This is a genomic window from Nocardia sp. NPDC052112 (assembly GCF_040680135.1).
Lineage (GTDB): Bacteria > Actinomycetota > Actinomycetes > Mycobacteriales > Mycobacteriaceae > Nocardia.
This window is the reverse complement of record NZ_JBFAWD010000004.1, coordinates 461,688-517,944: the sequence shown is the minus strand read 5'-3', so window position 1 is coordinate 517,944 and position 56,257 is coordinate 461,688. Positions and strand designations below refer to the sequence as shown.

Sequence of the window (56,257 nt, the reverse complement as noted above, 5' to 3'; positions counted from 1 at the left end):
CAGCGTTTCGACGATCCCGACGCCCTGGATATCCACCGCAAGGCCCGCGGTCACTTGTCCTTCGGCCACGGCGTCCACCAATGCCTCGGCCAGCAGCTGGCCCGCATCGAGATGCGCGCCGGTTTCGCCGGACTGCTGCGCCGCTTCCCGACTCTCGAGCTCGCCATCCCCGCGGGCGAGGTGAAACTCAGGACCGACATGAATATCTATGGTGTCCACGAACTGCAGGTCACCTGGACGGAAACGGCCCGGTAGCAGGCCGAATGTTGCGAAAGGAGGTGACGGAAGTGCGTATCACCGTGGATCGGGAGCGCTGTATCGGCGCGGGCATGTGCGCCCTCATCGCGGCGGAGGTCTTCGATCAGGACGAGGACGACGGCAGGGTGCGGTTGCTCGACCCGAGACCACCGCGCGGCCACGACGCGGTGCGGGAGGCGGTGGAGGCTTGCCCGTCCGGGGCACTGGGGCTTCGCATGTGATCGGACCTGTTGTGCCGGATCATGTTCCGTGATTTCGGTCCGTGCGCCGGCGTGCGGTGCGGTCGGGTAGCGAGTCCACCACGAACAGGCGCGAAGATGTCACGGAGTGTGGTGCGACGGGATAGCATCGGGCAATTCCCGCGCTGTCGAGGGCCGCGACCGCCGGGACGACGCACCTGGGGTGGGTGCACGACCACGCGATGTCCACAGATCGGTCTCAATCGATGTACGAAGATCCCGACCTCGCCCAAGCGCAGGTCTTCTTGGAGTTGCTGGCGAATCAGGCCGAAGTGCTGAGCCGGGAGCTCGGATTCGCCAACCGCCTCGCTCCGACGTCCCGTGAGGAAATGGTGGGCGAGTTGCGCGCCATACAGCGCTACATCGACCGCATCCACCGCCGGTTCCCGCAAACTTGCGGACGCCTGACGACCTGACAAAGCACCGCTATTCCTCGGACCGGTCGTCAGGATTTTCGATCCTCGGTCGGTGGATGGTGCTGTGCCCATTCGGCCCAGTCGCCGAGTGCGTCGGTCAGGCGGATGCCTGCTTCGGCGGCAATGCGGATCGATTGGGTTTGCGGGCCGGTGCCGTAATCGCCGCGGTCCTTGGCCGCGGCGATTCCGCGGTGCGGCGATCAATCAGGCAAAGTGCACAAGCGCGACCTCCGTGCGCTGTACAGAGCTCGAGCCCTGGATAACGGCGGACCGACGGGACCGGCTCCCGACCGAGCCGCCGGTCGGGAGCCGGTCCGTGCGATCTACACCAATTCGGGGACGCGGAGATGAGCGATGGCCAACTCGAACTCGCAGATGTCGACCACCTCCATACCGGCTTGACGGGTGATCCGTTCGCGCATGGCGGTTGCTTCTTCGCGGTTGCGCTCCATGGCTTCGGCGGTGTCGAAGGTGACACAGGAGACCCCACGGCCGGATGCGCGGTCGACCAGGAGGCTCGCGCTGCAGAATCCCTCGAGGGTTTCCATGTTCGGTAGGGCTTGGGATTTGTAGGTCTCGATGGTGGCGTCCTGGCGGTTCGGGTCGGTCTTCATCCAGACCGCGCGGGCGCAGGCACCCTCTTGCGAGCGGTGGTCACGATGTAGGACGGCGATATCCCATTGCTCGACCTGGGTGCGGCCGCCGCCGAATACTTGGGCCGCACGATCTCGAATGGGGCGAACCCGATCCATGCTGTCGCGCATCGCCTTCTCGGTTTCCCATGAGGTTGTGATGATGCACCGGCCGGACTGGCGATCTGCCAGCAACGATAGTCCGACACAGCCGGGTATGTCTTCCACAGCCGGCATTACCTCATCGCGTACGTGCGCAATCCCGGCGTCGATTGCGGAGGGTTGCGCCTGAATAGTGGTAGAACGTGCGTACACGAGCCACTCCCTCGGTGTTCAGGGCAGCGCCCCGGTGGCGCCACCGGTATGTTCACACTGCTCCGCCGCGGCGCACATGGCAATAGGCGCTCAGCACACTCTGCGCAACGCATGTTCCGGCCCGGAGGCTACCGTTGTGGCTGCTGGACCGAGCCGCCGGCGATCATCGGGACAGTCCGTAGGCCCTGGCAATGACCTTCTCCATGACCGTGCGCGGCAACAGGCGACGCAGCGCGAACATGGCGGGTGCATTGCTGCCGACCGCATACAGCGGCCGCGGCCGCCTGGCCTCGACGGCTGTGACGATGGTCGCGGCAACCCGTTGTGGCGTAATGCCTTTCGCCTGCTGCTGATCGAGCGCGGTCATGAATTGGGTGAAATCCGCTGTGTGTGGCGAGTTCTCGTCGATGTACTTGGTGCGTCGCTCACGCAGTCCGGTATCGATCTGGCCCGGTTCGACGGTGCTGATCCACACGCCGAACGGCGACTCCTCGAATCGAGCCGCCGTGGCGAATCCCCGCACCGCCGCTTTGGTTGCGACATAAGAGGACCGGTACGGCATCGGAAAGCTGGCGAGCATGGAGCCGACCATGACCACCCGCCCATAACCACGGCTTCGCATGCCGGGTAACACCGCCTGGGCGAGCGTGACCGGTCCGAGCACATTGAGCTGGAACAGCCGCTCGACCGCCGCGGTCGGCAGCTCGGCCAGCGGTCCGGCCTGGCTTTCGCCCGCATTGTTGATCAGTATGTCGATACCGTCGAGCCCGTCGACGAATTCGCGGATCGACTCGGCATCGGTCAGATCGAGCGCGCGATAGTCGACACCGCCGACTCGATCGGCGGCCGAGATCGACTCCGGGTTCCGGCTGGTCCCGATCACTTGGATACCGCGCGCGACCAAGGCCGCCGCCGTTGCCTTTCCGATGCCCGACGACGCGCCGGTCACGACTGCCAGTCGGGTCATGACCGCGCCTCGCCAGCGCTCGGCACGGCCCTCGTCGAGGGCGCGGTGCTGTTGATTCGCTCGCTCATGTGTTCTCCTTCGCTATTCGCGCCCAGCATCGAATACCTCGGCGGCCAACGCATTATCCAGTCGTGGTCGCGAAAGCCCACGGTGTCGCGGGTTATTTGGTGTCCGCCGCCAGTTCGACCAGGCGGGCGCGGACGAGTTCCGGACGTTCGTCGACGACGAAATGCCCACAGCCGGTTACCGGTTCGAAGGTGTAGTCGTCGGCACGGGCGGTTTCGGCGGCGGCGAGTGAGCGATGGACGGCGGGGTCTTCCACACCGAATAGGGCGCGGATCGGGATGGTGGCGCGGCGGCGCTCCGGATGGCGTGCGGTATCCGGGATTTCGCGCAGCCAGAAGGTGCGGTAGGTGTCGGTGGCGGCGCGGGCACAGACCGGATCGCGGAAGCGGTCGGCGAAGATGCGGATCACCTCGGGGGAGACCTTGCTGCGGTCGGTGATCGCCCCGCTGATGACCAATTCGAGGAATCGGGTGCGCTGTTGCAGCGGTACGCCCACGGTGGCGACCAGCGGCTGGTAGGTGAGGAAGCGCCAGATCTGGCGCATGACCGTCGTGGGCGGTACCCACGGATGGGCCATATTCAGCACCAGGTAGCCATCGAAGCGGTCGGGTTCGCGCAGCACCATGCGATAGCCGATATATCCGCCCCAGTCGTGGCCGACGAGCAGCACCCGGTCCAGGCCGAGCGCATCGAGGAGCGCGAATACATCGGAGGCGACCTCCTCCTTCGACCACCGGTGCGGCGCCGGACCCGACCAGCCGTATCCGGGCAGGTCGGGGGCGATGATCCGGAGCCCTTCCGGTGGGTCGGCGAGTAGATCCCGGTAGGCGTAATGGTGCTGCGGCCACCCGTGCAGCAGCACGACCGGGCGAGCGTCCTCCGCTCCGGATTCGGTGACGTGGAACCGGACATCGCGGGCTGTCACGAACGACCGGCGCACACCGGGTATGGCTGGCGGTTCGGTGGCAGCGGTACCGTCGGTAACAGGCATACGCCCACGATAGTTCGCAGACCGTCTGCCGAACCTCATTCTCGGGTCGGATTCGCACGACCGTCTGTGGTCGGAGTCGCTGGACCGCGCTCCGGGCCGAGGATCACACTGGAGGTGTGTTCCAGCGGATCGTGGTGGGATACGACGACTCACCCGGCGCCAAGGAAGCGCTGCGGATGGCGCTCGAATTGGCCGCCGCGAACAAGTCCGTGCTCACGGTGGTCGCCGTGGAGGAGCATCGCCCGCATTACGGGCCGGTGATCGGGGAGATCGAGGAGGAACGCTCGGTCGAGGAGGTGGCCAGCCGGCGCTGGCTCGCTGCCGCCGCCGAGGCGGCCGCCGCACGCGGCATAGCCATCCAGGTCGAAATCCGTGCCGGGCACCCCGCGCAGCAACTCGCCGTCGCCGCCACCCACCATGAGGCGGATCTGCTGATCCTCGGCCGCAGCGGCCATTCGGCGATCTGGGGTCGATTCATCGGCGCCACCGCAGAGAAGGCCGCCCGGCACGCCGACTGCTCGGTCCTCATCGCCCAGGACGACCACGCGCACAAGTGAATCGGCGCGAGGTACATTGCCGCCATGGTGTTGCCTCCGGAACTGCTCGATATCGCCGAGCGCGTAAATAACTGGGGGCGTTGGGGCGACGATGACGAGATCGGCACACTCAACCTGATCACCGACGACGTCGTCCGGAATGCGGCGGCGACCGTGCGCACCGGTCGACGCGTGCCGCTGGCGGTTCCCCTGCGGCAGAATGGAATACAGACCGGACTGGTACCCGGCCGAGTCGATCCGTTGCATTCGATGATCGCGTTGAACCGGGAAATGTTCGGGCCGGGATCGGTGGCAACCAGTGACGACGCGGTGACCATGGGTCTGCAGGCCGGTACGCATTGGGATGCGCTGACGCATGTTTCGCACTCGGGCCGGATCTACAACGGGCGTCCGGCCGACACCATCACGGTGCACGGTGGGGCTGCCTTCAGCGGCATCGATAAGGCCCGGCATATTGTCTCGCGCGGCGTCCTGCTCGATATCGCCGCGGCCCGCGGCGTAGATCGCCTACCCGGCGACCATGCCGTCACACCCGAGGATCTACAGACCGCCGAGGAGCTGGCGCGCACGCGGGTGCGGGCCGGTGATGTGGTGCTGGTGCGGACCGGTCAGATGCAGCTGTACCTGGCGGGCGATCGACACGGCTATGCCGTTCCCTCGCCCGGCCTCTCGACCCGCTGCCCGGAGTGGTTCCATGCCCGCGATGTCGCGGCCGTCGCCAACGACACCCTGACCTTCGAGATCTTCCCGCCCGAGATCGAGGGCGGGTGGCTGGCGGTGCATGCGCTGCATCTGGTCGAAATGGGCATGTTGCAGGGGCAGAACTGGAATCTGGAGGAGCTGTCGCGGATCTGTGCGGCGGACGGACGCTACGAATTCCTGCTCAGTGCCATGCCTGAACCGTTCGTCGGTGCGACCGGAACCCCGGTCGCACCGGTCGCGATCTTCTGACCGGACAAGCCGAAACCCTCGACACGCCGAACGCGCTCGGCGGTAAACCAGGTGAATCCGGCGCTACCGACAAGGTAGGAATGCCTCATGCCGACTGAATTCGCCTCGGGTTTGTTCGCCGGACCGGACCTAGCCGCGCGGGTCGAGCACGCCGAACGCACGCTTATCGAGGAAGGCGCTCGCGCGGCCGCGCGCCGGGAACCACAGCAGCGGGTCCTGGTGCGGCCCATCGGCAGTGGCCTCGCGGTGTGGGCGGGCCCGGGTTCACCGCTCGACAAGGTGGTCGGCGTCGGCATGAACGGCGATGCCTTCGATGACGCCGAGCTGGACGCCGTCGAACAGGCCTTCGCCGAGCGCGAAGCGCCGATCCAGTTCGAGATCTCCACACTGGCCGATCCCGCCGTCGTCGAACGTCTGACGCGGCGCGGCTATGTGCTTTTCGGATTCGAGAATGTGCTGGGCCTGCGGCTCGAGCCGGGGCGGCCGGCGCGGTCGGCCGAGGGCATCGAGATCCGCGATGTCGGGCACGACGATTTCGAGACCTGGGTGAATGTCGTCGTCGACGGCTTCGCCGCTCCCGACACCCAGGGCGTCGCCTCGCATGAGGAATTCCCGCGCGAGGCCATCGAAACGGCCGAGCGGGACCTCACCGCGACGAGCGGTTTCGTCGGCTCGCTCGCCCTGATCGACGATCAGCCGGTCGGCGGCGCGAGCCTGCGTCTCAGTGACGGCGTCGCCCAATTATGTGGTGCGGCAACCCTTCCCGCATTCCGCCGCCGCGGCGTGCAGGGCGCATTGCTGTCGATGCGCCTCGCCGCCGCGGCGGCCGCGGGTTGTGACCTCGCGGTGGTTACCACACTGCCGGGTTCGAAGTCGCAGCAGAACGTCCAGAAGCTCGGCTTCCAGCTGCTCTACCCGCGCGCCATTCTCGTTCGCTAGTACCGGCCGAAGGCGAGCGCGACGTTGTGCCCGCCGAAACCGAACGAGTTTTTGATCGCGTACTCGATCTCCTGGTTGCGCGCCTCGCCGTGCACCACATCCAGATCGATCTCCGGATCCTGGTTGTCCAGGTTCAGTGTCGGCGGCACGATGCCGTCGCGGATGCTGAGCACGGTCAGAATCGATTCCAGTGCGCCCACCGCGCCGATCGAATGTCCCAGTGCGGATTTCGGCGCATAGACCGAGGCGTGGTTGCCGACGGCCTTGTTGATCGCGTTCGCCTCGGCGGTATCGCCGATCGGGGTGGCGGTCGCGTGCGCGTTGATGTGGGTGATGTCCTTCGGGGTCAGACCTGCGAACTGCATGGCCTTGGTCATCGCGCGGGCGGCGCCGTCGCCAGTGGGGTCGGGTGCGACCAGATGATAACCGTCGGAGGTGATGCCGGCGCCGAGCAGGCGCGCGTGGATCGTCGCGCCACGGGCCTTGGCGTGCTCCTCGGTCTCGATGACCATCAGGGCACCGGCCTCGCCGAAGACGAAACCGTCGCGATCGGAGTCGAACGGACGCGAGGCGCCCTTCGGGTTGTCATTGCGGGTGCTCATCGCGCGCATCATGGTGAATGCCGCGATCGGCACCGCGTCGATGGCCCCCTCCACGCCACCGGTGACGACCATATCGGCGTCACCCATGACGATCATTCGCCATGCGTTGGCGATGGCCTCGGAGCCCGATGAGCACGCCGAGACCGGTGTGACCACTCCTGCCTTGGCCTGCAATTCGAGACCGACCACAGCCGACGGACCATTCGGCATGACCATCTGCACAGCCAGCGGCGAAACCTTGCGATAGCCACCGCTGTTCAGCTTGTCGATCGAGTCGATGAGCGCATCACCGCCACCGATTCCGGTGCCGATCGCCACCCCCAGACGCTCCGGGTCGACCTCCGGGCTGCCCGCATTGCGCCACACCTCGCGTCCGAGGACCATCGCGAGCTGTTCGACATAGGCCATCCGGCGCTGTTCGACCCGCGTCAGCAGGGTCTCGGGCCGAACCTTCAGGTGACCACCGATGCGAACCGGGAGGTCGTACTCCTCGACGAACGAATCCTCGAGAATGTCGATTCCGCTTTCGCCATTGAGCAGTCCCTTCCAGGTCGCGTCGACATCACCCGCGATCGAGGTGGTCGCCGCGAGACTCGTCACGACGACGTTCGGGAATCGCCCACTTGCGGCAAAGAGGTTTCGCACGAGAATCGCTCCTGATTTCTCTTCCGGTAACGCGGTTTTCGGTGTCCCGGTGAATGCCTTATCTGAACTGGACAGGCGTTCGACCGGACTACGGCGGCCGGACATCGTTATTGTGCGGCAGCGTCGCAGGCGTTCTACTGTGCCGCCGAATGCACCGAAATGCATTGCTGAACAGGTATTTCCGCTGGACATCGTTTCCGGAAGAGCATACCGGCGCGGATTGATCATGGTATGCCCGTCGTTACGAACCTTCGGCCCGGCGGTTGTGGGAAACCTCCAAAGTCGCCGGAACCGCGCGCGTGGGCGGGCGGTTCGGGCGTAGTGTGCTGGTCCGCTGACCGGTTCTCTCCGGTCCATTCGGTCGCCATTGCCGATGCGGATATGCAATCTTGTTATTGCACAACGGCATTGAATAGGGTCGCCCCAGCGGCACGGTGAAGGGGTGTGGCGAGATCATGGTGTCGTCGAACACAGCCGGTTCCGGCGGCAATACCGCCTCCCCGCACGTCGGTGGGCGCGGGGGTCGCTCGGCCGATCCGGTGTGGCCGGGCATGCTCCCGCCGGGACGCGCACCCCATGTCCTCCCGCCGACGCGCCCACATCGCCGCGAGCGGCGTCCGCGGCGTCGACCCTGGCTGGTCGGCAGTGCCGCGTTCTTCGGGACACTGGCGGCGGTGGCATTGGTACTCGTGTACACGGCCGAGGCGAGCAACACCCGGCAGTCGACGGCCACGATCACCGATCCGGTACTCGGCGGCGGACCGAACTGCGAGCCGACGCGCACCGATCAGCTGGTACGCGGCAACGGAACCGGGTCGACCAAATCCGGGCCGGAGGTGATCCTGGCCTTCCAATACGCCTATTACGTGACCCGCTCGGGTTCGGACGCTCGCGCGCTGACCGCACCGGATGCGGCGGTGTCCTCGGTCGCGCTGATCGATGCGGGCATCACATCGATTCCGCTCGGCACCCAGCACTGCGTCATGATCACCCCGATGCTCGACGGTCGCTTCGACGCCGTCATCACGGAGTTCCGAACAGATGCCACAGTGCGCACCTATCGACAGTTCGTCACCGTCGCGCCCCACGAGGGCATCACCGTCATTACCAAGATCACCGCGCCTTCCTGATAGTCGTAGCCGAGCGGGTGCGGCGAACCCATCAGCTCCGACCGCCGGGAAGCCCCGCGGCGGTCGCCGCGGCAGTCAGCACCGCTTCGAGCATTTCCGGCGTGAGCCGACCGGTGAAGGTGTTCTGCTGACTGACGTGGTAGCAGCCGAACAGGTGCAGCGGTGCGCGATCACCAGCCGTCGGCGCCAGCACGACATGGGCGCCGTGCCCGAATTCGGGACGCGGTCGCGGCACGGTCCAGCCTGATGCGGCGAGCACCGGAAGCAGCGCCCGCCAGCCGAACGCACCGAGCGCGACCACCGCGCGCAATGTCGGTGTGAGCAGCTCCAATTCGGTTTTCAGCCAATGACTGCAGGTGTCGCGCTCGCCGGGCGTCGGCTTATTGTCGGGCGGCGCGCAATGCACCGGCGCGGTCACGCGCGCGCCGATCAGCCGCAGTCCGTCGTCGCGGTGCACCGCGGTCGGTTGATTGGCCAGCCCGACGTGGTACATGGCGGCATAGAGGAAGTCCCCACTGCGGTCGCCGGTGAACATTCGCCCGGTCCGATTGCCGCCGTGGGCAGCGGGCGCGAGCCCGACGACCAGCAGCCGTGCGTCATCGGGGCCGTATCCGGGAACCGCCCTGCCCCAGTAGGTTTCGTCACGGTACGCGGCGCGCTTCTCCCTGGCCGCCCGCTCCCGCCAGGCCACCAGCCGCGGGCAGTCGAAGCAATCCGCGACCGCGGCATCGAGTTCGGCGATGGTTTCGCACACGATCACATGGTGCCGCAGGTCACTTCGGCACCAGCAAGCCACTCAGGTGGTCATACGCGACATGCGCGTGCAACCGCACACCGGTGAGCAGCGGTCCGTCGTCGGCACAGAAGTGCGGATTGTGGTTCATCGCCATACCTCGGCCACCCGGAATCGGCACCGGCATACCGGTTTTCGGATCCACTCCGGAATCCTGCACGCCCAGGGTCACATACCGGCCACCGAACTTGTCGACGAGTTCGGAGACGTCGTCATAGCCCAGGGTCGGGATCGTCGGGATGACTTTATCGGCACCGGCGACACGCTGGAATGTCGGCAGTGCCGCGGTGATCCACTCCTCGGTGTTGTGCACGGCGGGCACGTCCTGCCGGTATTCGGCTGTCGCCGAACAGTTGTAGGCCTGCGCCGGCGCGCCCTCGGCCAACATCTGCTTCGCGCCACCCTCTTCCCCGACCGGGGGTCCTTCCTCGGCGGGCTGGAAGACGAAGAGCGCCGTCCCCGGCAGCTGGTCGCGCACGCCGGTCGGCACCGAGGCCGCGCCGATCAGCATCGCGGTATGGCAGTCGTGGCCACAGGCATGCGAGACCGGGAACGGTCCGCCGGGATAGTCGTTGTCCACGACCTTCGATGCGAAATCGACACCGGACAGGTCGCGCACCGGCAGTGCGTCGATATCGGCGCGCAATGCGATCATCCGGTCGCCGCCCATACCGCCGCGCAGGACGGCGGCGATGCCGTGTCCGGCGATGCCGGTGCGCACCTCGTCCAGATTCAGTGAGCGCAGATGATCGGTGATGAAGGCGGCGGTATTCGACTCGCGGTTGGACAGCTCGGGATGGCGGTGCAGCTGGTGTCGCCACTGGACGACCTGATCGGCCACTTGTGTGGCGCCGCTGTCCAATTCGGCATAGATCGCGGCTGCGGTCATCTGAACTCCGTTCGTTGTGTCGGGATGCCACACGATCGGCGATGGACGATGATGTCCACTATGCATCGATAGCCACCCGTTTGCGTACAGGTCGCACGACCAGTTCGAGGCGGCGGTGCGCCGTGCATAACGACCCGGACATGTGAGCCTGACCACGTGGGTGAGTTGATAGCATGGCCTTTCTGGCCGACCGGATGCGGGCAACGCCCCACGGATTCACCTCGAAAGAGTCTCTTGATGCAGTTTGAAATCGTCGAGCGAGACGAGACGTGGGTTGCCGGGCTCCCGGTGCGCAGCCCGAAACGTGCGCTCGGGGAACTGCGTGACCACGACCTGGAGGCCGCATGGGCTGCAGTGCTGCATCAGGAACTCGGCGGTCAGCTGGCCAGCGCCTACACCGACTACTCCGGTGAACTCGGCACCTACAACACCCAGATCGTCGGCTATGAGTGCGCGACCTTCGACGAGGTCACCCGCGGTCACCTGGTGGCGCGACTGCCGCGCGGCACCTACGCCAGATTCTCCTCGGTCGGTAACTTTCCGCAGGTGATGACCGACCTGTGGACGCAGATCGCCTACGCCGAGGAACACAACCAGATCAAACGCACCTATACCGGCGATTTCGAGTGTTATCCGCACGCCTACAAGATCGATCTCTACCTGGCGGTCGAGGCGCGATGACATACGCGATCGTGGTCCGCCGCGAGGCCATCTACGGCGGTCTGGTAGTGCCGCGGGTACGTCCGAGTTTCAAGGTCAGCAATAGCGACCTGATCGAATTCCTCAAGGATCGGCTGCGTGACCGCGCGGGCGATGATCAGCCGATGTACACGGTATACGTGCCGGATCCGGCCGGAAACTACAACGCGGTCGTATGTTTCGAGTACCCGGATCCGAGTGCCGTTCCGGTCGGTGACGTACTGGTCAAGGTGCCCAAGGGTGTCTACGCTCGGTTCGAGCCGAACGGGGATTACCACGATCCGGTCGAGGATGTGTGGGCCCAGGTCGATGATGCGACGGCCTCCGCCGAGATCACCCGCGCGTACCGGGAGGAGATCGAGATCTGGCGTGGGCCGGAGTCGGTCGAACTGTTCATCTCCATCCTGGTCTAGGTTGCCACGCATTAACTGCGTCAGTACCGACTGGTCTCCACATTCTGTTCGATGGCATGTTCGAGGGTTCTGACCTGCGATAATCCCACGTCGGATAGCTAGTTTTCGGAAGATTAACCACATATCTGGTTAAAAGTTGTCGTATGACGGATACTGCCCTAGGCAATCTCACCCGATCGGCGAGTCGTGTGACGACTCGGTCAGGCTGGCTCGATGACCGTGCGGATGTGCGGTAGCAAACGGAGTAGGAACACCATGACTGTCGAAACAATCGCAGTCGGCCAGGGCGGCACACGCGATGCCGAGGTGTTGCGCTTTCGCGACATGCATTCCGGATATGTCTTTCATGTCGCTACTCCGCGGGCGCATCCCGATCTGTGGCGCCGTTATCTGCGTGGTGCGCTGCAGGTTTACCGGCACTACGGCGTAGATCACGTATTGGAATACGACAGTGTTGTCGACGGCCGCTCGACTTCGTTGTTCTTCGCCGCCGTGGATCCGTCCGGTGCGGTCGTCGCGGGATTGCGGGCGCAGGGGCCCTATCGCGTGGCCGACGAAGTGCACGCACTGCGCGCCTGGGCCGGTCGGCCTGGTGCCGCCGAGTTGCGCGCGATGGTTGCCGATCGGATGCCGGATGGTGTGGTCGAGGTGAAGGCGGTCTGGGTGGCGCGAGCGGCCGAGCATCGCCCGGCACTCGCCGCCGCGGTCGCCCGCTGCGTCGTGCACGCTGCCCGGCTGCTCGATGCCCGGTTCGGTTTTGTCACGACTGCCACGCGAAATATCGGTCTGTACCGTTCCAGTGGTGGGTACGTCGCCGATCGGATACCGTCGGTGCCCTATCCGGATGACCGCTATCGGACCATTCCGATGTGGTGGGACGTTCGGACGTATCGGTCATTAGCCACAAAATTGCAGAGTTCGTTGACTGCGCTGGAGCATGCGGCGCTCGATGCCTGGCTTTCGCCGCATGGTCGAGCGCCCTCGGGTGGGCCTGGGATCGGAGGATTGGCGCAGGCATGAACGGTGACCTCACCGCGGACCACCGCCCGCTGATTCTCGACGAAAATGCCACATACGACGCACAGATCCTCGTGCAGCTACGGAAAGCGCCGTGGGTTCGCATTCTCGACCTGCGTGATGTACTGCGCGCCGAACTCGTCAAGGTGCGTCGGCCGCCGTCGGATCTCGGCGGGCCAGAAACGGACCGATGGGTCTATTACCCGTGGCGGCGCACGCTCGTCGGCTTGCCCGGGGAAAAGACGTTTCGGGCAATTCGCTTGGACCGCAACCAGAACAAGCTCACCCGCGCCGAACAGGAACGTTGCGCCGGTCTCGCGGTCGGGGTGGTCGGACAGAGCGTCGGGCACGCGGTCGCTTACACGTTGGCCCTGGAGGGCACCTGCGGCCAGCTGCGCCTGGCCGATTTCGACGATATCGAGCTGTCGAATCTGAATCGGGTGCCCGGTGGAATCTTCGATATCGGTGTGAACAAGTCCATCGTGACCGCGCGCCGGATCGCCGAACTCGATCCGTATCTGCCGGTCGAGGTCGTCACCGCCGGCATCGACGAGAACACCGTCGACACATTCCTGGATGGGTTGTCGCTGGTCGTCGAGGAATGCGACTTGCTGGATATCAAGTTCGCCGTCCGGGAAGGCGCACGTCGACACCGCATTCCGCTGGTGATGGATACCAGCGATCGCGGCCTGCTCGATGTCGAGCGCTATGACCTGGAGCCGGACCGCCCGCCGTTCCACGGGCTGCTCGGCGCGACCGTCGGCGCGGATCTGTGCGGGTTGTCCACCAAGGACAAGGCGCCGCACGTCATGCGGATTCTGGATCCGAAAGAACTCTCCGCCCGGATGGCGGCGAGTCTGGTCGAGATCGACGAAACCGTGACGACCTGGCCGCAACTCGGCGGTGACGTCCAACTGGGCGCGGCCATCGTCGCGGCGGCGGTGCGCCGGATCGGACTCGGACAGAAGCTCTCCTCGGGCCGGACCCGGTTCGATCTGGAGCGTGGTCTCGACGAGCTGGCCGAACCGGAGCCCGGATGCGAGAAGGTGTCCGACGAATTTCCGGTGCCTGAAGACGGTGTGCCGGATCCCGACGGATCTGCCGTCGAGCGGGTGCTCCAAGCCGCGCAGCGCGCGCCGTCGGGCGGCAATACCCAACCGTGGCACCTGCGGGTCGATGGCGATGAGCTACGCATCGATCTCGTCCGAACCCGCTCGTCGGCACTGGATATCGGCTATCGCGCCAGCGCGGTATCGATCGGCGCGGCGCTCTACAACGCTCGCGCCGCGGCCGCCGCGCACGGCATACTCGGCGCGCACGAGTTCATCGAGGACAGTTCCACCGCACTCGCCGCGGTGCTACATCTCGGCAACGGCACCGATCCCGTACTGGCCGGCGACTATTCGGACACGCTGACCCGCGCGACGAACCGACATCTCGGCACCGGCGTACCGCTGGCGGGTCATATCCTGCCCGCGCTGGCCGCGGCCGCCACCGAGGCGTCGGTCCATGCCATTACCGAACCCGATGAGCTCCGCGCCGCGGCCGCACTGCTCGGCGAATCCGATCGCATGCGCTATCTCACCCCGCGCCTGCATCAGGAAATGTTCGGCGAGCTGCGCTGGCCCGGTGAGGATTCGCGCACCGGAATCGATATCCGGAGTATGGAATTGGCCGCCGACGAACAGGCCAAACTCCGGATCGGCGAGCGCTCGGATGTCATGGATCGACTGCGCGAATGGTCCGGCGGGGCCGCGCTCGGCGAGTACAGCCGCGACCGCGTGCTGTCGAGTTCGGCGCTGCTGGCGATAACCTTTCCGCGTCGATCCGGAGCAGAGTCGGTATCACTTGCCGACTACGCGCGCGGTGGCGCGGCCGTGCAGCGGGTCTGGATGGAGGCGCAACGGCTCGGTCTTGCCGTGCAACCGGTCTCGCCGTTATTTCTTTACGCGCGGCACCCCGACGAGCTGAAAGGGATCTCCCCGGATTTCGCGGATACACTTACGTCACTTCAGGGCCGTTTCCTGGACCTGCTGGGAGTGCCTGAGCATGAGATCATGGCATTGGTGCTTCGCCTGAGCTATGCGGCAGCAGCCACGGTCCGCAGCAGGCGGCTTCCAGTGCCGGGCGCGGGCAACCGCAGCTAGCGCGATCGGAGATAGGGTGCCTCGGCGAACGCTCGACTCATTGGTGACCCAGGTCGCCTCCGAGTTGATGGGCGTCGACGCCACGACGATGGTGGCGGCGAGCGAACGCGTACTCGCTCGTTTGGTCGAGCATTTCGATGTCGATTTCAGCTACCTACGCCATACCGATAGAGAGCAGCGGGCGACCGTGCTCATCGCGGAGTGGCCGCACCGTGGTGACATACCGGATCCGGACCCGCTGAAGATCGTGCATTTCGAGCACGCCGACTCGGTGTTCCGAGAATTGGAACACGCCACCGAGCCGATCATCGTGCGGCCGTCCCAGCAATCCGCCGACTATCAGGAGACGATCCGGCGCTCGTCGGGTATTCCACAGGTCGCCATGGCCGCGGTGCCGCTGTTATCGCGCGGCGAGTCGACCGGCGTGCTGGGGTTCATCAAACAGGGCGATCGCGACTGGAGCACTCGGGAACTGAACGTGCTCAAGGCGATCGCCGCACTCTTCGCCCAGTTGCAGGCGCGCGTGGTGGCCGAGGAGCGATTGCGCTATATCGCGCTGCACGACGATCTGACCGGGTTGGCGAACCGGCGGGCACTGCTCGAACATATGGAGGAGCGGCTCAGACAGGGTAGTCCCGGCCCGGTGGCCGCCTTCTTCCTCGATCTCGACCGGCTCAAAGCGCTCAACGATTTTCTCGGACACACCGCGGGGGACAACTTCATTCGCACGCTCTCCTCGCGACTGCGCGAGAATCTCGATCCCAATGACATGATCGCCCGACTCGGCGGCGACGAATTCGTCATCGTGCCCGCCAAACCGATGGATGCGGTGGCGGCCGAATTGGAGGCGACGCGGATTCAACAGCTCATCGGACGGCGGGTGACCGTCGGCGGGGAATCGGTCAGCCGCGGCGCCAGTGTCGGTGTCGCGGTGGGTATTCCGGGGGAGACCACGGTCGCGGATGTGCTGCGTCGGGCCGATCACGCGCTGTTGTCGGCGAAATCGGGTGGCGGCAATGGTGTCGCGGTCTTCACCGACGCCATGCGCGCGCAGTTCGAACTGCAGGACGATGTGGAGCTGAATCTGCGCGGCGCGGTCTCCGACGGCTCGCTGCTGCTGCACTATCAGCCCGAGGTCGATCTGCGCACCGGCCGGGTCGTGGCGCTGGAGGCGCTGGTGCGCTGGTTGCATCCGACCAGGGGGCTGCTGCCGCCCGGTGCGTTCGTCACGGTCGCCGAGGCCACGAATCTCGCGGGTGAGCTGGGGCGCTGGGTGATTCGGTCGGCCTGTGCGCAGTTCGCCGAATGGCGCAGGCGGGGACTGGCGGCGAATGTGGTGATGCGGATAAATGTTTCGCCGGTTCAGCTGGTCAGCCTGGATTTCGTCGAGCGGATCGAGGATATTCTGCGGCTGTTCGGGATCGATGGCAGTTCGGTCTGCCTGGAGATCACCGAACATGTGGTGGTCCAGGATCTGGCGCGGACCCAGGTCACGCTGCGCGGACTCAAACGGATGGGCGTGCAGATCGCCATCGACGATTTCGGCACCGGATACAGTTCGCTCTCGCATCTGAAGGCGCTCCCGGTCGACGCGGTGAAGATCGACCGTGGCTTCGTACAGCGGCTCGGCGCGAGCACCGACGATCTGGCAATCGTGAAATCCATCATCGGGTTGGCCGGTTCGTTCGGGCTCGGCGTGGTGGGGGAGGGCGTCGAAACGCCGGTGGCCGCGCGGACCCTGGTCGGGCTGGGTTGCTATCGGGCGCAAGGATTTCTGATCGCCCGGCCGATGCCCGCCGATGAGGTGGAGGCGCATCTGGCCGTCGGGCGCATTCCGTTGGATCTCGATCTGCCGCGGGCGGGCCGGGGCACCACGCGGGCGTGACCGGTTCCTGGCCGCCGATCGAAACGCGCGGCGACGATCGTGCTGGGCGGGCGGAAGGGGGCTCGGGTCACGGGTTGATCCGGGTGTGGTGTGAACCCGGTACCCGTTAGCAGGGTCTTTCACGGCTGTTCATGCGATGTTGGTCGCCTCGGTTCCGGGGGTAACCCGATTCGCTGCACGATCGGCGTTGTGCGCATCGTGCAACTGGCGAACTTCTACGGTCCGCGGTCGGGTGGGCTGCGCACCGCATTGCATCACCTGGGCGAGGGGTACGTGGCCGCCGGGCATGAGGTGATGCTGATCGTGCCCGGACCGCGCCGGGCCGAGGAGATCCTGTCGACCGGTGCGGTGCGGATCACCCTGCCCGCCCTGGCGATACCGTGGACCGGCGGTTATCGGGCGGCGGATCCACGCCGGGTGGCCGATGTGCTGGCCGGATTGCGTCCGGACGTGCTCGAGGTTTCGGATCGGCTGACGCTGCGCGGGTTCGGACGCTGGGCGCGCACCCGCGACGTGGCGAGCGTCATGATCTCGCATGAGCGCCTGGACCGACTGCTCGGCCAGATCATGCCGGGCCCGGTGGCCCGCCGGTGCGCCGACATCGCGAATCGGCGCACCGCAAACGACTACGACATAGTGGTCTGCACAACGGAATTCGCCCGCGCGGAGTTCCTGCGTATCGATGCACCCAATGTTGAACTGGTGCCGCTCGGTGTGGATCTGGAGCTGTTCAGCCCGCGTCGCCGCGACTACCGTCTGCGCGCCGACCTCGGTGTGCCCGGTCATCCGCTGCTGGTGCACTGCGGCAGATTGTCGGTGGAGAAGCGGGTGGATCGCAGTATCGAGGCCATCGGCGCGCTGCGCCGGGTCGGAATCGAGGCTCGGCTGGTCGTGGCGGGTGAGGGGCCACGGCGCGAAGCCCTGGAGCGTAGGGCCCGATCCTTGCCGCCACTGACCGGAGGGCGGCCCGCGGTGCATTTCACTGGATTCATCTCCGACCGCGCGATGGTGGCGAAACTGCTCGCCACCGCGGATGTTTCGCTGGCACCCGGTCCGCATGAAACCTTCGGTCTCGCTGCGCTCGAGGCTTTGGCCGCGGGGACGCCGGTGGTCGCCAGCCGATCCTCGGCGCTCGCCGATATCGTCACCGCCGAATGCGGTGCGGTCGCCGCCGATCGCCCGGCCGCCTTCGCCAGGGCCGTCACCGATGTGCTCGCCATGCCGACCGCCGGACGTCGGCAGGCGGCGCGCAGCCGGGCGGAGCAGTTCACCTGGCCCAGGGCGGTTGCGGGGATGCTGGCAGTGCTCGGGCGATAACTCGCCAGCAACTCCTCGGCTCACTTCAACCGTATGAACTTCGGAACATCACCGTTACCGCGTACCCTGCGTGCAACCGATGCGGGCTATAGGAGATGGGATCCGGTGTGCTTGGTTTTGGGCGCGGGAAGACAGTGCGCGATGCGAAGGTGCTCGTCACCGGGGCGGCGAGCGGAATAGGCCGGGCGACCGCCTTGGCGTCCGCATCCGCCGGAGCCGAACTGGTGCTGACCGATATCAATGCCGAGGGCCTGGAGGACACGGTTCGCACCGTCAAGGAGGCCGGAGGCACCGTGCTCGCCGTGCGTGCTCTGGATATCACCGACTACGACGCGGTCACCGCCTTCGCCACCGACGTGCACGCCGAATTCGGCAGCCTCGATATCGTCATGAATATCGCGGGCACCTCCACTTGGGGCACCGTCGAGAATCTCGAGCATCGCCACTGGCGCAAGATGGTGGACGTCAACCTGATGGGGCCCATCCATGTGATCGAGAACTTCCTGCCGCAGATGGTCCGGGCGAAACGCGGTGGGGCGCTGGTGAATGTCTCCTCGGCGGCCGGAATCCTCGCGTTGCCATGGCATGCCGCTTACAGCGCGGGCAAATTCGGCATCCGCGGTGTCTCCGAGGTTTTGCGATTCGACTTACGGCGTCACGATATTTCGGTGCATCTGGTGGTGCCCGGCGCGGTGAACACCCCGCTGGTGCAGAGCGTCGACCTGGTCGGGGTGGACCGGGAAGATCCGAGGATCAAGCGACTCACCACGGCGTTCACCAAACATGCCGTCTCGCCGGAACATGTTGCGGCGGCGATCCTTCGTGGTATCGAGCGCAATCAATTCCTCGTCTACACCTCCTTCGATATCCGCTTCGGCTATTGGTGGGCACGCAAATTCGCCTACCCCTACGAATTCGTGATTCGCCGCACCAGCGATCGGTTCAGCAGGCTGCTGGCTTCGATGGGCAATTGAGCGTCACATCGAGCACGCGCGCGCCCGGCCCCTGATCGCCGAGGCGGTCGTGTTCATTGACCAGTCGGCAGCTGCCGAGTGACAGGCAGCCACAGCCGATGCAGCCGGTCAGATTATCGCGCAGGCGAGTCAGCTGGGTGATGCGGTCGTCGAGGTCGGTGCGCCATGCGGTGGACAGCGTCTCCCAGTCGCGGCGGGTCGGGGTGCGGCCCTCGGGAAGTTTGTCCAGTGCGGCGCGGATTTCGCTCAGCGGAATGCCGACCCGCTGGGAGATGCGGATGAAGGCGACGCGGCGCAGTGTTTCGCGGGCGTATCTGCGTTGATTTCCACTCGTGCGACGACTCGAAATGAGACCCTCGCGTTCGTAGAAGTGCAACGCGGAGACCGCTACTCCGCTACGCTCGGACAGCTGCCCGGGGGTCAGCTCCTTCGCTCGCCAATCGGTTGTCGACATCACGCTCCTCCATTCACCTGAACCATACTTCAGGTTAGGGTGTGCTGGGGTCGGAATCGCAAGACACCCAATTGCGTGCTCTTACGCCCTCGGCGAACTACGGTCGGATCATGGCAGCAGACGCGGTGCGGGCGGGGCGCGATGGCGGTGCGGACGATGGATTGGCCGGCGTCGGTGATTCCGGCGGTCGACTGGCGGTCACCTCCGAGGTCGGGACCCTGCGCACGGTGCTGCTGCATCGGCCCGGCGACGAATTGCGGAGGCTGACCCCGCGCAATAACGATCAGCTACTCTTCGACGGCATTCCGTGGGTCGAGCGGGCCCAGCAGGAGCACGACACCTTCGCCGGTGTGCTGCGCGAACGCGGCGTCGAGGTGCTGCTGCTCGCCGATCTGCTCGCCGAAACCCTTTCGGTCAGCGGTGCGGCCCGCATCCAGGGCATAACCGGGGCCGTGGACGCACGCAAACTCGGACATATGCTGGCCGACGAGCTCGCGGCGTTTCTGCGCGGCGTCCGGGCCAGGGATCTGGCCAATATCCTCATGGCCGGGATGACCTTCGACGAGCTGCCCTTCGGCGGCGACAACACTTCGCTGGTGCGGCGCATGCACCACGGTGCGGATTTCGTCATCGATCCGCTGCCGAATCTGCTGTTCACCAGGGATTCGTCCTTCTGGGTCGGCCCGAGGGTGGCGATCACCTCGCTCGCACTGCCCGCCCGAATGCGCGAGACCTCGCTGACCGATCTCATCTACGCATTCCATCCGCGCTTCCTCGGCGTGCGGCGGGCCTATGAATCGCATACCGCGCCGATCGAGGGCGGCGATGTGCTGTTGCTGGCGCCGGGCGTAGTCGCGGTGGGCGTCGGTGAGCGCACCTCGCCCGCGGGGGCGGAAGCGTTGGCGCGCAGTCTGTTCGACGACGATCTCGCCCACACCGTGCTGGTCGTGCCGATCGCCCAGAATCGCGCGACCATGCACCTGGACACGGTATGCACCATGGTCGATACCGATGCCGTCGTGATGTATCCGGCGGTCCGGGATTCGCTGTGCGCGTTCACGATTCATCGCGAGGATGCTGAGTCGAATCGCTCTTGGGGCGGCGGGCGCAACGACCAGGCCCAGGTGAGCGTGCGCGGCCCCGATCCATTCCTGCCCGCGGCCGCCGCTGCAATGGGCATCGGCAAGCTGCGGGTCATCGATACCGGACTCGATGTGGTCACCGCCGAGCGCGAGCAGTGGGACGACGGCAATAACACCCTGGCACTCGCGCCTGGCGTGGTCGTCGCCTACGAGCGCAACGATATGACCAATGCGCGCCTGGAGGATGCGGGCATCGAGGTGCTGCGCATACCGGGCTCCGAGTTGGGTTCCGGCCGTGGCGGACCGCGGTGCATGTCCTGCCCGCTGTCCCGAGATGACATGTGAGCGTGCGATGTTCACCATTACCGTGACCCACGATTCACCGATTCCGCCCTATGAGCAACTCCGGCTCGGTGTTATCGCGCAGGTGCGCTCGGGGGAATTGGCGGCGGGTACGAAGATCCCGACGGTGCGCGCACTGGCCGCGCAACTCGGGCTCGCCCCGAATACGGTCGCTCGGGCCTATCGGGAACTCGAGGCCGACGGGGTGGTCGAAACCCGGGGCAGACAAGGATCTTTCATCGCGTCCTCGGGTGACCCGACCAAGGATCTGGCGGGTCGGGCCGCGACCGAATATGTCGCCACCATTCGACGGCTCGGTCTCGATGACGAGGCGGCCCTGCAGTACGTCAGGTCGGCTCTGGAGAGTTAGTCCTTGATCAGCGCCAACTGGGCAGCCACAGATGGTCGTGCCAGTTGCCAGGTGTAATCGGCAGCGCGGTCAGAATCGGCCAGAGCCAGATGAAATTGGCGATCACCAGGCCGAGGTAGATGCAGACCGCGAGCAGTCCGAGGCTGCGCCGTTCACTGGGCACCGCGGGCAGATAGGTGCCCGCCGGACTTCGCGGTATTCGTACCGATCGGGCCGGGCCGAGGATGTCGCCGCACACCAGTGCGATTCCCATCACGAGGAACGGCGCCAGCGGTACGGCGTAGAAGTAGTACATCTGCCGATCGAGGGTGAAGAACCAGGGAATGAGTCCGGCACCGTATCCGGTGAGCACGGCCGCGTAGCGCCAGTCCCGACGGACCACACTGCGCCACAGCATCCAGCCGAGTACCGGGAAGGCGATCCACCAGATCGCCGGGGTGCCGATCAGCATCACGGCCTTCACGCACTGGGTCTGGCCGCAGCCGGTGACACCGCTGTCGGCGTAGTAGTAGAGCATCGGCCGCAGCCCCATCGGCCAGGTCCACGGCTTGGATTCCCAGGGGTGATGGTTACCGGCCGAATTGGTCAGACCCTCGTGGAAGCGCAGCGTTTCGCCGCTGTAGTACCACAATGAGCGCAGCGCATTCGGCAGGAACGACCACGGCCCATCCCGCCCGACCTGGTTGCCGACCGCATAGCGGAAGACTCCGTCCTCACTGGCGAACCAGGCCCAATAGCTGGCCAGGTAAATCCCGAGCGGAATCAGCACCAGCGCATACAGCGCGGGCCCGACATCGCGCACTGCCGTGCCGACCCAGGGCCGGCGCACACCGTAGGCACGCCGCGACGAGACATCGAAATAGACGCTCAGGATCCCGAACGCGAGGATGAAGTACATGCCGGACCACTTTGTGCCGCAGGACAGTCCGAGCAGGACCCCGGCGCCGAAGCGCCACCAGCGCACTCCTAGTCGCGGACCCCATTCGCTCGCGCCGATCCGCCCCTCGTAGTCCACCTGGGCGATTCGGGCTCTGACCTCGTCGCGGTCCACGATCAGACAGCCGAACGCCGCGGTGACCAGCACCGCCATGAAGATATCGAGCATGCCGATGCGTGAGGAGACGAAGGTGAGTCCGTCGGCGATCAACAAAATGCCCGCGATCGCGCCGACCATGGTGGAGCGCGCCATCCGGCGCACGATCCGGATGACCAGCAGCACCAGGATCGTGCCTGCCAGCGCCGCGCTGAATCGCCAACCCCAGCCGTTGTAGCCGAACATCCACTCGCCCATCGCGATCAGCTGTTTGCCGATCGGGGGATGCACCACCAGCCCGTAGGCGGGATTGTCCTCGACGCCGCCGCCGGTGAGAATCTGCCAGGCCTGTGGCGCGTAGTGCTTCTCGTCGAAGACGGGGGTGTAGGCGTCGGTGGGATAGTCCAGCATGATGAACCGCGTCAACGCCGCGATCGCGGTGAGTACCGCGGTGACCACCCACCCCTGCATCGTGTCGAGCGGCCCGAAGTCGGGCGATGGCCGCAGGGGCGCGGGGCTCGACCAAGAGGGCACGGCCCCGGCAACGGTCGCGCGCTGGTCGGTCACCTGGGTCACGTCCCGATCGTATGCTGTGCGCGCCACCGAGACCCGCACCGGTGACCGCGCCGCCGTAGGAATCACATCCTGAGCTGCGTTCACCGACTTTCGGCGAGTTTCGCCTGTGGTCCGTTGTGGCGCCGGAGTACCGGCGAGGTCGGATGTCGAGATCCGCACCACGCGGCGTGCGAAGTGTCGTAACAGGTATGGCGGTGACAATCCGACGCATGGTCCATACACCATGTGCCGATACGCTGCGTTGGGAAATAGGACGATGTGGTCGAGGGAACAGGAGCGCGGTGGCAGACCAGGTGGGTCGGTTGGTGCTCGCGGCGACGCCGATGGGTGAGATCGGTGATGCGTCACAGCGGCTACGCGAGGCACTCGGATCCGCCGATATCGTCGCGGCCGAGGACACCCGGCGCACCCGCGCCCTCGCCAAGGCCCTGGACGTCGAGATCACCGGGCGGGTCCTTCGGTTCGACGATCACGTCGAGTCCGCGAAGATTCCGGCACTGCTCGATGAGATCGACGGCGGCGCCACGGTGCTGCTGGTGACCGATGCCGGTATGCCCTCGGTGAGCGATCCGGGCTATCGCATGGTGGTGGCCTGTGTCGAGCGTGAGCTGCCGGTCACCTGCCTGCCGGGACCGTCGGCGGTGACCACCGCCCTGGCGCTGTCCGCGCTCCCGGTGGAACGCTTCTGCTTCGACGGATTCGCGCCGCGCAAATCCGGCCAGCGTCGAGAATGGTTGCGCACCTTGCTTACCGAGCCGCGCGCCTGCGTATTCTTCGAGGCGCCGCACCGGCTGGCCGACTGTCTCGCCGATGCGGTCGAGGTGCTCGGTCCGGACCGGCGGGCCGCGGTCTGCCGAGAATTGACCAAGACCTACGAGGAGGTCGTGCGCGGCAATCTCGGCGAACTCGCCGCCTGGGCGGTCGATGGGGCGCGCGGTGAGATCACCGTCGTCCTCGAAGGCGCCCGACCCGTCGCGGCCGATCCCGCCGATCTGGTCGACGAGGTCGAATCGCTGACCGCCGAAGGTATTCGCCTCAAGGACGCGTGCGCCCAGGTGGCCGCCGAGTCCGGCGTTTCCCGCCGCGAACTGTACGACGCGGTCCTGATCGCGCGCCGCAATGGCGGGGACAGTTCCTAGCGCAACTCGCCATCGCCGACACTCCCGTGCGGCCGCATGGGGAGTGTCATAGTGCTATCGATCACGGGCGCGACGATGATCGGTGTCATGACCTCTTTGGAAAGCAAGGCGAAGGCGTTTCTCGAATTGCATGTCCCGGGCGATCCCGGGGTATTTCCGACGGTGTGGGATGCGTGGTCGGCGAATATCGCTGTCGCGGCGGGTTTTTCGGCGCTGACCCTGGGGAGTCATCCGGTCGCCGATTCGGTCGGGCGCAGCGACAGTGAGGGGATGACATTCGCGGAACTGTTGACGCGTGTCCGGCAGATCACCGGTGCGGTCGATGTTCCGGTCTCCGTCGATATCGAATCCGGCTACGGGCTCGAGCCCGCGCAGCTGATCGAGGGGCTGCTGGATGCGGGCGCGATCGGCCTCAATATCGAGGACACGGTGCACAGTGAGGGCGGCCGGTTGCGCGGCGCCCAAGAGCACGCCGATCTTGTGCACGGTCTGCGTCAGTTCGCCGATGCCGCGGGTGTGCACGTGGTCGTCAATGCCCGCACCGACCTGTTCATGCGCAAGGACGGTGACGACAGTGATCGCGTCGACCGCGCCATCGAGCGGCTGAAGTTGGCCGCGGCGGCGGGTGCCGACTCGCTGTTCCCGGCCGGACAGCATTCCGACGCAGATATGCGCCGTCTCACCAGTGAATTGCCGCGGCCGATCAGCGCTGTCGCGCAGCCCGGCGCATCCGATAAGGCGGTGCTGGCCGACCAGGGCGTCGCCCGCATCACCTTCGGCCCGTTGCTGCAGTGGGCCCTGACCGAGGAAGCCAACAGGCTGCTGAATCGCTGGAAGTAGCCCGGCTCCAGCGGGCTGGTCGAACAGACGGACGCGCTACCGCCACATCGAGCGGTAGCGCGTCAGTAGGGCGGCGATCTTCACGTAGTCGGCGCCATTGCGCTCGGTCAACAGCTCGTAATGGTCGCCCCGGTAGCGGCGCGTCTTGTTATCCCGGATGCGGTAACCGACGGGGACTCCCGGGTGCGACGTACGTCTCCTGCCGATTACTTCTTCGGCTCCACGTAGCGCGGGTACACCGCCTCCGGCTCCGGCAGTGCGGTTCCGGGAACCAGGGGGGTCGCGATATCGGTGAACGAGCGGTTCTGCTGGGCAAGCAGATCCAGGATCTTGCCCGCCGATTCCGGCATGACCGGCTGCACCAGAATCGCGACGATGCGCAGCAGTTCGATGGTCACGTACAGCACCGTCGCCTCGCGAGCCAGCGACTCCTCGGTGCCGGTCTTGGCCAGCGCCCACGGCGCCTCCGCGGAGAAGTAGCGATTGGCCTCGCCGAGCGTCAGCCAGATCGCCTCCAGCGCCAAATGCATTTGCTGGGCATCGAATTCGGTGCGGCAGCGCTCCAGTAGACCGTTGGCGCGTTCGAGCAGTGCGCGATCGGCCTCGGTGAATTCGCCTGGCGTCGGCACCACCGCACCGCAGTCACGCGCGACCAGCTTCAGGCTGCGCTGCACCAGATTTCCGAATTCGTTGGCCAGATCGGTATTGATCCGCCCGACGATCGCCTCGTGGCTGTAGCTGCCGTCCTGACCGTAGGAGATCTCGCGCAGCAGGAAGAAGCGCACCGCGTCGACCCCGTATTCGTCGACCAGCGCGAGCGGGTCGACCACATTGCCGACCGACTTGGACATCTTCTCGCCCTTGTTGTACAGGAACCCGTGCACGAAAACGCGTTTCGGCAATTCGATCCCGGCCGACATCAGGAACGCGGGCCAGTACACGGTATGGAACCGGGTGATGTCCTTACCGATGATGTGCACATCGGCGGGCCAGAAGCGCTGGAACGCAACGGATTCCGTATCCGGGAAACCGACGCCGGTGATGTAGTTGGTGAGCGCGTCCACCCATACGTACATCACGTGATCGGGATGGCCGGGCACCGGCACGCCCCAGTCGAAGGTGGTACGCGAAATGGACAGGTCCTTCAGACCCGCCTTCACATAGTTCACCATCTCGTTGCGAGCCGTTGCGGGCGCGATGAACTCGGGCTGTTCGTCGTAGAACGCGAGCAGCTTGTCCTGGTAGTTCGACAGCCGGAAGAAGTAGTTCGACTCCTCGGTCCAGGTGACCGGCGTCTTCGATTCGATCGAGATCCGGGTGCCGTCCGCCAGCAGCGTCGTTTCTTCCTCGGTGTAGAAGGCCTCGTCGCGCACCGAATACCAACCCGAATAGTTGTCCAGGTAGATATCGCCGTTGGCGAGCATCCGCTCCCAGATCGCGGCGCTGGCTACCTGGTGGTCGTCGTCGGTGGTGCGGATGAAGCGGTCGAAGGAGATGTCGAGCGTCTTGTCCATCGCCTCGAACACATCCGAGTTGCGCGCGGCGAGCTCCTCCACCGGCACACCCTCGGCGGCCGCGGTCTGCTGCATCTTCTGCCCGTGCTCATCGGTGCCGGTCATGAAGAAGACGTCATAACCGTCGAGCCGCTTGAAGCGGGCGAGGGCGTCGGCCGAGATGTACTCGTACGCGTGCCCGATGTGCGGCGCACCGTTCGGGTATGCGATGGCCGTTGTGATGTAGAAGGCGGGGCGGTCGGCTTCGCTCATGACTCCGCCTCGCTGGCGCTCAGCTCCGTCATGCGCGAGGCGCCCGTGTTGTCGATTCGCTCGCTTCGCTCGCTCATGGTGTGTCTACTGTAATGCGCGTGGATTCCGACGCTCACGTGAATATCCCCCGAGGCGACGGACACGGTGCCGCGACCGTGTTCCGGTGTGCCGGAGTTCGCCGATGAGTGCGAAACGGCCCGCGCCGGAGCTGCCGGAACCGCTCACGCCGCTGGTGGACGCGCACACACATCTGGATGCCTGCGGGGCGACCGATGCCGAGTCGACGGCGGTGATCGTGGACCGTGCGGCCTCGGTCGGGGTCGGTCGGGTGGTCACCGTCGCCGACGATCTGACCGCGGCGCAGTGGGCCGTACAGGCCGCGAACTGGGATCGACGGGTGTTCGCCGCCGTGGCGCTGCATCCGACGCGGGCGAATGCGCTGGACGACGCGACCAAGGCCGAACTGGAGCGGTTGGCCGCCGATCCGCGCGTTGTCGCGATCGGCGAAACCGGACTCGACTACTACTGGCCGGGCAAGCTCGAGGGCTGTGCCGATATCGAGGATCAGGTCGAGGGATTCCGCTGGCATATCGACCTGGCCAAGCGGCTGCGCAAACCGCTGATGATCCACAACCGCGAGGCCGACCACGATCTGCTGACGGTTTTGCTGGACGAGGGCGCTCCGGAAACCGTGATCTTCCATTGCTTTTCCTCCGACACCAATATGGCGATGGCCTGTGTGGCGCAGGGATACATCCTCAGCTTCTCCGGCACGGTGAGTTTCAAGAACGCACATGAATTGCGCGAGGCCGCCAAGGTGGTGCCCGATGACCAGATTCTCGTGGAGACCGACGCGCCGTATCTGACTCCGCATCCGTTCCGCGGTGCGCCCAATGAACCGTATTGCCTGCCGTACACCGTGCGTGCCCTGGCTGAGTTGCGCGAACAGGATCCGTCGGCGCTCGCGAAGATAACCACCGCGAACGCCTGCCGCATTTACGGCATCTGAATCGATCGCATTTCTGTTCAAGGCCGAGTGGGAGTTCTTGCGGCATTGCTCCAGAACGGTTTCTGCGATCTTGTTCTATCGCCGACATTCGAAGGCTTCGTCGATGCGCAAGGGGGCTGGATCGGCGCATGTGTTCTAGGTCACTTCGGTCGGTACGTTTTGTGATTTACCTGCGGGGTCGATATCGGTTTGTGATATTGATATCCGCCGCTTGTAACGCCGCGGTTGTCGACCTCTGACCCCTTCGTTATCGTACTGTGACCATGTCTCCATTCACGAGGATCAACCAGTCCCGCTCGCCGCTGCTGTATGCGGCGGTCGCGGCGCTGCTGGTGACGCTGATCGTCGGTGCCGCGATGGCGATCGTGAACCGCAAGACGGTCACGGTCGTCGTGGACGGCGAACGGATGACGCAGTCCACCATGTCGCCCAACGTCGGCGGCGTGTTGAAGGCCGCGGGTTTCGATGTGAACGACCGCGACCTGGTCCGGCCCGCGCTGGCCGCGACGATTACCGATGGCGCGACCATCACCTACAACCGGGCGCGCGAGGTCGCGGTATCGCTGGACGGCAAGGCCGAGAAGGTGTGGTCGACCGGTCTGACCGCGGGCGATGTGGTCGACCAACTGCACCTGCCCCGCGAGGTGTTCGTTTCCCCGGCCCGCAATGAGAAGTTGCCACTGGCCGGCGCCGCGCTGCAGGTCGTCAGCCCGCGTTCGGTATCGCTGCTCGACGGCATCGGCAATCCGGTGGATGTTCGACTGGCCGCGCCGACCGTCGGTGAATTCCTCGCTGTCGCGGGCATTCCGCTGATCGAGGAGGACACCGTCGAGCCCGCGCCGACCACGCCGCTCACCGACGGGTTGCGGATCGTGGTGACCCGCCAGCGGGTCGAGAACAAGGTCGAGACGGTGCCGCTGGATCCGCCGGAGAATGTGATCGAGGATCCGACCTTGAATATGAGCCGGACCGTGGTGGAGAGCCAGGGTGCGCCCGGTGTGCAGGACGTGACGTTCGCGGTCACCATGGTCAACGGCCAAGAAGTCAGTCGGCGGCCGATCGCCTCCAATGTGAAGGTGACGGCTCAGCCCAAGACCGTCCGCAAGGGCGCCAAGCCCGGCACCGAGGTGCCGCCGGTGCGTGACGGCGATATCTGGGATGCACTGGCCCGCTGTGAATCCACCGGTAACTGGGCCATCAATACCGGCAACGGCTACTTCGGCGGCATCCAATTCGACCAGAGCACCTGGGAACGCCAGGGGGGTCTCAAGTACGCCCCGCGCGCCGACCTGGCCACCCGCGAAGAACAGATCGCCATCGCCGAGGTCACCCGCGCTCGCCAGGGTTGGGGCGCCTGGCCCGCCTGCACCAGTCGCCTGGGCATCGGCTGATCCCCGAGCCGACCGCAGCGCCTGCGCCGCTCGGTCTTGGGCGGGGTTGATACGTTGTCCGACGTGTCCGAACCCGATATTTCCGCTCGTGGGAGTGCTGCGCTGCTCGGGCCCGCCGAGGTGCGGGCGCTGGCCGAGCGACTCGGCGTACGGCCGACCAAGCAGCTCGGACAGAACTTCGTGCACGACGCCAATACGGTGCGCCGGATTGTCGCGGCGGCCGGGGTAGGGCGTGGGGATACCGTGCTCGAAGTCGGCCCGGGGCTGGGTTCGTTGACATTGGCGCTGCTCGATGTGGTGGATTCGGTCATCGCCGTCGAGATCGATCCCGTACTGGCGAAACACCTTCCGGTGACCGTCGCGGATCGCGCGCCGGAACTGGCCGGGCAGTTGACCGTCGTGGAAGCCGATGCGCTGCGGGTCCGTGCGGACCGCCTGTCCACGGCACCGTCGGCACTGGTGGCGAATCTCCCCTATAACGTCGCGGTGCCGGTGCTGCTGCACCTGCTCGCCGAATTGCCCAGCATCACAACCTCATTGGTGATGGTGCAGGCCGAGGTGGCCGACCGCCTCGCCGCCGAGCCCGGCAGTCGCATCTACGGCGTCCCGAGCGTCAAGGCGGGCTTCTTCGGCACCGTGCGCCGCGCGGGTGCGGTGGGCACCCAGGTGTTCTGGCCGGTGCCACGGGTGGACTCCGGCCTGGTCCGCATCGAGCGCTATGCCCAAGCGCCGTGGCCGATGGACGAGGCACACCGCCGCCGCGTTTTCGAGGTCGTCGACGCCGCCTTCGCCCAGCGCCGCAAAACCCTCCGCGCCGCCTTGGGCAGTTGGGCGGGTTCACCGGCCGAGGCCGAACGCCGCTTGGTCGCCGCCGGTATCGACCCGACCGCCCGCGGCGAAACCCTGGACACCGCGGCCTTCGTCCGCCTCGCCGCCCAGGTGTGAGCCCCTGGCCGCTCCGACGGTTCAACCCGCGCGTATCTCTTTGCGGGTGAAAGTGATCTGCTGGTGCAAAGGACGGACCGGCTATGCGGTCGGTACCTGTCCGCTGCGGTTGCCCCGGCGGGATCGCGCACCGCGTTATCCACACGCTTGGCTTGCTGAGGTGTCGCCGCGGCGAAACAGATTGTGGATAACCAACTTTTGCCTTGTTGGCCGCGAAACCGGCGACAGGTGCCGCGAAGATCGACTCGCGCCTGCCGTCGCCCGCTGCGAGCCGCACTGAAAGTGCAGGTCATCGCGGCGAATGCCGACTCGGGCAGGCGCTGGTCCGCGCATGCGGTGCAGGGGGACCACCACCCGAATGGTGTCCGCCACCGGATGTGGATGGCGCTGTGGATAATTCGACGCGCGCGGTGAACTAGGCGGTACGCGCGACACCACCGTGGGAGAAGTCTAGATACCGCCGAAATGCGCCCGCACTCGGGGTGTGGGCACGGCGGCCGACCCTCGGACCCGCTGGCGTGCGACCGATCTCGCCCCGCGGATCGATGTGCAGGTAGGCAAGGTCATTGGCACACAAGACAACCTGATGTGCCTACGCGCCGTGGTCCGGTGTCGACCCGGTCGGAGCGCCCGGTGGGACACCGGGACCGTGCGCGACACCGAACGGCGCGCCGAGATCGCCGCCGACCGCGGCGAATCTCGGCCGGGCCGGTATCAGGCGGTGACCTCGTACCCCGCCTCGTCCACGGCGGCGACGATATCGGCGTCGGCGAGCGGTGCGGTGCTGTCCACCCGGACCGCACCGCTGGCGAGGTCGACGTCCACACTGGTCACGCCATCGATCCTGCCGATCTCCGTCTTGACCGAGTTGACGCAGTGTCCGCAGGTCATCCCCGTGACGGTGTAGGTGCTAGTGGCCATCTCCGACTCCTTCGCTCACATTCGATCATACGGTGTGGGGGTATCCCCAACACAAATGAACATACCCATGGAGGGTATATAGCGCAAGGGTGAGTTGCACTGTCGTTCCGGGGTTCGGTCGACTAACCGTGGCATTGGTGGCCGGCTGGTCGCCGTTGAATCGCGTCGGCCAGCCCGGTGATATCGCGGATATCACCGCATTCCTCGCCTCCGACGATTCCCGGTGGGTCACCGGTCAGTGGATCGATGCCACCGGTGGGGCCCTGTTGTAACCGTCCGACACAGGGGCGGTGAATGTCTCATCTCGAGCTGAGCACCTGTCGTACCCACCGGATAGGCTTGAGCACCGTGTTGTCAGTTGTGCCAAGTCCCGTCATCGTGCGCGCACCGTCCAAGGTGAACCTCCACCTAGGCGTCGGCGACGTGCGCGCGGACGGCTATCACGAGCTGACCACGGTGTTCCAAGCCCTATCGCTCAGCGATGATCTGGAACTCGCGCCCGCCGCTTCGCTGACCGTGCGGGTCAGCGGCGAGGGTGCCGACGATGTGCCGACCGATCGGACCAATCTGGTGTGGAAGGCCGCCGTGCGCATCGCACATCTGGCCGGCCGCGCCCCGCTGGTGGAAATCGCCATCAACAAGGGCATTCCGGTGGCCGGTGGGATGGCCGGCGGCAGCGCGGATGCCGCCGCGGCGCTGGTGGGCCTGAACGCGCTCTGGGATGTCGGGCTGAGCCGCGACGAATTATTCGCGGTCGCGGCCGAACTCGGCAGCGATGTGCCGTTCGCGCTGCACGGCGGCACGGCGCTCGGCACCGGTCGCGGCGAGCGGCTGCTTCCGGTTTTGTCCCGCAATACCTTTCACTGGGTACTCGCGCTCGCCAAGGGGGGGTTGTCCACCCCCGCCGTCTTCGCCGAACTCGACCGACTACGCGAAATCGGCACCCCACCTCGACTCGGCGAGCCGCAGGAGCTCATGCAGGCACTGGCCTCCGGAGACCCGAAACAGCTTGCGCCCCTGCTGGGTAACGATCTGCAGGCGGCCACGCTGTCGCTGAAGCCCGAGTTGCGGCGGACCTTGCGCGCTGGCGTCGGTGCCGGTGCGCTTGCCGGGCTGGTCTCCGGTTCCGGCCCGACCTGCGCATTCCTCTGTGACAGCGAGGATGGTGCGGTGGCGGTCGCGGCCGAGCTCGCGGGTGCGGGTGTGTGCCGCAGTGTGCGCACCGCGAGCGGGCCGGTGCCCGGTGCTCGGGTCATCAACAGCGACACGCTCGGCAAGCGCTGACGTTTCGTCGTCAGGCGATGACGTCGGCGAGGCGGTCTACCTGGTCGGCGTCGCGGCCGTAGCAGTAGAGCATGACCTCGTCCGCGCCGAGATCCTCGAATTGGCTTATGGCCGTGCGGATCTCGGTGGGCGTGGTAAGCATTCCGGCGAGCATGAAGTCGGCACGACCGCTGAATTCGTAGTAGGCGCCCATCGAGGTGCGGGCGTCGACGATGAGGTCGGGCGCGCCGAGCGCGACATTGACCTGGGCGACAAAGCGGGGCGCACCGTCGCGTCCGTGTTCCTGCCACGAACGGCGGGCGGTGTCGAAGAGGCCGCCGGCCCACGATGGTGCGGCGGCGGCGAGAAAGCCACCGCCCCAACGGCCGACACGATCGATGGCGGCCGGCTGGAAGCCGCCGAAGAGTAGTTCGGGTCCCTCGGGACGCAGCGGCGCCGGACCGATCGGCCCACAGTCGGTGCCGTACGGCCGGCCCGACCACAGGCGGCGCATGATCTCGAGTTGTTCGTCCAGGCGGCGGCCGCGGGAGCGCAGGTCGGTGCCGGAGGCGATGTGATCATCTTCGCGACCGCCGACGCCGAGGCCGAGCACGAAGCGGCCACCGGATATGCGATCGAGGGTGGCGGCCTGCTTGGCGAGCAGTGTCGGCTCGCGCAGCGGCGCGATGAGCACCTCGGTCTGCACCTTGATGCGGCTGGTGGCGCCCGCGATCATGCCGAGCGCGACCAATGGTTCGGGATTGTCGTAGACGAGCCGGTCGAGCAGACCGAGGGTGGAGAACGGACCCGCATCGGCGCGGCGGGCCCAGTCGAGCAGGGCGGCGGGATCGGAAATGGGCAGACCAAGTCCGACGTGCATGAGGAACCTCCAGATAAGGCGTAGTTGAACCGTGCCGCCCTACGCACCTCGACCTCGAGGTGGGGCTCCTATTCTGCGGCTATACCCAGGAGCGCCATCGCTAACATTGTTCGTAACGAACACTGTTCGCTGAGACGACTCTAAACGAACGCCGTTCGTCGCGCAAGTCGCCGGGGTCGTCGGTTCGCTGGTCGGGGACCCGGCCTGGCGAGGTTCACGACGATTCCCACGAGTGCGCACGCCCCATGTGGTGCGGAACTGCGATAAGTGGCGTGTCCACGCGAACTCCAACGGCGGATCCGGTCGCGCCGCGGTTCGCCGAGCAGTACACCGCGGCGGGCGACTGCGGTGGTCAGGAGCGTTCCGGGTAGGTCAGCCGCGACGAGGAGAACGAGCGCGGCGTGGTGTGCCCGGACGGCGGCACCGCGCGGGCGTTCGGTGGGGCGGCGGCGCGTTCGCGGTGCTCGGTACGCTTGCGCGGGGAGAGCACACGCCCGGCGCATGACTCGGAAGGATCCATGTCCAACCTGATCAATCTCGAACAGGTCTCCAAGAGCTTCGGAATCAAACCGCTCCTGGACAACGTTTCGCTCGGTATTCACGCGGGCGAGCGGATCGGTGTCGTCGGCCTGAACGGCGGCGGCAAGACCACCCTGTTGGAGGTGCTGACCGGGCTCGAGTCGCCCGACAGTGGCCGGGTGAGCCGGGTCGGCGGGCTGCGCATGGCGGTGGTGACCCAGCGTGGGGTGCTGCCCGCGGGCGCGACCGTCGGATCCGTGGTGCTGGCCGGACTGGCCGATGATGCGATGACGGATGAGGTGGCCGAACATGAATGGGCCTCGGATCCGCGCATCCGTTCGGTGATGGCGGGTATCGGCATCGAGGGCCTCGGTCTGGATACCTCCGTCGACAATCTCTCCGGTGGCGAGCGTCGCCGCGTCGCACTGGCCGCTGCGCTGGTTCGCGACCTCGACCTGCTCGTTCTCGACGAGCCGACCAACCATCTCGATGTCGAGGGCGTGCAGTGGCTGGCCCGGCATCTGCTCGAGCGCCGCAGCGCCCTGGTGGTCGTGACCCACGATCGCTGGTTCCTCGACACCGTGGCCACCGACACCTGGGAGGTCGTCGGCGGCAAGGTCGAGAGCTACGAAGGTGGTTACGGCGATTGGATTTTCGCGCGTGCCGAGCGGGCGCGGCAGGCCGACGCCGCCGAGGCCAGGCGCGCGAATCTGGCGCGCAAGGAGTTGGCCTGGTTGCGGCGCGGTGCGAAAGCCCGCACCTCCAAACCGCGCTACCGGGTGGAGGCGGCCGAGGCGCTGATCGCCGATGTGCCGCCGCCGCGCGATAGCGTCGCACTGGCCGCATTCGCGCGAAAGCGCCTGGGCCGCATCGTCATCGAGCTGGAGGATGCCACCCTCACCACCCCGGACGGCCGAGAGTTGGTGCGCGATTCGACCTGGCGCCTGGCGCCGGGAGAGCGAGTCGGCCTGGTCGGCGTGAACGGCTCCGGTAAGACGACGCTACTACGCACGCTGGCCGGTGCCGTCGAACCCGCTGCAGGCAAACGCATTCAGGGACAGACAGTCCAGATCGGTTGGCTGCGACAGGAACTCGACGACCTGCCGACCGAGCTGCGGGTGCTGGAAGCGGTACAGCAGATCGCGCAGCGAATCACGCTGGGGGATAAGGAAATCTCCGCCGGTCAGCTGGCCGAACGCCTCGGCTTTACCCCGGCCCGGCAGCGCACCCCGGTCGGCGACCTATCCGGTGGCGAGCGCCGCAGGCTGCAATTGACCCGCATCCTGATGTCCGAACCGAATGTCCTGCTTCTGGACGAGCCGACCAACGACCTGGACATCGACACCCTGCAGCAACTGGAAGACCTGCTCGACAACTGGGCGGGCACCCTGGTCGTGATCAGCCACGACCGCTATCTGATCGAGCGCATCTGCGACTCCACCTGGGCCCTGTTCGGCGACGGAAAGCTCACCAACCTGCCCGGCGGCATCGACGAATACTTGAAGAAGCGCGCCGCATCGAGCTCCGCCACCACGCGATCGGCCGAGCCCAAGCCCGCCGAAACCCCCGCGACCGATTCCGCCACCTACCGCGCCGCCCGCAAGGAACTGGCCAAATTGGAGCGCACCATCGATAAACTCACCGAACGCGAACAACGCCTCCACACCGCACTGGCCGACGCCGCCACCGATCCGGACAAGCTCATCACCCTCGGCAGCGAGCTCAAACAGGTCCTGGCCGAAAAGGAGTCCGCCGAGGAGCGCTGGTTGGAACTGGCCGACGGCGCCTGATTCGAGCAGCGCCGATCTAGCTGGTGCCGGAGACGCGCCCGTCCTGGACGACAACCGGCAGGCAGGTTTGGACGAAGTCCGCGCCGAAGCCGGTGAGTGCGATGCTGCGGTAGTAGACCTTGGTGCCGAAACCAGAGCGCTTCAATACTTCTCGGACGGGGGATTGGGCTTCGAGGAGTTGGTAGCGGTTCGGGTTGCCCACCGGTTCCTTGACGAATTCGATTAGGCCGAGGCGGCGCAGGTTGGGCAGATATTGCTGGATGCGGTTGGGGAACCGCAGGCCCGCGTGCTCGCCGATCAGGTTGAGCCCGGTGAGGATTCGCTCGACACCGAGGGCGCGCGGGCGTCCGGCGCGGATATCGATCGAGGGCTGCGGGCCGTCGAGGTGCAGGAAGCGCAGGATGCGCGCCTCATCGGGGGTCAACTCCTCGAGCATGCGCGCGAAGGCGGGGTGGGTTTCATGGTGCTCGCCCTGCGTACTCGCCGACAGCCGCAGCAGCGCGGCGCCCTGTTCACGCAGTGTGGGAACGGCGTCGGTCGTGGGCTGTTCGGGCGTGGCGGGCAGCCGCAACGCGCGCCGCACCGCGTCCCGAACCTCCGCCTCCGCCTCGGCCAGCACCGCACGTGGCGGATTTCCGGCGATACTGCCGCGGACCACGGTCGCCCCGACGCCGAGCGCGGTATCGATGCTCCACGCGGTCACCCCGGCCGCCGCGCTCACCGCGACTCGAGCGACCCCGGTGGTCGCCCGAACGGTCTTGCGTACCGAGCCGGGCTCCCGCTTCGACGCGGCCGCTTCGACCTCGCCGACAGGCAGCCGCGCGATTTCGGTCGATTGCCCGTCGGATGATTCGGAAGTTGTTGCGGTGTCGGCCACCTCGGACTGGTCCGCGTGCTCGGAGCTCTGCCCGGCGGCCCGCAGATCGTCGTCGCCAGCTTCCGTCATAGCCATGTTGTCGCCACTCCCGTTCCGAAGATCAGGATGTGAGCGTATCCGGCGAAGAGACCCAACACGCCGCCATGGAGAAAAAGGAGCCATTCGTCCTGTTTGATGGCCGAACGCAGCATATCCACGAAGTCGGGGGGCGATAGCGCCGACATCTGTTTGGCGATGTAGTCGTTGATTTGCCTGCCCTGCTGGACGTTGAAGTCCGGATCCGCGAACGCGATCGGCGCGATCGACATCGCCTCGGTGGTCAATGTCGACTGCAGCGAGTCGTACTCCCGGCTGCCGAGCATGAACTTCACCGCCGGTCGCGCCGGGCCGAGCGCTCGGTCCGCGGCGGGGCGCAGCGTGTCCTCGAGCATCTGCATGGTCCGGTCCGAGCGTGGACCGTTCAGCAGCTCGTCACCGATATTGGCGACGGTCATCACCTGGCTGGAGACCAATTCCGCGTAGCCGTCGGTGATTTCGAGCTGCCGCTTGATCAGCAGGCCCTGCCGCCACGGGCACCACCACTTCGGGTACGCGGGCGCGAAGATCATATTCAGGCCGATCCAGTTGACCACCCAGCCGATGACGACGCCGCCGATCGGCAGCACCACCAGCGACGACCAGCCGGTCAGATGCAGCACGGCGACCAGCACCACACCCATCGGCGCGCCGAAGTAGAAGCCGAAGTTCTGCATGAAGCGCAGTTCCTTGGCGCCGAGCACCTGGAAAAGGGTGTTGAGCAGATGCGGACGCGCCTGGAAATAGCGGATGACCATCTGCTTGACGTCCAGCAGTTGATCGATATTGGCGCCCAATTCCTCGGTCAGCTCGCGCAGAATATCGGGCAACTGCTGGCGGACCCGCGCGTGAATCATCTCGCGTACACCGATCGGCAGGTTGTACCAGAGTTGCGGATGTTCGCGGCGCAGGATTTCTTCGACGATGTCTTTGATCTGCGCGTCGGCGATAGTGGCGAGATGTTCGGCAAGCTTGTCCGGTTCCAGTTCGCGATAGAAGTCGGCGACGCTACCGAGTTTCGCCAGCCCCTTGTCGACCGCGATGCTCGCCATTTTGTCCGCACGTGAGGGCACGATGCCCTGCCAGCCCATTCGCCCGTCGTAGCTCAGCAGCGGCAGCACCTGAATTCGCTTGGGCAAGAAGGGAAACAGCGCACGCAATCCGGGTAAACGAATACCGTGGAAGGCGACCGGCTTGAACAACATCAGGATGCCGGTCCAGTTGGTGATGTAGCCGATGATGCCAGTGAAAAGGGGGATAGTCACTAATTCCAGGAGGACCGTCGGATGCACCCCGAAAACACTCTCCAACACGACACCCTCCTGCCGATATACCGGTGACCGCCGCCTCACCGGCAACCCAAACTAGCACCCAGTCGGCAGACGGACCCTACTGTGAGGTCGAGAAGCCGGTCCACCGCGAGTGTCCGGGGCCACAGCAGATTGTCTGAGACATCAGTCACACTGTGTGTCCAGAATGTCGTACTGTCAACAAGCGCCGGAGACAATGTCGACCATCGCGCGTCCGATGGCAGGGGTCGGCGTGTTTTGCCGGGCCAGTCCGCTCGCGGTACGGCATACCTGGAAGGCTGGCGGGCAATAATCTGTGGGCGTATTCGTTCACTTGGCAATACATCGGAGTAGAACGTGACAGACGACAGGACCGGACAGGACATGGCCAGGGCCGGTTCCCGCTCGGTGGAGCGCTCGGATGTCGAACAGCGGCAGATCAGCAATGAGGCGCGGCTGATTCGCGGTGTGTTCCGAGCGGCGGGGCTGGCGGCGGGCACCGTGGTGCGCGGCAGTCAGTGGGCCGTCGAGACGACCTATGAGGTGACCAAGGAGATCACCCAGGCCGCGCTCGACGGTGAGTCGTCGGCGGATATCGCCGAACGCACCGGTAATGCGTTGCGCTCCATCGCGCGCAGCGCGCTCGGCGTCACGGAGGGCTCGGTTCGCGAAATCGTCAGCTACGTACCGACTTCCAACGGGAGTGCGCCGCAGCAGGCACCGATCGGCATCGGCGCGCCGATGCGCTCGGCCAGTAGTGAGGAGTTGCGCCGCCGCGGCGATGCGCTGCTCGCCCGGTCGGCCGATGTCTACTTCACCGAGGACGTGCACCCCGCCTACGACCGGATCCTCGACGAGTTGGCTCCGGACGAGGCACGCATTCTTCGGTTCATGGCATTGAACGGTCCGCAGCCGTCGGTCGATGTGCGTACCAATCGGCCGCTCGGCATCGGCTCGGAATTGGTGACCGGTGATCTCACTTCGGTTCCGGAACAGGCCGGTGTCCGTTATCCGGACCGCGCGCGCACCTATCTGATCAACCTCAACCGCCTCGGCCTGACCCAGGTTTCCGATGATCCGGTGGTGCTCAGCCGGTACATGGTGCTCGAGGTGCAGCCGGTGGTCGAGGCCGCGCTGAAGAAGGCCGGACGCGCGCCCAAGATCGTGCGCAAGAGTCTGCGGCTGACCGAATTCGGCAGCGACTTCTGCAACACCTGCTTCACTATCGGGAACTGACCCGCACGGTTGACCGCTGGTTTCGGCTCGAAGTGATAGCAATCTGATACAAATCTCCCAATCTCCGTAGCGCGGCGACTTCGAATGGGATTGTTGAGATATGGACCGGGATGCTGTGTCGGCGATCAGTCGCCTGAAGTTCAGGTATCTGCGCACCCTCGACACCAAGTCGTGGGATGAATTCGCGGACACCATGATCCCGGAGGCGACCGCCACCTACAGCGAATACCTGCAGTTCGAGTCGCGGGACGCATTCCTGGCGTTCATGCGCAACACGCTCGGACCGCATGTCATCACCGAGCACAGATGCGACCATCCGGAGATCGATGTCGAGGGAGACACGGCCACCGGCACTTGGTATCTCGCCGATACCGTGCTGATACCGGCGCACAACATGCTGTTGCGCGGCGCGGCGTTCTATACCGATCGCTACGTCCGCTGCACCGATGGTCAATGGCGCATCGCGCATACCGGATATGAGCGGACCTATGAGGTGGTCCTCTCGCTCAGCGATCTGCCGAGCCTGCGGCTGACGTCGAGTCGCTGGGGGCTGATCGCGCGCGAAGACGGCATCGCGGCGGTCGAACGCGATCCCGGCACCACCACCCCACTGTGGCGCGAGCCCCCGCCGGAGGCGGCGGAACCCGAGACGGGTGAGCGCATCGGCCCGAGCGCTGCGACTGTGCGGGATTCGGAATCGGGCCGCGAACGGTCGCGGCGGCTGTCCTAGTCGGCCGTGGCGACCAGCGGCTCGAGCGTGAGCTTCGGATGCTCCTTCTCGATGTACTGCAGCCGCCATTTATCGCTGAACAGCGCCAACAGCACCCCGTCGGAGCGGGTGAACACCTCGACCCCGCGCTGCCGATCGAGTTCGGCCATCGACTCCGCATCGGTGCGCCGCGCCAGCGTGTAGGGCAGGTGCTCCATATGGGTCTCGACATTGAACTCCGCCAGCATCCGCGCGGTGACGACCTCGAACTGCATCGGACCGACCGCGGCGAGCACCGGTGACGCGTCACCGCGCGCGTCATTGCGCAGCACCTGCACCACGCCTTCGGAATCGAGCTGATCGATGGCCTTGCGGAACTGCTTGTACTTACCCGCACTCTGCGCCCGCAGCACCGCGAAGTGCTCCGGCGCGAAGGACGGGATCGGCGGGAACTCCACCTTCTTGTCCACGAACAGCGTGTGTCCGGGCGCCAGCGCGGTGGCATTCACGAGGCCGACCACATCACCCGGGTAGGCGGTGTCGACGGTGGAGCGCTCGCGCCCGAAAACCGTGAGCGCGTATTTGGTCGCGAACGGCCGACCGGTCTGCGCGTGCGTGACAACCATGCCGCGTTCGAATTCACCGGAGACAATCCGCATGAACGCGAGCCGATCCCGGTGTGCCGCATCCATTCCGGCCTGCACCTTGAAGACGACCGCGCTGAACGGATCGGTGGTGTCGCGCGGCGTGCCGCCGATGTCGGCACGCGAACCGGGTGCGGGCGCCAGTTCGACCAGGGTCTCCAGCAGTTGTCGCACCCCGAAATTCAGCATCGCCGAGGCGTAGATAACCGGGGAGGTCTGCCCGGCCAGGAACATCTCCTGATCGTGGTCCTGCCCGGTAGCCGAGAGCAGTTCGCTCTCCTCGGCGGCGGTCGCCCACGCCTCGCCCTCGCGGGCCTCGGCCGATTCCGGATCTATCGATTCCTCCGGCGCGATGGTCGCGCCACCCGCGGTCCGGGTGAAGTGGATGTATTCGACGGCCGCCCCCTCCGGACCGCGACGTAGCAGTCCCCGGAAGTCACCGGCGATGCCGACCGGCAAGAACAGCGGGGTCGGCGTGAGGCCGATCCGCTCGCCGATCTCGTCGAGCAGTTCCAGCGGCGCGCGGCCAGGACGGTCCCATTTGTTGATCACGGTGACGACCGGTATACCGCGATGGCGACACACCTGGAACAGCTTGAGCGTCTGCGGCTCCAGACCCTTGGCGGCGTCGATGAGCATGACCGCCGCATCCACGGCGGTGAGTACGCGGTAGGTGTCCTCGGAGAAATCCGAGTGGCCAGGGGTGTCGACCAGGTTGATGACGTTATCGATATCCGAGCCCGCGGCGCGGTAGTTGAACTGCAGCGCGGTCGAACTCACGGAGATACCGCGCGCCTTCTCCATCTCCATCCAGTCCGACACGGTGGATTTGCGCCCGGCCTTGCCATGGATCGCGCCGGCCTCGGAGATCATTCTGGCGTGCAACGCCAGCGCCTCGGTGAGCGTCGACTTGCCCGCGTCGGGGTGGGAGATCACCGCGAATGTGCGTCGCCGGGCGACCTCGGCGGGCAGACCACGCGGGGCGGGCGTGACGACACCCTCAGTGGAGGCGGTCAACTTCAACAACCTTTCAGACGGCCGATCGGCAACCGCTCCAGCGTACGCGACCGGGATGACGACCGGCCTACCAGTCCGACCACCCGATTCAGCTGGACATAAACACTTGCGCTATGGTGTTCGGGTTGTCTCGGCGAGGGTGACCGCAGACGTAATGCGTTCACCGTGATCGACGCGGCCCGGCTCTCGGCCGTCCTCGTTCGGTCTTCGCCAGACGAATAGACCAACCTTTGCCAGGGCGGATAACAGTCCCTGGCGCACTGTTGACAGCCCGCAAGAGCCGTAGGGAGTAGATCCAGTCATGTCCGACGCCAACGTTCTCGAAGCAGCCGTCCGCACGGAGTTCGGCAAGGGCGCCGCCCGCCGCACCCGTCGCGCTGGCAATGTTCCCGCCGTGCTGTACGGCCACGCCGCCGACCCGCAGCACCTCTCGCTCAACGCCCAGGCCTTCGCCGCCATCCTGCGCGAGCACGGCACCAATGCGGTGCTGAACCTCGTCATCGACGGCAAGAAGCAGCTCGCGCTGACCAAATCCGTTGTGGTGCACCCGATTCGCCGTTACATCGAGCACGCCGACCTGCTCATCGTCAAGCGCGGCGAGAAGGTCACCGCCGATGTGAACGTCACGCTGACCGGTGAGGCCGGCCCTGGCACCCTGGTCACCCAGGAATCCACCACGCTGTCCATCGAGGCCGACGCGCTCAACATTCCAGAGGCCATCGAGGTCTCGATCGAGGGCGCCGAGGCCGGCACCCAGATCACCGCCGGTGCGATCGAACTGCCCAAGGGCGTCACCCTGGCCGGTGACCCGGAGGCCCTGATCGTCAACATCATCGCCGCCCCCGCCGCCGAGGCTCCGGCCGGGGAAGAGGGCGCCGCCGAGGCCGAGAGCGCCGAGTAAGAACTCCCCGGGTCGGTTGTCCGCATGACCGAATCCTCGACCGGGCCCGCGCTGGTGGTCGGACTTGGCAATCCAGGTCCGGAGTACGAGCGCACCCGGCACAATATCGGCTTTCTGGTCGCCGACGTGCTCGCGCAGCGCGTCGGCGGCCGTTTTGCCGTCCACAAGAAGTCCGGTGCCGATCTGTTGCAGGCCCGGCTGGACGGGCGTCAGGTGCTGATCGCCAAGCCGCGCTCGTTCATGAATCTTTCCGGGCGACCGGTCGCGGCGCTGGCGAAATTCTTCTCGGTGCCGCCGACCGAGGTGATCGTCGTGCACGACGAACTGGATCTACCGTTCGGTCAGGTCCGACTCAAGCGCGGCGGCGGTGAGGGCGGGCACAACGGATTGCGTTCGGTCTCCAGCGCCCTGACCACCAAGGACTATCTGCGCACCCGCATCGGCATCGGCCGCCCACCGGGTCGCCAGGACCCGGCGGACTATGTGCTCAAGCCGTTTTCCGCGGCGGAGCGCAAGGAAGTGCCGGTGATCGTCGAACAGGCCGCGGACGCGGTCGAGCTGCTCCTGCGCGTCGGGCTCGAACCGGCCCAGAACCAGCTGCACTAGGCCGCGTTCGACTGCCGTTCAGCGCAAGTGGATGGCGGTGGCGGAGCGGCGCAGCTTGCCCGAGGAGGTTTTGGGGAGGGCACCGGGGCCGAGGACGGCGACGGTGCGGGGGCGGGCGCCGACTTCGGAGAACACCGCGTGCACGATTTCGCGTTCGATGCGCTTGACCTCGTCGCCATTCTGGTAGTCGTTGCTTTCCACAACGACGGCGAAGCTTTCGCGCTTCTCACCCGCGTCCAAGCGGACCGCGACGGCATTGCCGGGGCGCACGCCCACCACGCGCATGGCGGCACGCTCGATATCCGTCGGGTAGATATTGCGGCCGCCCATGATGATGACGTCCTTGATCCGGCCGCACACCACGATCAGGCCCTCATCGGTGAAGTAGCCGATATCGCCGGTATCGAGCCAGCCGTCCGCATCCTGCGCCGGGCGGAACCCGTTGACCGTGACATAGCCGGAAGTGACCGCGGGACCGCGCAGTTCGATCACGCCGACCGAACGGGTCGGCAGCGGCTGGCGTTCCGCATCGACGATCCGGCCCTCCAGATTGTCGACCAGGTAGCCGAGTGTCGGCAGTCGGCGGACAGTGCCGTGGCCATCGTGTGCCGGTACGGCCTTGCCCAGTGCCTCCAGCAGGTCGGCATCGATGATGTCGAGGATCTGCCCGTGTCCGGGATCCGGAATCGATACGGCCAGCGTGGTTTCGGCCATGCCGTAGACCGGGGTGAGCGCCATCGGATTGAGCCGGAAGCGTTTGCCGGCGGCGGCGAGGGCCTCCATGGTGTCCGGATCGACGGGCTCGGCGCCGTTCCACATGTAACGCACGCTGCTGAGATCGTAGGCGCCGTCCTCGGCCTGCTTGAGCCGGCGGGCCAGCAGTGAGTATGCGAAATTCGGTGCCGCTGTGACCGTGCCGCGGTACTTGTCGATCAGCTCGGCCCACAGCAGGGGACGCATCAGGAAGTCGATGGGCGTCACGCAGACCACTTCGGCGCCGAATTGCATGGGGACGCTGAGGAATCCGACCATACCCATATCGTGGAAAAGGGGCAGCCAGCTGATCATCACATCGTCGTCGAGCTGGAACTTCACCCGATCGAACATGGCGTAGGCGTTGACGTAGAAGTTCCCGTGCGTGATCCGCACCGCCTTCGGCGATCCGGTCGAACCGGATGTCAACTGCTGCAACGCGATATCGGTCTCCACGGTGGGCACCGGATCGGTCTCCTGGCAGTCGCGCAGTTGATCGATGCGCACGACGGTGATGCCGCGCTCGCGCAGCAGTGGTTCGGCGGCCTCGAAGGGCGCGCCGAGCACTACCGCGCGCGCCTCGATCATGGACAGCACGGTTTCGGTATCGCGGGCCCAGACCACCAGATCGGTGCGCGGGGTCGGTTGATGCAGCATGGTGATCGACGCGCCGCGCATCCAGATGCCCTGACAGGCCGGTGCGATATCGACCGGCATCCCGGCCAGCACGCCGACCGCGTCGCCGTGTCCGATACCGGCCGCCGCCAGTCCGCCGGCCATCCGGCGCGCGATCCGGTGGATCTCGCCCCACGTCTGCCGTAGCGGCGCGTTCGGCTCCCCGGTCACCAGCCCGCGAACCGAGGTTTGCGCCGTCGCGTACATCTCATCGGTGAACCTGCTCAAGTCCAACTCCTGATTACCACGGTGCGATGGCCGGACGTGCGCCGGCCTGCTTCCAACTATCCCGCCAATTCTGCTTTGCGTTAACGGTTCCGGGCGGTAGGCGGAGGACTTGTCGGATCTGGTCGGTTGATCGAGGGCGCGAAGCTACGAACGGTTCGAACCGAAGGTGGCGGCGTAGCGGTCGACATAATGGCGGCCGGACCGGGTTGCCAACTCCCGCATCAGCTCGTCGGTGGCGGCGCGGACGTGGCAGGCGGGTGCTTCGGTTCCGATGCCGACCATCGGGCTCGGGGTGAGTTGCGGGTAGCGACGCGGCGTGCCGAAGCTGATGCGCACCTTGCCGAAGCGCGGCAACCGGCGGCCGCGTGGATTCACCTTGTCGGTGCCCGAAAGCACCACCGGGATGACCGGAGCGCCGGTGGCCATGGCGACGCGCAGTGCGCCGGTGCGGCCGCGATAGATGCGGCCGTCCGGAGAACGGGTGCCCTCCGGATGGATGGCCCACACCCCGCCGGATTCCAGGATTTTCGTGGCGGCGGCGAGTGCGTCCGCGGCGGCGGTGCCGCCGGTGCGATTCACCGGGACCTGACCCACGACGGTGAAGAACCAGCGCTGGAACCGGCCCTTGAATCCGGTACCGGTGAAGTATTCCTGCTTGGCCAGGAAGGTGACCCGGCGGCGCAGGACCAGGGCGAGATACATCGAGTCGAGCATCGCCAGGTGGTTGGCGGCGATGATGACCGGTCCGGTGCGCGGTACGTGCCGCAGCCCTTCCACCGCGGGGCGACCGAGCAGTCGCAGCAGCGGGCCGAGCAGGACGTACTTGAACAACCGGTACCACACATGAGCCTCCGAAAAAGTTGTGTAGACACTGTCTACCGCACGAGTGTAGACAGCGTCTACGATTGTCAATAGGGGATTTGGGCCTTTGTGACGCAGTCGGCAGGAGTGATTCGATGACCGTCGAAGACAATGTCTCCACAGGGGCGAGCGAGCCGCTGCGAGAGCGATTGGTCGGCGCCGGCGTCGACTTGCTCGAGGAGGTCGGCGCGGCCCAGTTGGGTCTGCGTGCGATCACCCGTGCGGCCGGGGTCTCCCACGGTGCGCCGCGCAGACATTTTCCGACACACCGCGCGCTCTTGGCCGCCATCGCGGCGCGTGGTTTCGCCGATCTCATCGAGCGGTTCGCGAAGGCGGCGGAGGGGGTGACCACGCCGCGGGAGCAACTCCAGGTCATGGCGGGCGAATACGTCGAGTTCGCGGGTGCGCGCCCCGAGATGTTCACGCTGATGTTCCGCCACGATCTGCTCGAGGGTTCCGGCGAGAATTTGCGCTCGATCACCCTGCCGCTGTTCGAGCGCTTCGCCGCGTTGGTCGCCGCGGCCGCACCCACCGCAACCGATCCGCGGGCCACGGCTATCGCGCTGTGGACCAACCTGCACGGCATCGCCGCGCTCCAGGCGAACCGGAGTCTGCGGCTTGTCGTCCCCGCAACGGACACACGCGCTCTCGTTGCCCAAGTCCTCGCACTGCACCTGGCCTGACAGCCGCACCGTTGTCTGTCTCCGCATGGGCGGGATCGGCTGTGAATCCGGTGTCGGGTGTGGATCTACGCAGTGTGTCCGAATTCCGGCAGCGGGTGCGGATCCCGGCTCACGCGCGATCTGCTCGCCGGTGCCTCTCGGGGCTAACGTCGTTGTGGAAGTGGGATTTTCGCGAGATCGGTGGCGACGAAGATCTCGCCGGTGAAGTACGCGGACGCCTCGGCACGGTGGCCGTCGAGATCGCGGTAGCGCTGGGAGAAGTGGGTAAGGACCAGGGTGCGCGCGCCCGCCTCGGCGGCGACCCTGGCCGCCTGCCCGGCCGTGAGATGACCGTATTCCGCGGCGAGGTGGGCGTCGGCGTCCAGGAAGGTCGCCTCGATCACCAGCATGTCCACGCCCGAGGCGAGGGTCGCTACGCCAGGGCAGAGCCGGGTGTCCATGACGAAGGCGACGCTCTGGCCTGGCTTCGGCGTGCTGACCTCGGTCAATGTGATTGTGCGCCCGTTGAATCGGATTCTGCCCGCGCGTTGCAGTTGCCCGACCGCCGGGCCGTGCAGGCCGTACGCGGCGAGCCGCTCCGGCAGGATGCGCACACCGCTCGGTTCGGTGAGCCGGTAGCCGAACGTGTCGACCGGATGCGATAGCGCGACCGCTTCGAGGACGAACGGCGCGCCGGGCGCATCCAGCACACCCGGATCGGCGATCGGATGCGGCCGGAGCTCGACGGTGCGATAGAAGGAGCTGGCGTTGCTCAGCCGATCGAAGAACACCTCACCTGAGGCGGGGTAGTACACATCGACCGGATGGGCGACCTTGTCGAGATTGATTCGTTGGACGATGCCGGGGAGTCCGAGGCAGTGGTCGCCGTGGAAATGTGTCACCGCGATCCGGGTGATATCGGTGACCGACACGCCCGCATACATCATCTGCCGCTGGGTGCCCTCGCCCGGGTCGAAGAGGATACCCTCCTCGCCCCAGCGCAGCAGATACCCATTGTGGTTGCGCTGCTTGGTCGGAACCTGACTCGCGGTGCCGAGGACGACCAGTTCGCGAGGTGACATCAGAGCGTCGCGACCGCGCCGACGAACCGGTCCAGTTCCTCGAACGTGACGAAGCAGTGCGGCGAGGCACGCACCACCGAATCCAGACCGCGGGCGGTCATATCCAGCAGCGTAGAGCTGGCATGACTCGCAGTCACCGTAATATTCTGGGCCGCAAGGCGATCGCGCACCTCGACGGCGGATTTCCCGTCGACGGTGAACGAAACGATGCCGCTGTGCCGAATTCCGATGTCGCGCACCGTGATCCCGTCGATTTCCGGCAGCGACTTGCGCAGGTGTTCCGCGCGGGCCGCGATCGCGTCGTAGACGTCCTCGGGGCCGAGTTCGAGCAGATATCGCACGGCCGCGCCGAGACCGAGTCGCGCCGCGACATCACATTCCCAGAATTCGAATCGACTCGCATCGGGTGCGAGGGAATACTGCTGTGGACCGGTCCACTGCGCACTGTGCAGGTCCAGCCGCTGCGGCTCCAGCGATGCGGCCAATTCCGGTCGCACATAAAGGAATCCGGTGCCGCGCGGCCCGCGCAGCCATTTGCGACCGGTGACCGAGAGCGCGTCGACATCGAGTTCGGCCACGTCGATCGGCAGCTGTCCGGCCGACTGGCAGGCATCGAGCAGCACCAGCGCGCCGACCGAATGCGCGATCCTGGTGGCTTCGGCGGCCGGGTTGACCAGACCGCCGTTGGTCGGTGCGTGCAGCACCGATACCAACTCGACCCGTTCGTCGACCATGTCGGCGAGGGCGTCGAGGTCGATCTGGCCGCTGCTGTCGCTGGGAATCTGTTCGACCACTGCACCGGTCGCCTCGGCGCGCTGCAGCGCGGCGATGGCATTGCTCGCATAATCGGCACCGGAGATGAGGATCCGGTCGCCGGGTGCGAGTGGCACCGAATAGAAGAAGTCGGCCCACGCGCGGGTCGCGCTATCGCTGAGCGCGATGCTGGTGGGATCGGCGTTGATGAGCCTGCCGATATCGGTTTTCACCGTGGCGAGATCGTCGAGTCGCTCGTTCGCCGCGCGGTAGCCGCCGATTTCGGCCTCGCGTCGCAGATGCGCCACAACGGTATCGACGACGACTCGGGGCGGCAACGACGAGCCCGCGCTGTCGAGGAAGACAAGATCGGATCCGGAACCGTAGACCGGTATGTCGGCGCGTACGCGATTCTCGTCGAGCATGGCCTCGACAGTATCGCCGAAATCGGGGCATTGGGCCGTCGCACGAGTCGGCGCAGGTCCGGGGCACGGTACGTGCGTGCCCCGCTGTGCATGGCCACGAATTCAGAATCTTGTCACGTTTCTTGTCGGTGCCCCTCGCTACGCTGGTTTGGGTCGGTGCAATGGAATACGACCGGCATCCACGGCGATACAGAGCTACCTGAACAACGACCGGCAGCGCATACGCAGCACGGCTACGGTTACCCGGTTTCACACGGTGGAGGTTGGTATGGCGGTCACGCTCGAACATCCGGCGCGGGCCATGGCGCTGGAAAATGGTGAACTGTCCTCACGGGCCGCGGCCGAGGCCTATCTCGAGAAAATCTGCTTCAAGCTGGGCCCACCGACGCTCATCGGCGCCGAACTGGAATGGCTCACCGTGCAGGGTGAGTGTTCGTCGTCCGGCCCATCGGCCGCCCCCCGCCCGCAACTGGCTGCACTCGCAGATGCACTCGGACCCTATGCACCGCGGTCCATCGCCCCCGATTCACCGGCACTTCCGCTGCCAGGGGGCAGCCGGGTCACCATCGAACCCGGCGGTCAGATCGAACTCTCCAGTGCCCCGTTCGCCGCTGCCGCGCAGTTGTGCGAGGGTTTGCACACCGATGCTCGGATGCTGCGGGATCTGCTCGAATCCCGATCCATCCGCACCGTCTCCGTCGCCGCCGATGCGGACCGCCGCCCCAAGCGGGTCCTGCGGTTACCCCGCTATCGCGCCATGGAGCAGTCCTTCGGCGGAATCGGCCCGTTCGGCAAATTGATGATGTGTAATACCGCCGCGACGCAGGTCAGCGTCGATGCCGGCGTGGATCGCGCCGAGGTCACCGCCCGATGGAATGCGTTGTACACGATCGGTCCCGCGCTATTGGCCGCCTTCGCCTGCTCGCCCGAATTGCACGGCGCGCCGGTGGGTGCCTGGGCATCACAGCGCATGCGCACCTGGTTACGTCTCGACCACGCTCGCACTCGTCCCGCGGTGGACTCCTGGCCGGACCCGGTCACCGGCTATGCGCGCTGGGCCCTGGATGTCCCGCTGCTGTGCGTTCGTCGCCCCGATGGCATATCCGGCAACGGCGGCGGTGACGGCTGGTCCGCGCCGCCGGAGGCGACCTTCGCGGACTGGTTGTCCGGTGCGCTGGACGACGAGATCGGCAGGCGACCCGATATCGGCGATCTCGACTATCACCTGACCACGTTGTTCCCGCCGGTACGGGCCGCCGGACACCTCGAGGTCCGCTACCTGGACGCTCAGCCCGATAACGACTGGACCGTCCCGATCCATGTCTTCGACGCCCTGCTGTCGTCGCCGGCGGTTATCGCCGAGGCGACGGCGCTCGCCGCGCCACTCGTGGGCCGCTGGCTCGACGCGGCGCGCTGCGGGTTGGCCGATCCGGAGATCCGAGGCGTCGCGGTCGAGTTGCTGACCTTGGCTGCGGCTCATGCGGCGAGTCCGGCGGCGGCCAGCGAGATCGAATCCGCAGCCGAGCGATGTCGCAGCGGTCGCACCCCGACCGATGAACTCGTTTCGCAGCGTGCGGATCGGCCCGAGGACCATGCGTGACCGTGGCCCCGCAGCCGCGCGTCGCCGACCAGAACGAGTTCGGAGATACCCATCGTGACCATTCAGTACCCCGCGACAGATAATTCCGGCACCGAACAATTGCGGGACCGGATCGCCGAAGTGCTCACCCGGGCAAGGGATCGCACCACCGGCCTCACCACCCTCGATGAAGCGGAGCTGGTCGCCCAGCATTCGAGGCTGATGAGCCCACTCGTCTGGGATCTCGCCCATATCGGCAATCAGGAAGAGCTCTGGCTGGTGCGCGATGTCGGCGGCCGCGAAGCGGTCCGCGCCGATATCGATGAGCTGTACGACGCCTTCAAACACGCTCGTGCCAATCGCCCGGAACTTCCGCTGCTCGACCCCACCCAGGCCCGTGACTATGTCGGCACCGTGCGCAACCGGGTGTGGGATGTTTTGGAAACCAGCGCTTTACGCGGTGATCGGCTGGTCGACGGCGGCTTCGCATTCGGCATGATCGCCCAGCACGAGCAGCAGCACGACGAAACCATGCTCGCCACCCATCAATTGCGCACCGGCCCCGCCGTGCTGTCCGCGCCCGCCGCGCCGGCGGCATCGGCTTTGGTCGGTGGCGAAGTCGTCATTCCCGCAGGCGAATTCACCATGGGCACCTCGACCGACCCGTGGGCACTGGACAATGAGCGCCCGGCACATCCGGTGCACGTGTCCGCCTTCGCCATCGACGTCGCGCCGATCACCAATGCGCAGTACCTGGCCTTCATCGCCGACGGCGGCTATGGGCGGCCCGAGCTGTGGTCCGAGCGCGGTTGGGCGCACCGACAGCAGGCTGGCCTGCTGGCGCCGCAGTTCTGGGAGTGCGATCCGGCCGGGCACTGGTGGCGTCGGGTATTCGGCGTGATGACGCCGGTGCGTCCGCAGCAGCCGGTGGTGCACGTCTGCTGGTTCGAGGCCGAGGCCTACGCGACCTGGGCTGGAAAGCGACTACCCACCGAGGCCGAATGGGAGAAGGCGGCGCGCTTCGATCCGAAGTCCGGGACTTCGCGCCGCTACCCGTGGGGCGATACCGAACCCGATTCCGCCACCGCGAATCTCGGCCAGCGACACCTGGAACCCGCCGAGGTCGGCGCATACCCGGCCGGTGCCTCCCCGGCGGGTGTGCACCAGCTCATCGGCGACGTATGGGAATGGACCGCATCGGGTTTCGAGGCATATCCGGGCTTCCGCGCCTTCCCGTACGCCGAATACTCGGATGTCTTCTTCGGCGGCGACTACCGCGTGCTGCGGGGCGGCTCCTTCGGCACCGATCCGGTCGCCTGCCGCGGCACCTTCCGCAACTGGGACCATCCCATCCGCCGCCAGATCTTCTCCGGCTTCCGCCTGGCCCGCGACCTGCGAAAAGGCGAGGGCGAGTGAGGGTATCGATAGCGGCTGCGGTGCCACGGCGGCCGTCCGGCGCCCCAGCCCGATGCATGCCGGTGGAAGGTGGGCGCTGATGTGTCGTCAACTCGGTTACGTCGGTCCGCCGGTGCGGGTGGGCGACATGTTGACCCTCGGTTCGCATTCCCTGCGGACACAGGCGTGGGCACCTGAGGATATGCGCGGGGGTGGCACGATAAATGCGGATGGGTTCGGGGTGGCCTGGTGGCGTGACGACGATGGCGTGACTGTCAGTCGGTATCGCAATGCGGCACCCATCTGGACCGATCCGGCAGTGGAAGAGGTACTGCCGCAACTGGAGTCGTGGGCGGTAGTGGCGGCGGTTCGCTCGGCGACCGTGGGCATGCCGATCGAGCGGAATGCCTGCGCGCCGTTCACGCATGGTCGATGGGCGTTCAGCCACAACGGTATGGTGCCCGATTGGCGGCGGGCCCTCAGTGCCGTCGCCGAGGAATTCGGCTCCACCGCAACCGAACTCGGCGCTGGTCCGCTGTTCGACCCCGCGCAGTTGCTGGAGGCCGAATCCGCGACCGATTCGGCGACGCTCTGGGTGATCCTGCGCGGTCTGCTCTCGACCGACACTCCGGACGGTTCGTGGGCGGCGGCACCGGCGGCATTGAGTCTGCTGGTCTCGGCCGTACTGGACCGATCACCGGGCGCCCGGCTGAATCTCCTGCTCGGCGATGGCCGGCAGTTGTGGGCGACCACCGTCTACCACTCGCTGTCGGCTCTGGTCACCGATGATTTCGCCATCCTGTCCTCGGAACCCTTCGACGACGACCCGCGCTGGCAGCCGATTCCCGATCGACAGCTGGTCAGCGCCCGCCCCGGCGCGCTGTCCGTCACACCGCTACTCGACGTTCCAAGCACGAAAGGCTCACTCCTATGACCGCACCGACGCTGGAGATCCACCTATCCGACGACGACCTCACCTCGGCGTTGCGCGCGGATGCCGGGCTCGGCCTCACCGCGGACCCGAAATCGTTGCCACCCAAGTGGTTCTACGACGCGCGCGGCAGTGAACTGTTCGAGCAGATCACCGCACTCCCCGAGTACTACCCGACCCGCACCGAACGCGCGTTGCTGGAGCGGGTCGTCGGCGAGATCGCCCGCACCGCGCAGGCCGAGGTCCTGGTCGAACTCGGCTCGGGTTCGGCCGCCAAGACGCGGCTGCTGCTATCGGCCCTGACCACCGAGGGACCGCTGAAAACCTATGTTCCGCAGGATGTCTCGTCCGCCGCGCTGCGGGCCGCCGCCGCGGAGATCGCGGCCGAATTTCCCGGCCTCGCGGTACACGGCGTGGTCAGTGATTTCACCGACACCCTGCACAATCTGCCGCGCGGCGGCCGACGCATGATCGCGTTCCTCGGCGGCACCATCGGCAACCTCGTCCCCACCGAACGGGCCGAATTCCTGGCCGGTATCTACGAGGTGCTGGAGCCGGGTGAACGGCTGCTGCTCGGCGCAGGCCTGGTCATCGATCCCGCCGTACTGGTCCCCGCCTACGACGACGCGGCCGGTGTCACCGCCGAATTCAACCGGAATGTATTGCATGTCTTGAACGGCCGCCTCGACGCCGATTTCGAACCGGACAAGTTCGCCCACGTCGCCATCTGGGATGCCGAACAGGAGTGGATCGAAATGCGCCTGGAGGCTACCGAAGATATGACCGTGACCGTCCGCGAGCTGGACCTCACCGTTCAGTTCGCGCGCGGCGAGCAGATGCGCACCGAAATCTCCGCCAAATTCCGCGTCGACGGGCTGGACGCCGAACTGGCCGCGGCCGGATTCAAGACCGAACAGGTCTGGACCGATTCGGACGACCGATTCGCTCTCGTCCTCGCCGCCCGTGGCTGAACTTACCGACCCATCCCCTAGGTACGAGCGGGCGCACCACTGACCACCGCGCCCAGCCATTCGATGAAGGGCCGCATCGCCTCCCAGGTGGTGCGGACCTCTTTGGCGGCGCGCGGCTTGTCCAACCAGGCCGGTGCGCCGAATTCCTTGCTGCAGGTCAGCGATTTGTGCCGCAGCAGATCGATGCGTGGGTGGTCGGCGTCGTACCCCTTCGGCTTGGTCTTCAACTGCTCGCCGCCGATGGTGAATCCGGCCTTGGTGAGTTTCCCCAGGATCTGCTCGAGCTCCGCGCCGCGGACCTCGTCATCGATGGTGGCGCGCAACTGGGCGATCTGGGCCGGGGAGCCCGCATAGAATCCGCCGCCGACGAACAGTCCGGCCGCGCTGATCTGCACATACCAGCCCGTACCTGGTGCCACGCTGACTACGGCGCCCTGCGCCGTCTTGTAGGGCACCTTGTCCTTGGAGAAGCGCACATCCCGGTACGGGCGGAAAATCTTGGCGGTCCCGAAGTCCGCCTCCAGCTCGGCGGTCAGCGCGACCATCGGCGCCTTGACCGAGTCCTCGTAGACATCTTTGTGTGTGGTCCAGAAGGCCTTCGAGTTATCGGCTTCCAAATCCTCGTAAAAGTCCAGCCCCGCGAGTGGGAACCCACCGAATCGACTCATGGTGACCAAGGTACGACGCGCATCCGGCGCACGGTCAGTTGGAGTCCGGGATCATGCTGCCGCTGAACACGGCATAGACGAGGACGAGTCCGATGATCAGCGAGATCGTCGATGCGATCGCGGCCCATTTGCCGAGGGATTCGCCCTTTTTGTGGCCGACGATGCCCAGAATGATGCCGACCGGGCCGAATAGGTAGGGGCAGAACAACAGGGCGATGCCCGCACAGACGAAGCCGATGAGCGACAGGGGCTGGGCGCCCGATCGTGGTCGGGGTGCGGAGTTCGACTGCGGGGTGTAGGCGGGATAGCCGCCGTACGGGGTTTGCGAGGTGGCATCGGTGATCGGCGGATAGACGGTGCCGGGCTGATCGCGGTCGTAGCGTGCCGCGGCCGTGTCTTCCCGGGGTTCCGGTTGTCCCCGCTCCGGTTTCTCGGGCGACCCATCGTCTCGTTCGGGATGCTGCGGAGTGGTCATCGAACTGTCCTCGTGTCGTCCGGCCGGCGGGGAGGCGGGCTATAGGTCCCGGTCGTTGACGATCTCCATCGCGGCGACCTCTGCGGGCCGCTCGTCCTCCTCGGCGAGTTCGGCGGCCCGGCGGTGTGGGGTCCACTCCTGTTCGAGTTCTTCGCCGATGCCGAGTCGGCCATCGTCCTCATTTTCGCGATAGCGAATCTGCAGGTCATTGGGCGGATCCTCGACATTGCGCCGGTACGCGCGAATCTCGTATTCTTGCTTGTCGTCCCCCATGTCCATATCGAGCGGGTCACGGTCCATACCCCCAGTATCCCCCTCGATATCGGTGGCAAACGGGGTCCGCCTGCGCACCGGGTCAGCTGAAGGCCCCGAGGAACCCGACGAAGGCGATGACCAGGACGACCGCGATCGCCAGTACCGCGCCGTTGGCGATGGCCGCCCACTTGCCGAGCGATTCGCCCTTGTTGTGGCCGATGATGCCGAGGACGATGCCCGCCGGTCCGGTGATCACGATAGGCAGTCCGCAGAACAGCACGACCGACAGTGCGGTCGCCGCCAGGCACGAGAAGCTGATGATCGAGAAGATCGGGACATCGGATTGCCGAGGCGACGTGTAGGGCTGGTACGGATAACTCGGATACGCACCAGGCGGGTGCGGATAGCCGGGTTGTCCGACGTAAGGACCGGCTTGCGGGTAGCTCGGTGGATATGGGGGTGGCGGTGGGTAGGCGGTGGGCTGCCGATACCCGGCGGGTGGGGTGTACGGTGGTGGGTTTTCCGGCGAAAACGGTTGTCCTGGTTGATCAATCGGCGTCGGATCGACACCCGGCTCCGCCGACCAGACCTTGGTCGCGTCCACGTTGTCCCGTGGCTGGGCGACCTGCGTCGGCTCCGCAGCCGGCGGGTCCTGCGACTTCCCGAGATCGACGTTCGGTCGAGGATCTTGCGGTGTAGTCATGGCGGCTCCCCCTTCTCATGGCCCCCTGGGAATACGCCCGACAAGGCGATGGCGGCCCGAACAGTGTCCGAGCCGCCATCTTACAAACGTCCCACGCAGTACCTGCCGGTCAAGCGTTGCCGTTGAAGAGTCCGGTGACCGAACCGTTCTCGAAGACCTCGCGAATCGTGCGGGCCAGCAACGGCGCGATCGACAGCACGGTCAGCTGCGGGAACTTCTTCTCCTCGCTGATCGGCAGCGTATTGGTGACCACGACCTCCTTGGCGCCACAGGTGGCCAGGCGCTCGGCGGCCGGATCGCTCAGTACGCCGTGCGTCGCGGCGATGACCACATCACCGGCACCGGCCGCCTTGAGCACCTTGACCGCGCCCGCGATGGTGCCACCGGTGTCGATCATGTCGTCGATCAGGATGCAGGTGCGGCCCTCGACCTCACCGACCACGCGGTTGGCCTTGATCTGATTCGGTACCAGCGGGTCGCGGGTCTTGTGGATGAAGGCCAGTGGCGAACCGCCGAGCGAGTCGGCCCACTTCTCCGCGACGCGCACCCGACCGGAATCGGGGGAGACCACGGTGATGTGCTCGAGGCTGTAATTGTTGCGCACGTACTCGGCCAGCTGCAGCTGTGCGTGCATGTGATCTACCGGGCCGTCGAAGAAGCCCTGGATCTGATCGGTGTGCAGGTCGACGGTGATGATGCGGTCCGCGCCCGCGGTCTTCAGCAGATCGGCGACCAGGCGGGCCGAGATGGGCTCGCGGCCGCGGTGCTTCTTGTCCTGCCGGGCGTAGGGGTAGAACGGCAGCACCGCGGTGATCCGCTTGGCCGAACCGCGCTTGAGCGCGTCGATCATGATGAGCTGTTCCATCAGCCACTGGTTCAGCGGAGCCGGGAAGCTCTGCAGCACAAAGGCATCCGAGCCACGCACGGACTCCTCGAACCGGACGAAGATCTCGCCGTTGGCGAAGTCGCGCGCGGTCTGCGGGGTGACGTGGACGTCGAGTTCCTTGGCCACCTGCTCGGCCAGCTCAGGATGAGCGCGTCCCGAGAAGAGCATCAGGTTCTTCTGGTTGTCGATCCATGACGCGGTCACTGCTGTTTGCCATCCTTTTGCTCGATTGCCTGACCGGACATCTCTTTGGTGGCGATGGCTTCCGCCGCCGCCCGTGCCGCGTCCGTCCCCGGACGGTTGCGCTGCACCCAGCCCTCAATGTTTTTCTGTGGCCCACCTGAAACCGCGAGTGCCCCCGGCGGAACGTTTCTACGCAGCACAGTACCTGCCGCCGTATACGCGCCGTCACCCACCGTCACCGGCGCGACGAACATGG

The 56,257-nt window shown here is 66.1% G+C and carries 56 protein-coding genes and 2 pseudogenes (2 of these 58 only partly in view); 33 read left to right on the top strand and 25 right to left on the bottom strand.

Features of this window, described 5'->3' with window-relative positions; translation table 11 throughout:
* The 3 genes from AB0L58_RS10820 to AB0L58_RS10810 all read left to right on the top strand — a co-directional run.
* Nucleotides 1–255 carry the end of a cytochrome P450 gene (locus AB0L58_RS10820; RefSeq protein WP_364384448.1) on the top strand. 972 nt of this gene lie to the left of the window's left edge, so only the last 255 of its 1,227 coding nucleotides appear in the window; its start codon lies beyond the left edge, outside the window; its stop codon occupies nt 253–255.
* A 32-nt stretch (nt 256–287) separates the two neighbouring features.
* Nucleotides 288–479 carry a ferredoxin gene (locus AB0L58_RS10815; RefSeq protein ID WP_364384445.1) on the top strand — a complete coding sequence of 64 codons (192 nt, stop codon included), beginning with the start codon at nt 288–290 and terminating at the stop codon, nt 477–479.
* 224 nt (nt 480–703) lie between these two features.
* Nucleotides 704–913, top strand: a complete 210-nt coding sequence (locus tag AB0L58_RS10810; RefSeq protein ID WP_364384442.1) for a hypothetical protein — start codon at nt 704–706, stop codon at nt 911–913.
* A gap of 323 nt (nt 914–1,236) precedes the next feature.
* On the opposite strand, the gene AB0L58_RS10805 is transcribed toward AB0L58_RS10810, so the two are convergent.
* From AB0L58_RS10805 to AB0L58_RS10795, 3 genes are all read right to left on the bottom strand, one after another.
* The gene (locus AB0L58_RS10805; protein ID WP_364384440.1) at nt 1,237–1,860 is read right to left on the bottom strand and encodes an antibiotic biosynthesis monooxygenase; all 624 of its coding nucleotides are present in this window, start codon (nt 1,858–1,860) and stop codon (nt 1,237–1,239) included.
* 163 nt (nt 1,861–2,023) lie between these two features.
* Nucleotides 2,024–2,827 carry an SDR family oxidoreductase gene (locus AB0L58_RS10800; RefSeq protein WP_364384437.1) on the bottom strand — a complete coding sequence of 268 codons (804 nt, stop codon included), beginning with the start codon at nt 2,825–2,827 and terminating at the stop codon, nt 2,024–2,026.
* A gap of 160 nt (nt 2,828–2,987) precedes the next feature.
* Nucleotides 2,988–3,884 carry an alpha/beta hydrolase gene (locus tag AB0L58_RS10795; RefSeq protein ID WP_364384434.1) on the bottom strand — a complete coding sequence of 299 codons (897 nt, stop codon included), beginning with the start codon at nt 3,882–3,884 and terminating at the stop codon, nt 2,988–2,990.
* Nucleotides 3,885–4,000: 116 nt separating this feature from the next.
* Here AB0L58_RS10795 and AB0L58_RS10790 point away from each other — a divergent pair, with 116 nt between their 5' ends.
* The 3 genes from AB0L58_RS10790 to AB0L58_RS10780 all read left to right on the top strand — a co-directional run bounded on the left by AB0L58_RS10790 (nt 4,001) and on the right by AB0L58_RS10780 (nt 6,331).
* Nucleotides 4,001–4,441 carry a universal stress protein gene (locus AB0L58_RS10790; protein WP_364384431.1) on the top strand — a complete coding sequence of 147 codons (441 nt, stop codon included), beginning with the start codon at nt 4,001–4,003 and terminating at the stop codon, nt 4,439–4,441.
* Nucleotides 4,442–4,465: 24 nt separating this feature from the next.
* Nucleotides 4,466–5,392 (top strand): cyclase family protein, encoded by a 927-nt coding sequence (locus tag AB0L58_RS10785; RefSeq protein WP_364384429.1) that lies wholly within the window; start codon nt 4,466–4,468, stop codon nt 5,390–5,392.
* An 87-nt stretch (nt 5,393–5,479) separates the two neighbouring features.
* Nucleotides 5,480–6,331, top strand: coding sequence for a GNAT family N-acetyltransferase (locus tag AB0L58_RS10780; protein WP_364384426.1), 852 nt, complete (start codon nt 5,480–5,482; stop codon nt 6,329–6,331).
* Here AB0L58_RS10780 and AB0L58_RS10775 read toward each other — a convergent pair.
* Nucleotides 6,328–7,578 carry a KasA/KasB family beta-ketoacyl-ACP synthase gene (locus tag AB0L58_RS10775; protein ID WP_364384423.1) on the bottom strand — a complete coding sequence of 417 codons (1,251 nt, stop codon included), beginning with the start codon at nt 7,576–7,578 and terminating at the stop codon, nt 6,328–6,330. The two genes, AB0L58_RS10780 and AB0L58_RS10775, sit on opposite strands and share 4 nt — an antisense overlap.
* A gap of 455 nt (nt 7,579–8,033) precedes the next feature.
* Here AB0L58_RS10775 and AB0L58_RS10770 point away from each other — a divergent pair, with 455 nt between their 5' ends.
* Complete coding sequence (locus tag AB0L58_RS10770; protein ID WP_364384420.1) at nt 8,034–8,708, top strand: hypothetical protein; 675 nt, start codon at nt 8,034–8,036, stop codon at nt 8,706–8,708.
* Between the two features lie 31 nt (nt 8,709–8,739).
* Here AB0L58_RS10770 and AB0L58_RS10765 read toward each other — a convergent pair whose 3' ends face one another.
* Both AB0L58_RS10765 and AB0L58_RS10760 read right to left on the bottom strand, forming a co-directional pair.
* Nucleotides 8,740–9,462: a uracil-DNA glycosylase gene (locus AB0L58_RS10765; RefSeq protein ID WP_364384417.1), complete on the bottom strand. Its 723-nt coding sequence runs from the start codon at nt 9,460–9,462 to the stop codon at nt 8,740–8,742.
* A gap of 19 nt (nt 9,463–9,481) precedes the next feature.
* Nucleotides 9,482–10,390: a M20/M25/M40 family metallo-hydrolase gene (locus AB0L58_RS10760; RefSeq protein ID WP_364384414.1), complete on the bottom strand. Its 909-nt coding sequence runs from the start codon at nt 10,388–10,390 to the stop codon at nt 9,482–9,484.
* 237 nt (nt 10,391–10,627) lie between these two features.
* Between AB0L58_RS10760 and AB0L58_RS10755 the strand changes: the two genes are divergently transcribed.
* From AB0L58_RS10755 to AB0L58_RS10725, 7 genes are all read left to right on the top strand, one after another.
* Complete coding sequence (locus AB0L58_RS10755) at nt 10,628–11,071, top strand: GyrI-like domain-containing protein (RefSeq protein ID WP_364384411.1); 444 nt, start codon at nt 10,628–10,630, stop codon at nt 11,069–11,071.
* A complete protein-coding gene (locus AB0L58_RS10750; protein WP_364384408.1) occupies nt 11,068–11,502 on the top strand; it encodes an effector binding domain-containing protein in 435 nt (144 codons plus the stop codon). Before AB0L58_RS10755 ends, AB0L58_RS10750 begins: the two co-directional genes overlap by 4 nt.
* A 255-nt stretch (nt 11,503–11,757) precedes the next feature.
* Entirely contained in the window at nt 11,758–12,522 is a 765-nt protein-coding gene (locus AB0L58_RS10745) for a hypothetical protein (protein ID WP_364384406.1), read from the top strand.
* Nucleotides 12,519–14,666, top strand: coding sequence for an Rv1355c family protein (locus AB0L58_RS10740; protein WP_364384403.1), 2,148 nt, complete (start codon nt 12,519–12,521; stop codon nt 14,664–14,666). The genes AB0L58_RS10745 and AB0L58_RS10740 overlap by 4 nt, the downstream gene beginning before the upstream one ends.
* Before the next feature lie 67 nt (nt 14,667–14,733).
* Nucleotides 14,734–16,551 (top strand): EAL domain-containing protein, encoded by a 1,818-nt coding sequence (locus AB0L58_RS10735; protein ID WP_051182549.1) that lies wholly within the window; start codon nt 14,734–14,736, stop codon nt 16,549–16,551.
* A gap of 189 nt (nt 16,552–16,740) precedes the next feature.
* Nucleotides 16,741–17,868 carry a glycosyltransferase gene (locus AB0L58_RS10730; RefSeq protein ID WP_364384400.1) on the top strand — a complete coding sequence of 376 codons (1,128 nt, stop codon included), beginning with the start codon at nt 16,741–16,743 and terminating at the stop codon, nt 17,866–17,868.
* A 95-nt stretch (nt 17,869–17,963) separates the two neighbouring features.
* The gene (locus AB0L58_RS10725; RefSeq protein WP_364384398.1) at nt 17,964–18,842 is read left to right on the top strand and encodes an SDR family oxidoreductase; all 879 of its coding nucleotides are present in this window, start codon (nt 17,964–17,966) and stop codon (nt 18,840–18,842) included.
* On the opposite strand, the gene soxR is transcribed toward AB0L58_RS10725, so the two are convergent.
* Nucleotides 18,811–19,296 carry a redox-sensitive transcriptional activator SoxR gene (soxR, locus tag AB0L58_RS10720; protein WP_364384395.1) on the bottom strand — a complete coding sequence of 162 codons (486 nt, stop codon included), beginning with the start codon at nt 19,294–19,296 and terminating at the stop codon, nt 18,811–18,813. The genes AB0L58_RS10725 and soxR overlap by 32 nt on opposite strands.
* A gap of 110 nt (nt 19,297–19,406) precedes the next feature.
* Here soxR and arcA point away from each other — a divergent pair, with 110 nt between their 5' ends.
* Both arcA and AB0L58_RS10710 read left to right on the top strand, forming a co-directional pair.
* Nucleotides 19,407–20,723 carry an arginine deiminase gene (arcA, locus tag AB0L58_RS10715; RefSeq protein ID WP_364384392.1) on the top strand — a complete coding sequence of 439 codons (1,317 nt, stop codon included), beginning with the start codon at nt 19,407–19,409 and terminating at the stop codon, nt 20,721–20,723.
* Between the two features lie 7 nt (nt 20,724–20,730).
* On the top strand, nt 20,731–21,090 hold the full coding sequence (locus AB0L58_RS10710) for a GntR family transcriptional regulator (RefSeq protein WP_364384389.1): 360 nt from the start codon (nt 20,731–20,733) through the stop codon (nt 21,088–21,090).
* Nucleotides 21,091–21,097: 7 nt separating this feature from the next.
* Here the strand turns inward: AB0L58_RS10710 and AB0L58_RS10705 are convergent, their stop codons facing one another.
* Nucleotides 21,098–22,699 (bottom strand): phospholipid carrier-dependent glycosyltransferase, encoded by a 1,602-nt coding sequence (locus AB0L58_RS10705; protein WP_364384386.1) that lies wholly within the window; start codon nt 22,697–22,699, stop codon nt 21,098–21,100.
* Between the two features lie 281 nt (nt 22,700–22,980).
* Between AB0L58_RS10705 and rsmI the strand changes: the two genes are divergently transcribed.
* Entirely contained in the window at nt 22,981–23,838 is an 858-nt protein-coding gene (gene rsmI / locus AB0L58_RS10700; protein ID WP_364384383.1) for a 16S rRNA (cytidine(1402)-2'-O)-methyltransferase, read from the top strand.
* Between the two features lie 87 nt (nt 23,839–23,925).
* Nucleotides 23,926–24,678 (top strand): isocitrate lyase/phosphoenolpyruvate mutase family protein, encoded by a 753-nt coding sequence (locus AB0L58_RS10695; protein WP_364384380.1) that lies wholly within the window; start codon nt 23,926–23,928, stop codon nt 24,676–24,678.
* Nucleotides 24,679–24,884: 206 nt separating this feature from the next.
* On the opposite strand, the gene metG is transcribed toward AB0L58_RS10695, so the two are convergent.
* A complete protein-coding gene (metG, locus tag AB0L58_RS10690; protein ID WP_364384377.1) occupies nt 24,885–26,444 on the bottom strand; it encodes a methionine--tRNA ligase in 1,560 nt (519 codons plus the stop codon).
* A gap of 181 nt (nt 26,445–26,625) precedes the next feature.
* Here metG and AB0L58_RS10685 point away from each other — a divergent pair, with 181 nt between their 5' ends.
* The 3 genes from AB0L58_RS10685 to rsmA all read left to right on the top strand — a co-directional run bounded on the left by AB0L58_RS10685 (nt 26,626) and on the right by rsmA (nt 29,789).
* Nucleotides 26,626–27,453, top strand: a complete 828-nt coding sequence (locus AB0L58_RS10685) for a TatD family hydrolase (RefSeq protein ID WP_364384374.1) — start codon at nt 26,626–26,628, stop codon at nt 27,451–27,453.
* A 263-nt stretch (nt 27,454–27,716) separates the two neighbouring features.
* A complete protein-coding gene (locus tag AB0L58_RS10680; RefSeq protein WP_364384371.1) occupies nt 27,717–28,844 on the top strand; it encodes a transglycosylase family protein in 1,128 nt (375 codons plus the stop codon).
* Nucleotides 28,845–28,907: 63 nt separating this feature from the next.
* Entirely contained in the window at nt 28,908–29,789 is an 882-nt protein-coding gene (gene rsmA, locus AB0L58_RS10675; protein WP_364384367.1) for a 16S rRNA (adenine(1518)-N(6)/adenine(1519)-N(6))-dimethyltransferase RsmA, read from the top strand.
* A 714-nt stretch (nt 29,790–30,503) separates the two neighbouring features.
* Here the strand turns inward: rsmA and AB0L58_RS10670 are convergent.
* Nucleotides 30,504–30,710, bottom strand: a complete 207-nt coding sequence (locus tag AB0L58_RS10670) for a copper ion binding protein (protein WP_364384364.1) — start codon at nt 30,708–30,710, stop codon at nt 30,504–30,506.
* Nucleotides 30,711–30,847: 137 nt separating this feature from the next.
* On the opposite strand from AB0L58_RS10670, the pseudogene AB0L58_RS10665 reads away from it, so the two are divergent.
* Both AB0L58_RS10665 and AB0L58_RS10660 read left to right on the top strand, forming a co-directional pair.
* A pseudogene (locus AB0L58_RS10665) lies at nt 30,848–30,982 on the top strand (SDR family oxidoreductase); the annotation flags it as partial.
* 76 nt (nt 30,983–31,058) lie between these two features.
* Nucleotides 31,059–31,994, top strand: a complete 936-nt coding sequence (locus AB0L58_RS10660; protein ID WP_364384361.1) for a 4-(cytidine 5'-diphospho)-2-C-methyl-D-erythritol kinase — start codon at nt 31,059–31,061, stop codon at nt 31,992–31,994.
* Nucleotides 31,995–32,004: 10 nt separating this feature from the next.
* Here the strand turns inward: AB0L58_RS10660 and AB0L58_RS10655 are convergent, their stop codons facing one another.
* Nucleotides 32,005–32,853 (bottom strand): LLM class flavin-dependent oxidoreductase, encoded by an 849-nt coding sequence (locus tag AB0L58_RS10655; protein ID WP_364384358.1) that lies wholly within the window; start codon nt 32,851–32,853, stop codon nt 32,005–32,007.
* A gap of 352 nt (nt 32,854–33,205) precedes the next feature.
* A complete protein-coding gene (locus tag AB0L58_RS10650; protein WP_364384355.1) occupies nt 33,206–33,373 on the bottom strand; it encodes a hypothetical protein in 168 nt (55 codons plus the stop codon).
* On the opposite strand from AB0L58_RS10650, the gene AB0L58_RS10645 reads away from it, so the two are divergent.
* A complete protein-coding gene (locus AB0L58_RS10645) occupies nt 33,372–35,162 on the top strand; it encodes an ABC-F family ATP-binding cassette domain-containing protein (protein WP_364384352.1) in 1,791 nt (596 codons plus the stop codon). The two genes, AB0L58_RS10650 and AB0L58_RS10645, sit on opposite strands and share 2 nt — an antisense overlap.
* 16 nt (nt 35,163–35,178) lie before the next feature.
* Here the strand turns inward: AB0L58_RS10645 and AB0L58_RS10640 are convergent, their stop codons facing one another.
* Both AB0L58_RS10640 and AB0L58_RS10635 read right to left on the bottom strand, forming a co-directional pair.
* Entirely contained in the window at nt 35,179–36,108 is a 930-nt protein-coding gene (locus tag AB0L58_RS10640) for an Abi-alpha family protein (RefSeq protein WP_364384349.1), read from the bottom strand.
* On the bottom strand, nt 36,105–37,427 hold the full coding sequence (locus AB0L58_RS10635; RefSeq protein WP_364384346.1) for a hypothetical protein: 1,323 nt from the start codon (nt 37,425–37,427) through the stop codon (nt 36,105–36,107). The genes AB0L58_RS10640 and AB0L58_RS10635 overlap by 4 nt, the downstream gene beginning before the upstream one ends.
* 333 nt (nt 37,428–37,760) lie before the next feature.
* Here AB0L58_RS10635 and AB0L58_RS10630 point away from each other — a divergent pair, with 333 nt between their 5' ends.
* Together AB0L58_RS10630 and AB0L58_RS10625 are read left to right on the top strand one after the other, a co-directional pair.
* On the top strand, nt 37,761–38,639 hold the full coding sequence (locus AB0L58_RS10630) for an Abi-alpha family protein (protein WP_364384343.1): 879 nt from the start codon (nt 37,761–37,763) through the stop codon (nt 38,637–38,639).
* A 100-nt stretch (nt 38,640–38,739) separates the two neighbouring features.
* Nucleotides 38,740–39,195: pseudogene (locus AB0L58_RS10625) on the top strand (nuclear transport factor 2 family protein); the annotation flags it as partial.
* Nucleotides 39,196–39,365: 170 nt separating this feature from the next.
* Here the strand turns inward: AB0L58_RS10625 and AB0L58_RS10620 are convergent.
* Complete coding sequence (locus tag AB0L58_RS10620) at nt 39,366–40,964, bottom strand: peptide chain release factor 3 (protein ID WP_364384605.1); 1,599 nt, start codon at nt 40,962–40,964, stop codon at nt 39,366–39,368.
* Between the two features lie 346 nt (nt 40,965–41,310).
* On the opposite strand from AB0L58_RS10620, the gene AB0L58_RS10615 reads away from it, so the two are divergent.
* Both AB0L58_RS10615 and pth read left to right on the top strand, forming a co-directional pair.
* Nucleotides 41,311–41,910 carry a 50S ribosomal protein L25/general stress protein Ctc gene (locus AB0L58_RS10615; protein ID WP_364384340.1) on the top strand — a complete coding sequence of 200 codons (600 nt, stop codon included), beginning with the start codon at nt 41,311–41,313 and terminating at the stop codon, nt 41,908–41,910.
* A 24-nt stretch (nt 41,911–41,934) separates the two neighbouring features.
* Nucleotides 41,935–42,516, top strand: a complete 582-nt coding sequence (gene pth / locus AB0L58_RS10610; RefSeq protein WP_364384337.1) for an aminoacyl-tRNA hydrolase — start codon at nt 41,935–41,937, stop codon at nt 42,514–42,516.
* 18 nt (nt 42,517–42,534) lie between these two features.
* Here the strand turns inward: pth and AB0L58_RS10605 are convergent, their stop codons facing one another.
* The gene (locus tag AB0L58_RS10605; RefSeq protein ID WP_364384334.1) at nt 42,535–44,172 is read right to left on the bottom strand and encodes a fatty acyl-AMP ligase; all 1,638 of its coding nucleotides are present in this window, start codon (nt 44,170–44,172) and stop codon (nt 42,535–42,537) included.
* A 144-nt stretch (nt 44,173–44,316) separates the two neighbouring features.
* Nucleotides 44,317–45,015, bottom strand: a complete 699-nt coding sequence (locus AB0L58_RS10600) for a lysophospholipid acyltransferase family protein (RefSeq protein ID WP_364384331.1) — start codon at nt 45,013–45,015, stop codon at nt 44,317–44,319.
* Nucleotides 45,016–45,128: 113 nt separating this feature from the next.
* On the opposite strand from AB0L58_RS10600, the gene AB0L58_RS10595 reads away from it, so the two are divergent.
* A complete protein-coding gene (locus tag AB0L58_RS10595) occupies nt 45,129–45,716 on the top strand; it encodes a TetR/AcrR family transcriptional regulator (protein ID WP_364384328.1) in 588 nt (195 codons plus the stop codon).
* A gap of 143 nt (nt 45,717–45,859) precedes the next feature.
* Here the strand turns inward: AB0L58_RS10595 and AB0L58_RS10590 are convergent, their stop codons facing one another.
* Nucleotides 45,860–46,777: a ribonuclease Z gene (locus AB0L58_RS10590; RefSeq protein ID WP_364384325.1), complete on the bottom strand. Its 918-nt coding sequence runs from the start codon at nt 46,775–46,777 to the stop codon at nt 45,860–45,862.
* On the bottom strand, nt 46,777–47,955 hold the full coding sequence (locus AB0L58_RS10585; protein ID WP_364384322.1) for an aminotransferase class V-fold PLP-dependent enzyme: 1,179 nt from the start codon (nt 47,953–47,955) through the stop codon (nt 46,777–46,779). Before AB0L58_RS10585 ends, AB0L58_RS10590 begins: the two co-directional genes overlap by 1 nt.
* Nucleotides 47,956–48,223: 268 nt before the next feature.
* Between AB0L58_RS10585 and egtA the strand changes: the two genes are divergently transcribed.
* From egtA to egtD, 4 genes are all read left to right on the top strand, one after another.
* Nucleotides 48,224–49,555: an ergothioneine biosynthesis glutamate--cysteine ligase EgtA gene (gene egtA / locus AB0L58_RS10580; protein WP_364384319.1), complete on the top strand. Its 1,332-nt coding sequence runs from the start codon at nt 48,224–48,226 to the stop codon at nt 49,553–49,555.
* Between the two features lie 54 nt (nt 49,556–49,609).
* A complete protein-coding gene (gene egtB / locus AB0L58_RS10575) occupies nt 49,610–50,950 on the top strand; it encodes an ergothioneine biosynthesis protein EgtB (protein WP_364384316.1) in 1,341 nt (446 codons plus the stop codon).
* Between the two features lie 79 nt (nt 50,951–51,029).
* Nucleotides 51,030–51,863 carry an ergothioneine biosynthesis protein EgtC gene (gene egtC / locus AB0L58_RS10570; protein WP_364384313.1) on the top strand — a complete coding sequence of 278 codons (834 nt, stop codon included), beginning with the start codon at nt 51,030–51,032 and terminating at the stop codon, nt 51,861–51,863.
* On the top strand, nt 51,860–52,831 hold the full coding sequence (gene egtD, locus AB0L58_RS10565) for an L-histidine N(alpha)-methyltransferase (protein ID WP_364384310.1): 972 nt from the start codon (nt 51,860–51,862) through the stop codon (nt 52,829–52,831). The genes egtC and egtD overlap by 4 nt, the downstream gene beginning before the upstream one ends.
* A 17-nt stretch (nt 52,832–52,848) precedes the next feature.
* Here egtD and AB0L58_RS10560 read toward each other — a convergent pair whose 3' ends face one another.
* The 6 genes from AB0L58_RS10560 to glmU form a co-directional block, all read right to left on the bottom strand.
* Complete coding sequence (locus AB0L58_RS10560) at nt 52,849–53,499, bottom strand: DUF2461 domain-containing protein (RefSeq protein WP_364384307.1); 651 nt, start codon at nt 53,497–53,499, stop codon at nt 52,849–52,851.
* A 34-nt stretch (nt 53,500–53,533) separates the two neighbouring features.
* On the bottom strand, nt 53,534–53,974 hold the full coding sequence (locus tag AB0L58_RS10555; protein WP_364384303.1) for a DUF4190 domain-containing protein: 441 nt from the start codon (nt 53,972–53,974) through the stop codon (nt 53,534–53,536).
* 39 nt (nt 53,975–54,013) lie between these two features.
* Entirely contained in the window at nt 54,014–54,274 is a 261-nt protein-coding gene (locus tag AB0L58_RS10550; RefSeq protein WP_364384300.1) for a hypothetical protein, read from the bottom strand.
* A gap of 55 nt (nt 54,275–54,329) precedes the next feature.
* Complete coding sequence (locus tag AB0L58_RS10545; protein WP_364384297.1) at nt 54,330–54,932, bottom strand: hypothetical protein; 603 nt, start codon at nt 54,930–54,932, stop codon at nt 54,330–54,332.
* A 109-nt stretch (nt 54,933–55,041) separates the two neighbouring features.
* Nucleotides 55,042–56,022 (bottom strand): ribose-phosphate diphosphokinase, encoded by a 981-nt coding sequence (locus tag AB0L58_RS10540; protein WP_364384294.1) that lies wholly within the window; start codon nt 56,020–56,022, stop codon nt 55,042–55,044.
* Nucleotides 56,019–56,257: the 3' portion of a bifunctional UDP-N-acetylglucosamine diphosphorylase/glucosamine-1-phosphate N-acetyltransferase GlmU gene (gene glmU, locus AB0L58_RS10535; protein ID WP_364384291.1), read on the bottom strand. The gene runs 1,252 nt beyond the window's last position; the window shows 239 of its 1,491 coding nt (coding positions 1,253–1,491); the start codon falls outside the window, past its right edge; its stop codon occupies nt 56,019–56,021. Before glmU ends, AB0L58_RS10540 begins: the two co-directional genes overlap by 4 nt.

Bases quoted from the DNA above. Each gene is read 5' to 3' on its own strand.
- AB0L58_RS10615 (WP_364384340.1), top strand. From the start codon at position 41,311: ATGTCCGACGCCAACGTTCTCGAAGCAGCCGTCCGCACGGAGTTCGGC.
- AB0L58_RS10810 (WP_364384442.1), top strand. From the start codon at position 704: ATGTACGAAGATCCCGACCTCGCCCAAGCGCAGGTCTTCTTGGAGTTG.
- AB0L58_RS10670 (WP_364384364.1), bottom strand. From the start codon at position 30,710: ATGGCCACTAGCACCTACACCGTCACGGGGATGACCTGCGGACACTGC.
- AB0L58_RS10795 (WP_364384434.1), bottom strand. From the start codon at position 3,884: ATGCCTGTTACCGACGGTACCGCTGCCACCGAACCGCCAGCCATACCC.
- AB0L58_RS10760 (WP_364384414.1), bottom strand. From the start codon at position 10,390: ATGACCGCAGCCGCGATCTATGCCGAATTGGACAGCGGCGCCACACAA.
- AB0L58_RS10555 (WP_364384303.1), bottom strand. From the start codon at position 53,974: ATGACCACTCCGCAGCATCCCGAACGAGACGATGGGTCGCCCGAGAAA.
- AB0L58_RS10740 (WP_364384403.1), top strand. From the start codon at position 12,519: ATGAACGGTGACCTCACCGCGGACCACCGCCCGCTGATTCTCGACGAA.
- AB0L58_RS10585 (WP_364384322.1), bottom strand. From the start codon at position 47,955: ATGCTCGACGAGAATCGCGTACGCGCCGACATACCGGTCTACGGTTCC.
- AB0L58_RS10595 (WP_364384328.1), top strand. From the start codon at position 45,129: ATGACCGTCGAAGACAATGTCTCCACAGGGGCGAGCGAGCCGCTGCGA.
- AB0L58_RS10750 (WP_364384408.1), top strand. From the start codon at position 11,068: ATGACATACGCGATCGTGGTCCGCCGCGAGGCCATCTACGGCGGTCTG.
- AB0L58_RS10755 (WP_364384411.1), top strand. From the start codon at position 10,628: ATGCAGTTTGAAATCGTCGAGCGAGACGAGACGTGGGTTGCCGGGCTC.
- AB0L58_RS10770 (WP_364384420.1), top strand. From the start codon at position 8,034: ATGGTGTCGTCGAACACAGCCGGTTCCGGCGGCAATACCGCCTCCCCG.
- AB0L58_RS10680 (WP_364384371.1), top strand. From the start codon at position 27,717: ATGTCTCCATTCACGAGGATCAACCAGTCCCGCTCGCCGCTGCTGTAT.
- AB0L58_RS10745 (WP_364384406.1), top strand. From the start codon at position 11,758: ATGACTGTCGAAACAATCGCAGTCGGCCAGGGCGGCACACGCGATGCC.
- AB0L58_RS10735 (WP_051182549.1), top strand. From the start codon at position 14,734: ATGGGCGTCGACGCCACGACGATGGTGGCGGCGAGCGAACGCGTACTC.
- egtC (WP_364384313.1), top strand. From the start codon at position 51,030: ATGTGTCGTCAACTCGGTTACGTCGGTCCGCCGGTGCGGGTGGGCGAC.
- AB0L58_RS10785 (WP_364384429.1), top strand. From the start codon at position 4,466: ATGGTGTTGCCTCCGGAACTGCTCGATATCGCCGAGCGCGTAAATAAC.
- metG (WP_364384377.1), bottom strand. From the start codon at position 26,444: ATGAGCGAAGCCGACCGCCCCGCCTTCTACATCACAACGGCCATCGCA.
- AB0L58_RS10650 (WP_364384355.1), bottom strand. From the start codon at position 33,373: ATGGATCCTTCCGAGTCATGCGCCGGGCGTGTGCTCTCCCCGCGCAAG.
- soxR (WP_364384395.1), bottom strand. From the start codon at position 19,296: ATGTCGACAACCGATTGGCGAGCGAAGGAGCTGACCCCCGGGCAGCTG.
- AB0L58_RS10800 (WP_364384437.1), bottom strand. From the start codon at position 2,827: ATGACCCGACTGGCAGTCGTGACCGGCGCGTCGTCGGGCATCGGAAAG.
- AB0L58_RS10725 (WP_364384398.1), top strand. From the start codon at position 17,964: ATGGGATCCGGTGTGCTTGGTTTTGGGCGCGGGAAGACAGTGCGCGAT.
- AB0L58_RS10645 (WP_364384352.1), top strand. From the start codon at position 33,372: ATGTCCAACCTGATCAATCTCGAACAGGTCTCCAAGAGCTTCGGAATC.
- AB0L58_RS10685 (WP_364384374.1), top strand. From the start codon at position 26,626: ATGAGTGCGAAACGGCCCGCGCCGGAGCTGCCGGAACCGCTCACGCCG.
- egtA (WP_364384319.1), top strand. From the start codon at position 48,224: ATGGCGGTCACGCTCGAACATCCGGCGCGGGCCATGGCGCTGGAAAAT.
- AB0L58_RS10640 (WP_364384349.1), bottom strand. From the start codon at position 36,108: ATGACGGAAGCTGGCGACGACGATCTGCGGGCCGCCGGGCAGAGCTCC.
- AB0L58_RS10710 (WP_364384389.1), top strand. From the start codon at position 20,731: ATGTTCACCATTACCGTGACCCACGATTCACCGATTCCGCCCTATGAG.
- pth (WP_364384337.1), top strand. From the start codon at position 41,935: ATGACCGAATCCTCGACCGGGCCCGCGCTGGTGGTCGGACTTGGCAAT.
- AB0L58_RS10545 (WP_364384297.1), bottom strand. From the start codon at position 54,932: ATGACTACACCGCAAGATCCTCGACCGAACGTCGATCTCGGGAAGTCG.
- AB0L58_RS10695 (WP_364384380.1), top strand. From the start codon at position 23,926: ATGACCTCTTTGGAAAGCAAGGCGAAGGCGTTTCTCGAATTGCATGTC.
- arcA (WP_364384392.1), top strand. From the start codon at position 19,407: ATGGCAGCAGACGCGGTGCGGGCGGGGCGCGATGGCGGTGCGGACGAT.
- AB0L58_RS10560 (WP_364384307.1), bottom strand. From the start codon at position 53,499: ATGAGTCGATTCGGTGGGTTCCCACTCGCGGGGCTGGACTTTTACGAG.
- AB0L58_RS10780 (WP_364384426.1), top strand. From the start codon at position 5,480: ATGCCGACTGAATTCGCCTCGGGTTTGTTCGCCGGACCGGACCTAGCC.
- egtD (WP_364384310.1), top strand. From the start codon at position 51,860: ATGACCGCACCGACGCTGGAGATCCACCTATCCGACGACGACCTCACC.
- AB0L58_RS10655 (WP_364384358.1), bottom strand. From the start codon at position 32,853: ATGCACGTCGGACTTGGTCTGCCCATTTCCGATCCCGCCGCCCTGCTC.
- AB0L58_RS10550 (WP_364384300.1), bottom strand. From the start codon at position 54,274: ATGGACCGTGACCCGCTCGATATGGACATGGGGGACGACAAGCAAGAA.
- AB0L58_RS10590 (WP_364384325.1), bottom strand. From the start codon at position 46,777: ATGTCACCTCGCGAACTGGTCGTCCTCGGCACCGCGAGTCAGGTTCCG.